The sequence below is a fragment of the Ligaoa zhengdingensis genome (assembly GCF_014384885.1).
GTDB lineage: Bacteria > Bacillota > Clostridia > Oscillospirales > Ruminococcaceae > Ligaoa > Ligaoa zhengdingensis.
In genome coordinates this window covers 57,672-101,557 of record NZ_JACRST010000008.1, presented here as the reverse complement: position 1 = coordinate 101,557, position 43,886 = coordinate 57,672, and the positions used below count along the sequence as shown (strand labels likewise).

Annotated in this window: 40 protein-coding genes, 1 tRNA gene, 1 pseudogene and 1 riboswitch (1 of these 43 only partly in view); of the genes and pseudogenes, 27 read left to right on the top strand and 15 right to left on the bottom strand. The window is 54.8% G+C overall.

The annotated features are described in order from the left end of the window. The 3 genes from H8711_RS07235 to H8711_RS07225 form a co-directional block, all read left to right on the top strand. Nucleotides 1–1,071 (top strand): recombinase family protein (locus H8711_RS07235; RefSeq protein ID WP_249282802.1); only part of this gene is annotated, 1,071 nt, incomplete at its 5' end. Further along, the gene (locus tag H8711_RS07230) at nt 1,072–2,679 is read left to right on the top strand and encodes a recombinase family protein (RefSeq protein WP_249282801.1); all 1,608 of its coding nucleotides are present in this window, start codon (nt 1,072–1,074) and stop codon (nt 2,677–2,679) included. Beyond that, nucleotides 2,676–3,074, top strand: a complete 399-nt coding sequence (locus H8711_RS07225) for a recombinase family protein (RefSeq protein ID WP_249282800.1) — start codon at nt 2,676–2,678, stop codon at nt 3,072–3,074. Before H8711_RS07230 ends, H8711_RS07225 begins: the two co-directional genes overlap by 4 nt. A 67-nt stretch (nt 3,075–3,141) precedes the next feature. On the opposite strand, the gene H8711_RS07220 is transcribed toward H8711_RS07225, so the two are convergent. From H8711_RS07220 to H8711_RS07175, 10 genes are all read right to left on the bottom strand, one after another. Continuing rightward, nucleotides 3,142–3,813: a GTP pyrophosphokinase gene (locus H8711_RS07220; RefSeq protein WP_249282799.1), complete on the bottom strand. Its 672-nt coding sequence runs from the start codon at nt 3,811–3,813 to the stop codon at nt 3,142–3,144. Then, nucleotides 3,810–5,504 (bottom strand): FAD-dependent oxidoreductase, encoded by a 1,695-nt coding sequence (locus H8711_RS07215; protein WP_249282798.1) that lies wholly within the window; start codon nt 5,502–5,504, stop codon nt 3,810–3,812. Before H8711_RS07215 ends, H8711_RS07220 begins: the two co-directional genes overlap by 4 nt. Then, nucleotides 5,501–5,821: a thioredoxin gene (gene trxA, locus H8711_RS07210; protein ID WP_249282797.1), complete on the bottom strand. Its 321-nt coding sequence runs from the start codon at nt 5,819–5,821 to the stop codon at nt 5,501–5,503. The genes H8711_RS07215 and trxA overlap by 4 nt, the downstream gene beginning before the upstream one ends. A gap of 28 nt (nt 5,822–5,849) precedes the next feature. Beyond that, nucleotides 5,850–6,428, bottom strand: a complete 579-nt coding sequence (locus H8711_RS07205) for a 4Fe-4S binding protein (RefSeq protein ID WP_249282796.1) — start codon at nt 6,426–6,428, stop codon at nt 5,850–5,852. Then, nucleotides 6,425–6,628 (bottom strand): 4Fe-4S binding protein, encoded by a 204-nt coding sequence (locus H8711_RS07200; protein WP_249282795.1) that lies wholly within the window; start codon nt 6,626–6,628, stop codon nt 6,425–6,427. The genes H8711_RS07205 and H8711_RS07200 overlap by 4 nt, the downstream gene beginning before the upstream one ends. Before the next feature lie 12 nt (nt 6,629–6,640). Next, entirely contained in the window at nt 6,641–6,865 is a 225-nt protein-coding gene (locus tag H8711_RS07195; protein ID WP_302492119.1) for a ferredoxin-thioredoxin reductase catalytic domain-containing protein, read from the bottom strand. Nucleotides 6,866–6,968: 103 nt separating this feature from the next. Continuing rightward, nucleotides 6,969–7,343: a desulfoferrodoxin family protein gene (locus H8711_RS07190; RefSeq protein WP_249282794.1), complete on the bottom strand. Its 375-nt coding sequence runs from the start codon at nt 7,341–7,343 to the stop codon at nt 6,969–6,971. 21 nt (nt 7,344–7,364) lie between these two features. After that, the gene (rbr, locus tag H8711_RS07185; protein WP_249282793.1) at nt 7,365–7,907 is read right to left on the bottom strand and encodes a rubrerythrin; all 543 of its coding nucleotides are present in this window, start codon (nt 7,905–7,907) and stop codon (nt 7,365–7,367) included. 72 nt (nt 7,908–7,979) lie between these two features. Next, on the bottom strand, nt 7,980–8,636 hold the full coding sequence (locus H8711_RS07180; protein ID WP_249282792.1) for a Crp/Fnr family transcriptional regulator: 657 nt from the start codon (nt 8,634–8,636) through the stop codon (nt 7,980–7,982). A 1-nt stretch (nt 8,637) separates the two neighbouring features. Then, nucleotides 8,638–9,417 (bottom strand): DUF134 domain-containing protein, encoded by a 780-nt coding sequence (locus tag H8711_RS07175; protein WP_249282791.1) that lies wholly within the window; start codon nt 9,415–9,417, stop codon nt 8,638–8,640. A gap of 308 nt (nt 9,418–9,725) precedes the next feature. Here H8711_RS07175 and H8711_RS07170 point away from each other — a divergent pair. Then, nucleotides 9,726–9,884 (top strand): annotated as a pseudogene (locus H8711_RS07170) (recombinase family protein); the annotation flags it as partial. An 838-nt stretch (nt 9,885–10,722) separates the two neighbouring features. On the opposite strand, the gene H8711_RS07165 reads toward H8711_RS07170, so the two are convergent. Both H8711_RS07165 and H8711_RS07160 read right to left on the bottom strand, forming a co-directional pair. Next, a complete protein-coding gene (locus H8711_RS07165; RefSeq protein WP_249282789.1) occupies nt 10,723–11,850 on the bottom strand; it encodes an aldo/keto reductase in 1,128 nt (375 codons plus the stop codon). A gap of 16 nt (nt 11,851–11,866) precedes the next feature. Then, the gene (locus H8711_RS07160; protein ID WP_343274222.1) at nt 11,867–13,273 is read right to left on the bottom strand and encodes an MATE family efflux transporter; all 1,407 of its coding nucleotides are present in this window, start codon (nt 13,271–13,273) and stop codon (nt 11,867–11,869) included. Nucleotides 13,274–13,418: 145 nt separating this feature from the next. Here H8711_RS07160 and H8711_RS07155 point away from each other — a divergent pair, with 145 nt between their 5' ends. From H8711_RS07155 to H8711_RS07130, 6 genes are all read left to right on the top strand, one after another. After that, entirely contained in the window at nt 13,419–13,919 is a 501-nt protein-coding gene (locus tag H8711_RS07155; RefSeq protein ID WP_249282788.1) for a MarR family winged helix-turn-helix transcriptional regulator, read from the top strand. Between the two features lie 12 nt (nt 13,920–13,931). Further along, complete coding sequence (locus H8711_RS07150) at nt 13,932–14,423, top strand: flavin reductase family protein (RefSeq protein ID WP_249282787.1); 492 nt, start codon at nt 13,932–13,934, stop codon at nt 14,421–14,423. A 560-nt stretch (nt 14,424–14,983) separates the two neighbouring features. Then, nucleotides 14,984–15,184: a hypothetical protein gene (locus H8711_RS07145; protein ID WP_249282786.1), complete on the top strand. Its 201-nt coding sequence runs from the start codon at nt 14,984–14,986 to the stop codon at nt 15,182–15,184. A 105-nt stretch (nt 15,185–15,289) separates the two neighbouring features. Beyond that, nucleotides 15,290–16,903 carry a recombinase family protein gene (locus tag H8711_RS07140; protein ID WP_249282785.1) on the top strand — a complete coding sequence of 538 codons (1,614 nt, stop codon included), beginning with the start codon at nt 15,290–15,292 and terminating at the stop codon, nt 16,901–16,903. 70 nt (nt 16,904–16,973) lie between these two features. Next, nucleotides 16,974–18,200: a recombinase family protein gene (locus H8711_RS07135; protein ID WP_249282784.1), complete on the top strand. Its 1,227-nt coding sequence runs from the start codon at nt 16,974–16,976 to the stop codon at nt 18,198–18,200. Nucleotides 18,201–18,428: 228 nt separating this feature from the next. After that, nucleotides 18,429–18,505, top strand: a tRNA-Arg gene (locus H8711_RS07130). A 495-nt stretch (nt 18,506–19,000) separates the two neighbouring features. Here H8711_RS07130 and H8711_RS07125 read toward each other — a convergent pair. Together H8711_RS07125 and H8711_RS07120 are read right to left on the bottom strand one after the other, a co-directional pair. Next, the gene (locus H8711_RS07125) at nt 19,001–19,747 is read right to left on the bottom strand and encodes a LysM peptidoglycan-binding domain-containing protein (protein WP_249282783.1); all 747 of its coding nucleotides are present in this window, start codon (nt 19,745–19,747) and stop codon (nt 19,001–19,003) included. Between the two features lie 129 nt (nt 19,748–19,876). Beyond that, complete coding sequence (locus H8711_RS07120; protein WP_249282782.1) at nt 19,877–20,809, bottom strand: uridine kinase family protein; 933 nt, start codon at nt 20,807–20,809, stop codon at nt 19,877–19,879. 351 nt (nt 20,810–21,160) lie between these two features. Between H8711_RS07120 and pap the strand changes: the two genes are divergently transcribed. Further along, nucleotides 21,161–22,651, top strand: a complete 1,491-nt coding sequence (pap, locus tag H8711_RS07115) for a polyphosphate:AMP phosphotransferase (RefSeq protein WP_249282781.1) — start codon at nt 21,161–21,163, stop codon at nt 22,649–22,651. A gap of 54 nt (nt 22,652–22,705) precedes the next feature. Here pap and ppk1 read toward each other — a convergent pair whose 3' ends face one another. After that, nucleotides 22,706–24,862 (bottom strand): polyphosphate kinase 1, encoded by a 2,157-nt coding sequence (ppk1, locus tag H8711_RS07110; RefSeq protein WP_249282780.1) that lies wholly within the window; start codon nt 24,860–24,862, stop codon nt 22,706–22,708. 207 nt (nt 24,863–25,069) lie between these two features. Here ppk1 and H8711_RS07105 point away from each other — a divergent pair, with 207 nt between their 5' ends. From H8711_RS07105 to dinB, 16 genes are all read left to right on the top strand, one after another. Beyond that, complete coding sequence (locus H8711_RS07105; protein ID WP_249282779.1) at nt 25,070–26,146, top strand: 6-phosphofructokinase; 1,077 nt, start codon at nt 25,070–25,072, stop codon at nt 26,144–26,146. Nucleotides 26,147–26,159: 13 nt separating this feature from the next. Continuing rightward, nucleotides 26,160–26,417: a TfoX/Sxy family protein gene (locus tag H8711_RS07100; RefSeq protein WP_249282778.1), complete on the top strand. Its 258-nt coding sequence runs from the start codon at nt 26,160–26,162 to the stop codon at nt 26,415–26,417. Nucleotides 26,418–26,480: 63 nt separating this feature from the next. Then, nucleotides 26,481–26,563, top strand: a riboswitch (ZMP/ZTP riboswitch). A gap of 77 nt (nt 26,564–26,640) precedes the next feature. Beyond that, nucleotides 26,641–28,875: a formate C-acetyltransferase gene (gene pflB / locus H8711_RS07095; protein ID WP_249282777.1), complete on the top strand. Its 2,235-nt coding sequence runs from the start codon at nt 26,641–26,643 to the stop codon at nt 28,873–28,875. Nucleotide 28,876: 1 nt separating this feature from the next. Then, nucleotides 28,877–29,584: a pyruvate formate-lyase-activating protein gene (gene pflA / locus H8711_RS07090; RefSeq protein WP_249282776.1), complete on the top strand. Its 708-nt coding sequence runs from the start codon at nt 28,877–28,879 to the stop codon at nt 29,582–29,584. 77 nt (nt 29,585–29,661) lie between these two features. Further along, nucleotides 29,662–30,495 (top strand): pyrroline-5-carboxylate reductase, encoded by an 834-nt coding sequence (gene proC, locus H8711_RS07085; protein ID WP_249282775.1) that lies wholly within the window; start codon nt 29,662–29,664, stop codon nt 30,493–30,495. 137 nt (nt 30,496–30,632) lie between these two features. Next, the gene (locus H8711_RS07080; RefSeq protein WP_249282774.1) at nt 30,633–31,328 is read left to right on the top strand and encodes a cyclic nucleotide-binding domain-containing protein; all 696 of its coding nucleotides are present in this window, start codon (nt 30,633–30,635) and stop codon (nt 31,326–31,328) included. 373 nt (nt 31,329–31,701) lie between these two features. Further along, nucleotides 31,702–33,117: a YfcC family protein gene (locus tag H8711_RS07075; RefSeq protein ID WP_249282773.1), complete on the top strand. Its 1,416-nt coding sequence runs from the start codon at nt 31,702–31,704 to the stop codon at nt 33,115–33,117. A gap of 77 nt (nt 33,118–33,194) precedes the next feature. Next, nucleotides 33,195–34,388, top strand: a complete 1,194-nt coding sequence (locus H8711_RS07070; RefSeq protein ID WP_249282772.1) for a M20 metallopeptidase family protein — start codon at nt 33,195–33,197, stop codon at nt 34,386–34,388. A gap of 123 nt (nt 34,389–34,511) precedes the next feature. Beyond that, complete coding sequence (locus H8711_RS07065) at nt 34,512–35,429, top strand: dihydrodipicolinate synthase family protein (RefSeq protein ID WP_249282771.1); 918 nt, start codon at nt 34,512–34,514, stop codon at nt 35,427–35,429. A gap of 18 nt (nt 35,430–35,447) precedes the next feature. Beyond that, nucleotides 35,448–36,809 (top strand): FAD-dependent oxidoreductase, encoded by a 1,362-nt coding sequence (locus H8711_RS07060; RefSeq protein ID WP_249282770.1) that lies wholly within the window; start codon nt 35,448–35,450, stop codon nt 36,807–36,809. A 23-nt stretch (nt 36,810–36,832) separates the two neighbouring features. Continuing rightward, complete coding sequence (locus H8711_RS07055; RefSeq protein ID WP_249282769.1) at nt 36,833–37,243, top strand: PCC domain-containing protein; 411 nt, start codon at nt 36,833–36,835, stop codon at nt 37,241–37,243. A 264-nt stretch (nt 37,244–37,507) separates the two neighbouring features. After that, complete coding sequence (locus H8711_RS07050) at nt 37,508–39,385, top strand: glycine betaine ABC transporter substrate-binding protein (protein WP_249282768.1); 1,878 nt, start codon at nt 37,508–37,510, stop codon at nt 39,383–39,385. Next, nucleotides 39,372–40,586: a quaternary amine ABC transporter ATP-binding protein gene (locus H8711_RS07045; RefSeq protein WP_249282767.1), complete on the top strand. Its 1,215-nt coding sequence runs from the start codon at nt 39,372–39,374 to the stop codon at nt 40,584–40,586. The genes H8711_RS07050 and H8711_RS07045 overlap by 14 nt, the downstream gene beginning before the upstream one ends. Before the next feature lie 355 nt (nt 40,587–40,941). Beyond that, nucleotides 40,942–41,514 carry a nucleotidyltransferase family protein gene (locus H8711_RS07040; RefSeq protein ID WP_249282766.1) on the top strand — a complete coding sequence of 191 codons (573 nt, stop codon included), beginning with the start codon at nt 40,942–40,944 and terminating at the stop codon, nt 41,512–41,514. 315 nt (nt 41,515–41,829) lie between these two features. Then, nucleotides 41,830–43,461, top strand: a complete 1,632-nt coding sequence (gene abc-f, locus H8711_RS07035; RefSeq protein WP_343252681.1) for a ribosomal protection-like ABC-F family protein — start codon at nt 41,830–41,832, stop codon at nt 43,459–43,461. A gap of 141 nt (nt 43,462–43,602) precedes the next feature. Further along, nucleotides 43,603–43,886 carry the 5' end (the start) of a DNA polymerase IV gene (gene dinB / locus H8711_RS07030; protein ID WP_249282764.1) on the top strand. It continues 985 nt past the right edge of the window, so only the first 284 of its 1,269 coding nucleotides appear in the window; its start codon is at nt 43,603–43,605; its stop codon lies beyond the right edge, outside the window.

Here is a 43,886-nt window from a genome sequence, read left to right as displayed (position 1 = left end):
TTCCAATGGAAGATTGAAGGGCTGTCCCTTCCTGCGATTGCAGACCGGCTTGATGCAATGAACGCGCCCAATCCGGAGTTTCAGAAGTATCAGGTCGGCGTCCGCACAGGCAATGCTACTGCAAAGAAGATTTGGAACAAGTCTTCACTGACTACCATTCTGGATAATCCCCATTACGTCGGAGATACCGTTCTCGGACGGACGCTGAACGCCATTTACAAGGGCGTCAAGAATCAGCACATCGACCGCGAGGAATGGATCGTCTTTCCCAATACGCACGAGGCGATTATTTCCCGTGAGGATTTCCAGAAGGTGCGAGAAATGCGGAACGCCGCTGCAAGGACAAGGGTTGAGAAGATGGAGCGCACGGAAGAAATCCGCGCTACGCTGATCAATCTCTTTGAAGACAAAATCGTCTGTGCAGACTGCGGCAGAAAGCTCTACTTCCATCGCAAGCGCGTTGATAAACGCAAGGACGGCGCGTGGTATGCCTTCTATGAATGCAGCTCATCCGTCAAACGCGGCAACCTCTGTACGCCGCACTATACGCGGCAGGATAAGCTCGAAGCCGATGTGCTTGCGGCGATCCAGCTTCAAGTCAAGGCAGCTCTCAATTACGACAAGCTGCTTGCCAAACTGAGAAACAGCGAAGGCGAACGCAGCATCCGAGATCAGCAGAATGCGCTCATTACAAGCCTGAATCTGAAACTCAGCGGCATCTCCAAGAAGCGTACTCGGCTCTACGAGGACTTCACGGAAGGCATTCTCGATGAAGAGGAATACGCCTTTGCGAAGAAAGCCTACGATGAGCAGTATGCCGACCTTTCCCGGCGGCTGGATGAAGCAGTTCAGCGGAAGGTAAAGTTTGCCGAAGCGATGTCCGAGGACAATAAGTGGCTCACACTGATGAAATCTGTCAGCGGTGCAGAAAAGCTCTCTCAGGAGTTAGTTGACGAGTCCGTAGAGCTTGTGAAAGTCCATGAGGACGGCTCAATCGAGCTGGTCATGAAATACGGCGATATTTACGCTCTGACCGTTCAGAGCATCAAAGAAGTGCAGGAGGCGATGTAAATGAGCAAGGAATACAACATCGGCATCTACATCCGCCTCTCAATGGCTGATGAAGATACCGGCTATGGAAGCAAAGCGGAAAGTGACAGCATCGGCAACCAACGTATGCTCATCAATCGCTTTCTTGACAATCATCCGGAACTGTCAGGCTGTCAGCGGTCTGAGTTTGCGGATGACGGTTATACCGGCACGAACTTTCACCGTCCTCAGTTCACGCAGATGATGGAGAAGGTCAAGCACGGCGAAATCAATCTGATCTGCGTCAAGGACATTTCCCGCTTTTCTCGTGACTACATCGAAACGGGAAACTATCTGGAATGCACCTTTCCGTTCATGGGCGTCCGATTCATTTCTATCAACGACGGCTATGACAGCGACGATTACAAAGGCACAACGGGCGGTCTGGAAGTGGTTATGCGCAGCATCATCTACGCGGCATACAGCAAAGACCTCTCCGTAAAGACCACATCGGCAAAAATCCAGATGATGAAGCAAGGCAAGTATGTCGGTGGCTACGCTCCATACGGCTACGTCCTGCATCCCACCATTCGGAACAAACTTGCCGTAGACCCGGAGGCGGCTGATGTGATCCGTCGTATCTTCCGCGAGGCTCTGGAAGGCAACAACACCTCTCAGATTGCCCGCAGCCTGAATGATGACGGCATCCCGACGCCGGGGCAATACTTCAAGAACAAGCATCCCGACAAGAAGAAGTTCAGTAACATGAGCGAGAAAATCAGTTGGGAAACCGTGATGGTCTACAACATCCTCAAAAACCTTGTTTACACCGGAACGCTGGTCAGCCTCAAAATGAAGTCCTGCGGTGTTGGCTCAAAAAAGCGTGTTGTCAATGAGCCGATTATCGTAGAAGGTACGCATGAAGCTATTATCAGCAAGGAAGACTTTGAGCTTGCTCAGATGGTCATTCGAGGTGGAGGACGGAATCCCACGCGCAAGCAGCATGACTATCCGCTCAAGGGACTCGTCCGCTGCGGTAACTGTAAACGTGCTATGACACGCCGAAAGAATAAGGCTGGCATTCGATACTTCCAGTGCATTCACTCGGTCAACAACGGAAACACAGACTGTCCGGTTGGCAGGAGCTTTCCGGAAATGGATATTGAGAAGGTTGTCTTCCATGCCCTTACTCAGTTTCTCGCTTTGGCACAGAAGGAATCAGTCCAAAATCGAGAGGTCGGTGATCTACGGAAATCAGCCATCAAGGAATGTGCTGAGAAAATCCGGATTCTTCAAAAGCAGAACGAGCAGCACAAGGCGTCGAAGCTGAGACTCTACGAGAAGTATGCAGCCGGAAGCATCACGAAGGAAGCATATATTCAGCAGAAGGCGGTAACGGATGCGAAGATCGCTGAAAACGATGAAACAATTCAGCGCAGTCACGAGCGGATGAAGGAGCTTGACTCCGAGACCTCCTGTTCAGATGAAAAGCTGGATGCGGTCTGCGAACAATACGCCGACTGCAAAGCTCTGACCTATGAGCTGACCCACGCATTCATTTCTGCGGTCTACATTTACGATCTTGACAACATAGAAATCGTCTGGAAGTTCAAGGACTTCCTCACTACATCAGAAGGAGAAGCCAAATGAAAGTATTTCTTTATATCCGCGTTGCCTGTGCGGATCAGCTTGCGGCAGCAAGCCAGCGTGAAGAGCTGGAGCACTATGCGAAGGATAAGGACTATGAGGTAGCTGCTGCGGTGGCAGCAGACGGCATCTCCGGCGTCCATACGGAAGGCATCATGAACTTCCTGCTGAATGAAGCCAAGCGTCAGGGCATCGGCACGATTCTCACCCGTGACACCTCACGGATCAGCCGCGACACTTCCTCTTTCATGAGATTTGAGCGAAAGTTCAGAGAGAATGGCATACGGTTCGAGTATCTGTCCAAGCCTGACAACGAGCTTCCGGTCACTCCAATGATGGAGGCGTTTGAGACGGCGTATAAGAAACGGCGCACAAAGGCGCCGAAACACTTCGGATGATGTAACTGAACACAAAAGGACAAGCACCTAAAATGATGCTTGTCCTTTTATACTTACACTTACTGCATTATGTTAAGAGATGCAAAAGACGCTCCATTTTACCATCCCACTCTCTGCTGGAATCGGCGCACTCTTTCAGTTCGGTTTCGATTTCAGTATTTATCGGCAGATTTTTCTTATAGCGGATGGTATGCTCAAGGCTTGCCCAGAAGTCCATAGCGATTGTACGAAGTTGTATCTCCACCGGCACATGGATCTCTTTTTCCGCAAAGAATACCGGCAGCCGGATCGTCAGGTGCAGACTGCGATAGCCATTTGGCTTAGGGTGTAAAATATAATCTTTCTCTGTGATGATTTCAATGTCAGACTGGTCTTTTAAGCACTTTGCCAAAAAGAACACATCCTCCTCGAAAGAGCAGATCACACGCACACCGGCAACATCCATGATATTTGCCTGCATGGTCGGAAAATCCAGAGGAAGTCCGCGCTTCTGCATCTTGTTCATAATGCTGGACGGCGACTTCAAGCGGCTTTTCATACTTTCTATCGGATTGCGGTCATGCTGCAATGAAAACTCTTCGTTCAGAATTTCCAACCTGCTTTCAAGTGCTTTCAGTGCGCAGCGGTATTGCAGCATGACTTCCTGATACCTGCGATTTTCGCTTAAAAGGCGCTGGCATTGCAGATCATCCAAGCCTTTATCTGCCGCAACCGTCAAACCAAATAGATTTTCACTCATAGCTTCTCCATTCCGCAGGGATAGGCGCTCCGCGCTGTCTGCTGCTCTTTTGTTACGACCTGATAAAAACTGTATCCGCCGGAGAGATGGGAACAGGTGAAGCCGTACTGCGTCAAAAGGCGGCAGGCCAGATAACTGCGAAGCCCTGTCTGGCAATTCACATAGACAGGCTTGTCCCGGTCTAACTCGTCCAAATGCTCCCGCAGATCGTCCAAGGGAATGTTCCGAAAGCCGTCCAGATGCCCCCGCTGATACTCCCACGCCGTGCGGACGTCCAGCAGCGTCGCACTGCCATCGTAAGGCAAGTCCTCAACCTCATTCCAATGGAACTGCCGCACTTTCCCGCTCTCCAAATCCTCGATCATAAAACCGGCCATATTGACCGGATCCTTGGCAGAGGAATAGGGCGGCGCATAGGAAAGGTCAAGCTCCGTCAGTTCCAAAGCTGTCATTTTTGCGCGAATGGCCGTTGCCAGTACATCAATGCGCTTGTCCACGCCCTCGCCGCCAACGATCTGCGCACCGAGCAGCCGCAGGCTTTCCTTTTCATACAGTACCTTCATTGCCATAGACTGTGCGCCGGGATAATAGGTAGCGTGGGATGCCGGGAATAATACGACTTTGTCGTAAGCGATTTCTGCTGCCTGCGCCGCCTTTTCGTTGATCCCCGTGGAGACCGCTGTCAAGCCAAACAGCTTCAGAACAGACGAGCCCTGAGAGCCGTGAAAGCGGCTGTTTCCGCCGCAGATGTTGTCGGCGGCAATGCGTCCCTGCTTGTTGGCAGGCCCCGCCAGAGAGATCAATGCTTTCTGCCCGGTCACGAAATGGGTGACCTCTACGGCATCGCCCACAGCATAGATGTCCGGCACGGAGGTTTCCATCCGCTCGTTGACAGCGATGCTGCCACGAATACCAAGTTTGAGTCCGGCTTCTTTTGCCAAATGCGTATCCGGGGTAACACCGATGGCCAGCAGCACCATATCCGAATGCAGTGGCTCACTTTCTTCCAACAGTGTCAGCACGGAATCTCCGTCCTGTCGGAATCCGGTGACGGTTTCACCCAACCGCAGAGCCACGCCGTGTCTGCGCATTTCCGCATGGACAAAGCTCGCCATATCCGCATCCAGTGGCGCTAATAGCTGCTTGGGACGCTGAACGATGGTGACCGAAACGCCCATCTCCACAAGGTTTTCCGCCATTTCCAGACCGATAAAGCCGCCGCCAGCCAAAACAGCGGTTTTCGGCTTCTGATCCTCTACAAAGCGCCGAATGCGGAGGGTGTCTTCCACGGTGCGCAGCGTGAAAACACGCTTGTTGCTGACGCCGGAAAGCGCAGGAACCGTCGGCTTTGCGCCGGGGGCAAGGAGCAGTTTGTCATAGGTTTCCGTATAGATTTTTCCGCTGTCCAGTGCATGGACGGTAATGGTTTTCTCTGCGGGATTGATCGCAGTTACTTCCTGCCGGACCCGCACATCAATGCGAAAACGATCCCAGAAGCTCTCCGGAGTTTGGAGTGTCAGTTCTTCCTGATCTTTGATCACACCGCCCACATAATACGGCAGACCGCAGTTGGCATAGGATACATAGCCGCTGCGCTCGATCATGATGATCTGCGCGTGTTCATCCAAACGGCGGATGCGTGCGGCGGAAGAAGCACCGCCCGCCACACCGCCTACGATTACAACTTTCATCTTGCGCCCTCCACCATTGCGGCAATCTCCGACTTAGGCCGGTAGCCCACGGATTTGGCCACGGCTTTCCCGTCCTTGAATACGACCAGCATCGGGATGCTGGATACCTGAAAACGCATTGCCAGCTCCATCTGCTCGTCCACATTGACCTTGCCCACCTTGAGCGCACCGCTTTTTTCTTCGGCAAGCTCATGCAGTATGGGAGAGAGCATTTTGCACGGTCCGCACCAGTCGGCGTAGAAATCCAGCAAAACGGGCTTGTCGGAATGCAGTACCTCATTTTCAAAATTCGCAGCAGTAATTTTCAGTTCAGCCATGAGTAAGGCTCCTTTCTGTTATCTTTGTTTATTCTTTGTTTTTCAGCTTGCAAATACCCTGCGTCATGGTTCCCATTGGACAAAACGCACACCATGTGCGGGGCTTGTAGAGCACCATAACGATCAGACCCAGCAGCAGAGAGGTCAGCATGAGGCTATAAAAGCCAAAGCTGAACTGCGCCACCCAATCAGCGACCGTACCGGCTGTGTAAGTCCAGCCCCACGGCACACGGAATGTCCAGAACAGCTTAATGGCCTCCCGCAGGGAAGCAGCACCGGCAGCGACCAGATAGGTCTGGAACACCATGTTGCCGAACATCGTCAGGAAAAAGAGCAAAAAGCCGTAACGGAACCACTTGGAGGACATCCAACGGGGCGTTGGCTTACAGCGGGAGCATTTAAGGTCAGTTCCCAGCTTGCTGAACAGTTGACCCCGTCCGCAGAGGTGGTTGCAAAAGAATTTGTTCCCGCCAAAGATGGCTAAGAACAGCGGCAGAAGAAAATCAATCATGCCCAGCCATGCAAACAGGATATTGAAAAAGCCCAGCGCAAAATAAATGATGGCGTAGACCCAGAAATAGTCGTACAAATGTTTTGCTTTCTTCATGCCTCGTCCCTCGCTTTCACCTCGATGCAGCCCACGGGACAGAGCCTCGCGCACTTGCCGCAGCCTACGCAGCGTTCCGCCTCCACGGCGGCATAGCAGCCACGGCGCACCTTGACGGCCCCTATGGGGCAGGTATTTTCACACACGCCGCAGGCGACGCACCGTGTCTTATCTATGGCGGCCAGTTTCTTTGACAGCATAGCGTTCCTCCCTTAATCCTGCAAGGATTTGTAATAGAGCATACAGTGGCAGAATCCCTCGAAGCCCGGATCTGCAATTTGATCCTTAAACTCCTGGCACATACATTTGGTCGCCTCTGTGCGCTCCCTGCGGCAGGGACAGTATCCACCGGTGCGCTTGAGTCCTTCCCGGATGGTATTGACAATCTCCTGATCGGGATTGAGCTTGATTTTCATGTTTGCCACCTCTTTCTTGATTGTGGCTTTATCATACCGCAGGACAAATCTTTTTTATGTGACGAGGTTACATTGATAAAAAAATCCGGTGCTTTTTTCAGCACCGGATTTTTAAGAGGATGAATTATGCTTTCCACAGGCTGTGGAGGTTGCAGTAGGCGTAGACCGCTTCGACCTCGTCGCCCTCGCAGAGAGCGAAGCAGACCTCGGGCTTTTCGCCGGGATGCAGTTCCTTACGCTGATTGCCTTGTTTGGTGTGGAGGGACACCCACTCGATGTAGTGCTCCGGCAGCATGGGATGCTCCACGGAGCCGACCTTGACATGGACGATGCCGTTTTCAACTGTCCAGACAGGGACATGCTTCTCCATGGCAGCGTCGGTGGTGCCGGGGATGATCTCGCTCATCGGCTCACCGCAGCAGATGACGGGAACGCCCGTATCCTTGACCTTGGCAATGATGTTGCCGCAATGCTTGCAAATGTAAAACTTCTGCTCCATGATGATTCTCCTTTTCTTTCTTTAATAGTTTTCTGCGTGAATTTCAAAATAGCTCTGGGGATGGTTGCAGGCGGGGCAAACCTCCGGGGCCTTCTCGCCCACGACGATGTGACCGCAGTTGCGGCACTCCCACACCTTGACCTCGCTTTTGGCGAAGACCTGCGCCGTCTCTACATTGCGCAGTAGGGCGCGGTAACGCTCCTCATGGTGCTTTTCGATGGCAGCGACCAGACGGAAACGCTGTGCCAGCTCGTGGAAGCCCTCCTCATCGGCGGTTTTGGCAAAGCCGTCGTACATATCCGTCCACTCGTAGTTCTCGCCCTCAGCGGCGGAGAGAAGATTTTCGGCGGTGTCGCCGATGCCGTTCAGCTCCTTGAACCACAGCTTGGCATGTTCCTTCTCGTTGTCAGCAGTTTTGAGGAACAACGCCGCAATCTGCTCGTAGCCTTCCTTCTTGGCCTTGGATGCAAAATAGGTGTACTTGTTGCGTGCCTCGGACTCACCGGCAAAGGCCGTCATCAGGTTCTTTTCGGTTTGGGTACCTGCGTATTTCGATTCTTTCATGGTCGATGCTCCTTTCAGTTTTTCTGCTTTCATTATATCGGAATTATGATTCCATTCTGTAACAAAGTCACATTATTTCAAGCGGTTTAGGCTGTTCTTATCCCGCAGCGTGATTGCGCCTCGTCTTAGCTCCACAAGCCCGTCCTCCGAGAAGCCTTTGAGCATCCGTGCCACCGCCTCCCGCGCCGAGCTGATGTGCTGGGCGATCTGCTCATGGGTCATGCGTATCGTGTCGGAGTCGGTACGCTCCGCTTCGGCAAGGAGGAATTCTGCCAGCCGACGGTCCAATCCCTTGAACATGATCTGCTGCATCGCCCACATCACATCAGAAAACCGTTTCGTTGCCAACTCATAAAGGAAGCAGCGGACATGAAGATTTTTCTCCTTGAGTGCAGCGATGACATTTGCAGGGATAATCAGAACCTCCGTATCCATTCCCGCGGTCATTTGCGTATCAAAGGTGATCTGACTGATCACACAGGAGGCAGAAAGCACGCATAATTCGCCCGGATATAGCCGGAACAATGTGACTTCTCGCCCTTCCTCGGAGAGAAGATAGGTGCGAATTTCACCGGAAAGGACGAACAGCATTCCAAGACATTCGTTGTCGCTGCTGTGTATGAACGCGCCCTTTTCATAATGACGGACGAAGGCACTTCGGCGCAGCGTTTCTTGCTCCTGTTCGGTCAAGGATGACCAGAACGGAAGTTGTGTCAGTGTGCGTTCCATATCAATGGCAGCTATGATTGCCGCAGCCGTGTTCACCGCAGGTGTGCCCATCCTCGCCGTGCTCATGGTCATGGTGGTCACAGTGAACATTGGGATCGTAGCCCAGATTTCCGCTGAGCAATGCGCTCACCGCTGCGTCAGCGTCCCCGCTGACACCGCCGTAGAGCTTGATGCCCGCTTCGGCGAGTGCTGCCTGCGCACCGCCGCCGATGCCTCCGCAGATCAAAGTGTCCACGCCGTGCTGCATCAGGAAGCCTGCCAGTGCGCCGTGACCGCTGCCGTTGGTATCAACAACTTCCGCATGAGTGATTTTGCCGTCCGCAGCTTCATAAAGCTTGAACTGTTCGGTGTGACCGAAATGCTGAAAAATTTGACCGTTTTCATAGGTAACTGCAATTTTCATAATGGAATCTCCTTTGCATTTTTTGTTGGATTTTTCTGTGTTGGCTCTCTGCATCCGGCAGCAACGGCCGCAGTGGGCTGCCTCCTGTCCTCCGCAGATGCGGTAGTTTCCCCCGATGATGTGCAGCGGTTTCCCGTGGACAAGACACGCTGCGATCTTGCGCCGTGCGACTTCGTAAATCTCCTGCACGGTAGAGCGGGAAATGTCCATTTGTGCGGCACACTGCTCGTGGGTTTGCTGCTCCAAGTCAACCAGCCGGATGACCTCGTATTCGTCCAGCGTCAGCAGGATCGGCTCGGTATTCTCGCACCCGTTAGGGCAGAAGGTATCAACTTGTGGTACGCCACAAATCCGACGGCACCGTGGCGGTCTTGGCATAGATACGCCCCCTTTGTTTCCGGTATATACCGATTATAACACACCGGGCAGAAAAAAGCAATATCCTTTTCAAAAGCCGCTGCAATTTCCGTCCACATGTGGAGCTGGTTGATATTCGGAGTCGAATGCTACATGTAAGCCATGATCGTATTGTCAGATTATCTACATTTGACAGAACTTCGCAGGGCATGATGAATTTGCTTGGATTCATTATGAGTTTAGTTTACATGCAAGTCGTTCACGGATGGTTGTCCGCCTATGAACGGCTTGTAAATTCTCAAAATTTTTTTAGTCCCTACTTGACACAAGAAGACATGTCCCGTCTGGGCCGTGAGTATCTTCAGGTGGGTCAGTACACCGAGCTCATCTTTCCCAGCTACGGTGTGCGCTTCATCGCCGTCAACGACGGAGTAGACAGCCTATACGAGTCCACCAACGATTTCACACCCTTCCGGAATATCATGAATTACAACCTTGCATAAAGCATGACAAGAAAAAACAGCGGTGCAGGCAATCAAAAATCATAAAGGCCACATTCCGATGACTGGGTGATCCATCTCATCGGAATGTAGCCTTTCTCATAGGTGGTCGGAATTGATTCCAGCAGCATTTTCTTTGCAAAAGCCGGGAATGGTCAGATAGGTTGATTGAGTGTCGTGATAAGGGTTGAAATACAGAGATTTTTTCGCCTGTAAGCGGCGTTTAAAGTGCTGGCTGTATGTTTTCCCATTCAGCCAGCAAAACGGAGCAGAGCGCAAATAAAGGCCGATTTTCCACCCTTTTTATGCTGCCGCTTAGCAGCCGTTCAGCAAGGCACCGTTTGCCGTTGTTGGCCTATCCGTTGTCGGGAAACCCGATAACGGGGAATCTGTCAACGGGAAAACCGTTATCGGAAAAGCCCACGCAAATAAATACTAATCAAGTAATTACTAAAGAAGCAATTACTGACTCTATAAATTATCCATCTATCAATCAAGAGGGCGCGGAGAAAAGCCATTCTGCTGGCTGCTTTTCAGTGTTACGGAGTGATGGATAGATAGGATGGATTAACTGTCAAAATAAAAGTCGAAGATCAAAGATTTTTGCCCTGTAAACTTCATCTGCATATCAGCCGGTATGATTTTCATGCATCATCCGTATCGCCGCTGTGAGACGGAATAAAGGGCAATTTTCGAACCTTTTTACAGACCGGCTCATGCTGACCATGCTGGGGAAAAATTATCTCCATCTCAGAACACCATACAACAACACTTGCTCCAAACGATATATCGCCACGCTTGCCTCAGCACAATCTTACCCCGACTTCTATTCAAGCATCTCCGCCGTTTCCTTCAAATACTGAATAATTGGCAAGTGCTGCGGGCAGTGGGACTCGCATTGTCCACACTGGATACAAGCGGATGCTTTGCCCATGCCAAGAGTGACGGTGTAATGATTATAATAGTTTTGGGATACCTGAACCTGTCTGTCGCCAAATTTACTGATGTCATTCATCAGCTTGAAATAATCGGGGATACCGATTTTCTGCGGACAGCCATCGGTGCAGTACCGACAGCCGGTGCAGGCGATGCGCTCCTTGGAAATGATAATCTGGGCAACCTGCTCCACAAGCTGCTTCTCTTTCTCTGTCAGAGGTTTGAAGTCGGACATATAGGAAAGGTTGTCCTCCATCTGCTCCACATTACTCATGCCGGACAGCACCATTGCCACATTGGGCAGCGACGCCACATACCGGATCGCCCATGAGGCAACGGACATATCTGGCTCCGCAACCTTCAACAATTTTTCCGCTTCGGGTGGGACACTCGCCAAAATTCCGCCTTTGACTGGCTCCATTACCAGTATCTGCTTGCCGTATTTGACAGCAGTTTCATAATTCTTCCGGGACTGCACCTCCACATTTTCCCAGTCGGCGTAGTTGAGTTGGAGCTGAACATACTCCATTTCCGGGTGCCGGGTCAGGAAATCTTCCAGAACATCAGCGGTGTCGTGGAAGGAAAAGCCGATATGCTTGATTTTTCCTTCCGCTTTTTTCTTCTGCACAAAGTCAAACGCGCCGATTTTCTCCGCCAGTTCCAGATAGTCCTTGTTCATAGAGTGGAGCAGATAATAGTCGAAATAATCCACGCCGCACCGCTCCAACTGCCCGGCGAAGAAGTCCTCTAACTGTTCTGCCTTCTGGACAATGAAAAAGCTCAATTTGTTGGTAATCGTGTAGCTGTTCCGGGGATACCGCTTTGCGATGCATTCCCGGAACGCAATCTCGCTGTTGCCGCCGCCGTGATAGGGATTTGCCGTATCGAAGTAGTTGAAGCCCTCTTCCATATAGCGGTCAACCATTTGACAGAGCGTGGCATAGTTCACTTTCGTCATATCAGCCGGATTCACCAGCGGCAGACGCATCAAACCGAAGCCAAGTTTTTTAGGGTTCATAGAAATACCTCCATTCTTATATTTGAATTTGATTTGCTGAACCGTTTTTCTGAATCATTTTCTTCAGCCGCCGCATTTCCGGTATCATAAAGCATGCCACCACGATTGTAGAGCAGGCGTCAGCAACCGGCGTTGCGTAGAGCACACCATCCAATCCCAAAAAGAGGGGCAGGATCAACAGCATGGGAACCAGGATCAAGAGCTGACGAAGCAGAGAGAGGGTCGTGGCCTTCATCACCTGTCCTGTGGACTGGAAGTAATTCACGGAGACATTTTGGAATCCGCCGAGGAAAGTAAAGAGCAGGATCGTCCGCAGAGCATGAACCGCAAATGTTGTAAACGCTGCATCCTCATCGCCGAACAGAGAAAGAATTGCCTCCGGGAAACTCTGGCACACCACCCACATAACAAAAATAGCCAGCACCGCAGAGCATGCCGCTTTCTTGTACGCCTCGTACACCCGGTCATATTTCCCCGCACCCCAGTTGAAGCCAAAAATTGGCTGGACACCGCTGGCAATACCGATGCCGAAGGTAGACATGACCATTGCCACCTTTGTGACCACACCCACCGCGCTGATCGCGACTTCGCTGCCCACGGGGCTGAGCGCGCCATAGTAGCGCAGGGAGTTGTTCATGATCGTCTGCATGACGGCTCCCACACCTTGTGTTACACAGGTGGAAATACCAAGCTTTGCATAGCTTCCGGTCAGTCTGAAATCCAGCTTCAAATACTCCCGTTTCAGTCGCATATGCAGCGGATTTTTGCTCTTTCGGATGAAATAAATCAACAGTACAACCGCCGATATGTACTGAGAAGTAATCGTGGCAATGGCTGCTCCCCGAACCCCCCAATGGAACACAAACATATAAATCGGGTCTAAAATCGTATTGAGCGCCGCACCTAAAATCGTTCCGAACATGGAAATCTTCGGGGCCCCGTCCGTCCGGGCCATATATGCCAATGAGTTTGCCACCATCATAGCCGGTGTGCCAATGAGGATGATGGGCGCATAGTCCATTGCGTAGGGCATGATTTCGTCCGTAGCGCCGAAAAGCCGCAACAGCGGTTTGATAAAGAGCAGACACACTGCCATGAAAGCAAGTCCAATCCCCAGTGCTGTCAGTAACATATTGCTCAGAGTGCGTTCCGCTTCCTCCTCACGCTTCTCCCCTAACCGAATGGCCGCGTAGGCGCTGCCACCCGCTGATACCAGCATGGCAATCGAAGATGTTAATGTGTTAATGGGGAATGTCACCGTTGTGGCGGCGTTTCCGAGATAGCCCACGCCCTGACCAATATAGATCTGATCCACAATGTTGTAGACAGAGTATACCAGCGTGGAAATAATAGCCGGGCCAGAAAAAGAAGCCAGTAGCCGCCAGATGGATTGATACCCCATTGGATTTTCTGTTTTTTGCAATTTATGTTCCTCCTGACTTGACTTTTCGCTGCATCTGGTACATAATAGCATCAATGATACAGTTGCTTTTTAAAATAGTAGCATAAATGCAACAAAAAATCAAGAGGGTAACACTATCAGGACTATCTTATAAGGCGGTGTCGATATGGAATATTTAGAAATACAGGAAAAGCTGTTGTCCCTGCTACCGGCGTGGAACTATCAGATATCAAAGCCGTTCAAGCAGCTATTAGACGAGGGCGTCAGCCTTGAAATGTACTATTGTTTGAAAACGCTTGAATGGGCGGGTGGTTCCGCTACTATGTCACAAATCGCTGTATGGACAAAAGTTCCCAAGCATCAGATGACGAAAATGGTGAACAAACTGGTGGAGCAAGAGTTAGTAGAACGCTTCGATGATCCGGCTGACCGGCGCATTGTTAAAATAAAGCTGACAGAAAAAGCGAACAAATACACGGAACACTTCCTATCCCACAACGCAGCTTGTTTCCTGCCTCTGCTGGAGCAAATGAGCGAACAGGATTTAGAGGACTTCGGCCACAGTCTGGACGAGCTTATCCGCATTTTCAGAAGCCTGCCAAGTTCCAAAGCCTGCGTTGAAGCGGGAAAGGCTGCGGAGCTTGATGATATGGAAGAAAACAAATAAGGAGGTCACAAAATGAAAAAGAATATCAATTCGGGAATGGCTATTTTCCCCACTCCCAATCTGCTTGTGTCCTGCCGGGGAAAGAACGGCAAAAACAATGCGTTGGCTGTAGGCTTTGCCTGCAATGTTTCCGCCAATCCGCCGATGGTGATGATCGGCATTGTCCCGGATCATTATTCCTATGAGCTGATCAAGGAATCCGGCGAATTTGCCATCAACATTCCCACCAAAGGATTTGAGCAGGCATTTTACTATCTTGGCACCAAGTCCGGCCGGGACGAGGATAAGTTTGTCGCTTTGAATCTCAAGTGGACAGAGGGTTCCAAAGTAAAAGCCCCATTGCTGGATGACTGCCCCATTTCCGCCGAATGCAAGGTGATCAAGCTGATTGAAACCGGCGGCGACCATAACTTCTTCCTTGGCAGCGTGGAGGCGGTGCATTGCGATGAAGCATGGCTGGATGAAAACGGTAATCTGGATTTCAGCAAAATTGCAACGCTTTAATTTGATAAAAACGCTGGTACATCCTATGTTCGGATGTATCAGCGTTTTTTGTTAGCACTATTTTTATTGCCTTATGAAGCCAAAATCTTTGCTCCAGACGAACATGGAGGAACCCCAGGAAAGGCTGAATGAGATATGCTCTACGCTCGGCTTTAATGCCTCATGAAAGAGGACTGAGAAAAATAATCAGTAAAGCGAATATAGGCAAGTGCTTTTTAAGAAAGTTCAGGAAATACTTTCAATTCGGACATGAAAGGGGCGTGGGGCTTCCCCAATAACAAAATGAGCGAACAGGCCGCAGGGGTGAACTGCTCATTTTCCGGTGTGGGTACCCACCGGATTAGCTTGCTATTCTCTCGTATCGTACTCCCGGCCTTGCCGCGCCTCCCCCTGAATACCGTTCCCCCATTTCAACCGCTGATGGGAAGTGATTCCGCAGGAATTGCTTCCCATCGGTGGTTTCCGCAACTCCGCAGAGTTGCGCAGCCCCCAAAAGTTTTTGTTCTCATCCCTGTTTTTCTTCGAGAAAATGTCCGTTGTAAAGTGAAGGGGGTGTTCCGATGGCACAAGAAAAGAATAGGCTGGACGGTGGTCATCCAGCAGCCTGTCCAAGCAGGAAGAAGCTGTGTCTGCCTGACCAACTGGACTTATATATGGAGGACGGGACGGTCTACCATGTCCGCAGCTTTTTTGCGGAGGAAATGCAGATGGGCGAGGTGCTGGACGCACTCTCTATGGAAAAAATCAACCGGGAGGCATGAATCCCGGCAGATTGCCCAGTGGAATCTTCGGCGGTGCGATGGTATAATAAAATCATGATTTCTGATTGCCATACGCACTGCATTTCGGGAGGTTAAAGAAAGAATATGCAGGAAAATTATATGGTCGGCATCTACGCAAGGTTGAGCCGCGACGATGAGCGGGCCGGGGAATCCGTGTCCATTGAAAACCAAAAAGAAATGCTTTCCCGGTATGTGCGGGAGCAGGGCTGGACGCTGTACGACTATTACTGTGACGATGGCGTGAGCGGGACAACCTTCGACCGTCCGGGGCTGAACCGGCTGGTGCAGGACGCAACGGACAGAAAAATCAATCTGGTACTCTGCAAGGATCTCAGCAGGCTGGGCCGTGATTACATTGAGGCTGGCAAATATACGGATTTTGTGTTCCCGTCCCTCGGCTGCCGTTTCATCGCACTCAACGATGGCGTTGACACCATCCGCAAAAACAATGAAATGCTGGTGATTCTGAAAAATGTCATGAATGACCTCTATGCCCGGGACACCAGCAGCAAAATCAAGGCGGTGAAGCAATCCACCTTCAAATCTGGGAAGTATGTGGGCTGCTATGCGCCCCTCGGTTACCGCAAGAGCGCGGAGGATAAGCATATCCTTGAGATCGATCCGGTGACTGCTCCGGTGGTACGGCGTATCTTTGACCTACGCTTGCAGGGCTACGGCTTTCGCAAGATTGCCTTGCAGCTCAACGCAGAAAAAGTCCCGTCTCCCAGAAGCTTTTACTATATGGCTGAGGGACGGGAGAACCTGCGGGGTGAAACACCCTGCTGGAACGATGTGACGGTGAAAACCATCCTCCGCAACGAGGTCTATCTTGGTCATATGGTGCAGAACAAGACGGGTACAGTGTCCTACAAAAACCACAAGCAAATCAGTAAACCGGAGAGCGAGTGGATCAGGGTAGAGCATACTCACGAACCGCTGATTTCGCAGGAAACATGGGATGCGGTGCAGCGGATGGACAACCACCCGGCCAGAGGGCGCAGCGGAAAAAGTGGGACAATCGCTCTGTTTGGCGGTCTGCTGCGGTGTATGGACTGCGGTTCCTCTATGCGGTATCTTCGGGATTACCGAAAGAGAAAATCGGGGGAATCTGAATATAGGGCATATGCCTGTAACCGTTATATGTCTGGCGGCAAGAATGCCTGCTCGTCCCACTACATCAACCAAAAGGTATTGGTGCAGGTGGTGCTGACGGATATTCGCTGCAAGGCGTTATGGGCGCAGAACAGCCGGGAGGGTCTGCGGGAACAGCTTCTCGCAAGAGAACACGCCGCCAGCATGGAGAGAACCCGGACGCTGCAAGCGGAGTTGAACGCCATTGGCAAGCGGTTGCCGGAACTGGATAGACTGATTCAGGCCGCCTATGAGGATAAGGTCATGGGCCGCATCCCGGAGAGCGTTTGCATCAATTTGCTCAATCAGTACGAGGCCGAGCGCAAAGAAAAGCAGGAGCGAAGCCGGGAACTGACCGAGCAGCTTGCCGCCAGCCGGGAGAGTGAGAAGTCCGTGGACGCATGGCTCGATATGATGCAGGACTACGCCCAGCTTGAAACACTGGACCGTCCCACGCTGGTGCGGCTGATCCAGAAAATTGAGATCAGCGAACGCCATACGGTGGACGGTCACGAGGAACGAGATATTCACATCTACTACAACTTTGTAGGCTATATTGAGGAATGAAACTGTCATTCTTTATTCGAGGTTGTCTAACGAGTTCTATGCCAAGGACTGCAGCAAGAAAGGCCGCTCTGTGGTTCGTCTCAAGGCCGAAACCGGTGCCAGAGTCGCCTCCAGACCACGCTACGGATATATGAAAGACCCGTCAGATCCCAAGCGGCACATGGTGCCTGACCCCGAGACTGCTCCGGTGGTGCGGTATATCTTCGACCTCTGCGTTTCCGGAAAGGGTCCTGCCCAGATCGCAAAGCAGCTCAAGAAAGACAAGATCCCTACGCCTGGTTATCACTACTACCAGAAGAACGGCGTGGAACTGACCGGAGTGGATATCACCCAGCCGTACAACTGGTCGACGAAAACCGTCGCCGGCATTCTGGAGGATGAGACTTATTTGGGCCACACCATCAATTTGAAATCCACCACAGTGTCTTTCAAGAACAAGAAGCGTATCGACCGTCCGGAGTCTGAGCAGCTTCGCTTCGAGAACACCCACGAAGCACTCGTCACGCAGCAGACCTGGGAGATCGTGCAGGATATCCGCAAGCACAAGCGGCGCAGAGCGAACATGGCCGAACAGAATATTTTCTCTGGACTGGTCTACTGCATGGACTGCGGCGGCACGATGGTACTGCATCGGGCGCACACGATGGATGCGGCGAAGAACAACTTCATGTGCTCCACCTACAAGAAGAAAGGCAAAGACGCATGTTCGGGTCACTACATTCGGGAGCAGGAACTCAGCGCCATCATTCTGGATGACATCCGCCGCGTCACACACTTTGCCCGTCAGAATGAGATGCGCTTTGCGGAACACATCCGAAAGAAGCAGGGCAAAGAAGCACAGCAGGAGATTGTGATGCTCCAGAAGAAGATCGACACCATGCAGAAGCGGCAGACTGAACTGACAAAGCTGTTCAAGCGGCTCTATGAAGACAGTGTTCTTGGCCGCATCCCGGACGAGCAGTACCGCATCCTGTCTCAGGAGTACACTGCCGAACAGAAAGAAATTCAGGAGCAACTACCTGCCATGGAAGCGCGGCTTCGGGAACTGAAGGACTCCAGCTCCAACATTGCCCGGTTTATCGAGAATGCCAAGCGGTATACTGAGATCCCGGAGCTGACCTCTGAGATCCTGCACATCTTTATCAAGCGGGTGGAGGTTGGAGAGCGGGCGGAGAAATACTCCCGCACAGCGCCGCAGGAGGTACGCATCTACTACCGTGACATCGGTCTGGTGGACGAACTGCCTCATAGCATGGCTGATGCTATGGCGGAAAAAATCCCTGACGAGGTCGCATAAACAGAAAAGGGAGGCTGTGTCGAAACACAGCCTCCCTCCACAGGAACAAATATTAACTTATTGGGGTAGGTTCACAAATTGTCCCTATGAAACGCTGGAAAATGGGATGGCTCTTTTCTTGCTGCTAGACGGATAGAATAGAAAAGTTTGCTATTTCTTGAGGAATATCTATTGACTTTTTAAATCAACTGTGATATTATAATTAAGCTGTCAATTGAGACAGAGAATGTGCCTGTAGCTCAGCTGGATAGAGTGACTGGCTACGAACCAGTAGGTCGGGGGTTCGAGTCCCTCCAGGCACGCCAAAAAAGCGAAAGCATATGCTTTCGCTTTTTTTCATAGGGGGATTATCCTCCTATTGATGTCAGATTTCCTCGCTGACCGCTCAAAAATCTTCCTGTCACCCCCTTATCGGCCTGCCGCTGAATCAATCCTCTGCTGCTGCCACCAGCTTTTTGGAAGGGTCGCCCTAGACGCGGCATTTTTCCGCTATCAAGAAAATATTGGTTTTAACCGGCCTTTGCAAGTCGAAGCAAGCGATACAAAGTTTGCTTCGGCTTTTTTATTAAAAATCAGGGGCGCGCTCACGATGGTTTGTTGTTGCTATCAGTCGTTCCATAAAAGGAGACCTCTCTTGTCTATTGGGATAAGAGAGGTCTCCTTTTATGTTTTCGGGAGCAGATAACTGAAACGGTTGATCAGGTTGTGCTCCATCCGTTTCAGGAAATCATCGCGTCCAGAAAAATGTACGAATATTGTGATAGATAATGTACGGGTTAGGTGCAAACAGATCCTTGATATCAGTTGAATTTTTGGGGAAACTGCCGCATCAGGCCGGAGGTGAAGTAATCTGCCATCGACAAAACCTCTTGTTCCACTTTATGGAATGCTTCAATATCCGCTGTGTAGTTCCCCGCAAGACGCATCGCAACCTCTTGTGTGGTTAATTTGAGATGATCGTAGAGCATTTTGCGCACATCCTCCCGGAGGTAATAGGGATTGATGCTGGCAAATGCGTCCGCCATTTTATCAGCATTGAGATACCATTGGCGATTGAGGTTATTTGCTTCCGTCGTTTTTCCGTCGCGCAAGGCCGTAATTAAAGCTGCACCAATTTGCAGGTGTTCTGTTAAGAGCTGTGCGATCAATTTGGCAACATCCGCCGAATAATAGTTGGAAAAAATATCGGCAATATCATTTGGATTTTGCAAGAGGCGGTTGGTGACAGCGCTTTGATCCCGCAACCGGTCTGCAATACTGATCAGCAGCATACGTGTCCAATACACGTGCTGAAGCCAGACAAGCCGCATATGGTTGATGAGGGCGATCTGTTGGGTGGGATTTGGGCAAGTCGGTGGATTGGTTGGATGCATAGCAAAGTTTTCACCTGGGCAAATGACGATTGAAGCTCCAATTTGGAGGTTATACGGATCAAGATTGGGATTTTGGGAGAGAATAGAAGGAACTGTTGTCTGGTAGTATCTGGCAAGCTGATATAGATTATCCCCTTCGCGAATGACATATGATAACTGATTTGCGCAGTACATGGAATTCACTCCTCTAGCTTTTTTACAATCATCATATGCTATGGGAATGTTTTTGGCGCAGGCCAGATACTCAGGGACGGTTGCTCAGAATTTTGACAGAGCTGATGAATTACAAACAGCAGGTAGCTGTCACAACCCGGCTTCGCCAATGAATTCCCGCAGGATCGAGTGGGGCGGTACCGCCTCTTTGGGGAATGCGGATGACTGCCGCAAAAAGTCCAGCACGTCGGTCACCCCATATTGTGCTAAGCGGGAACGGCCGAGCTCCTCCAATCCGATTAGGAGTTCATCACGGTAGACCGCCAGCTCATAGGGCAGAAATGTGTCAATAGAGAGCTGCGCACGATGCTTGTGCGGCATGATATATAGATTTTCGCCGCGAGAGACGCTTTTGAGGCGTGTTATGGTATTCAAGAAACTTTGCCCGCGGTAGAGGCTGTCACGCAGCAGCCTCCGCAGCAACCGGATCTTTTCCGGATGCAACAGAGCGCCGCTGGAGTCCATCACCCTGGTGCGGACGCTCACATAGATTCCAGTTGAAAAATCTGCCGATTTGCCGGTTACATCCGGGTTGAGCGCGTGAATCCCCTCCAAGATCACCAATTCGCCCGGCCGGCGGTGCAAGGGTGTCGCGCTTTCGATACGCCGTTGTGCTGAGAAATCGAACGAGGGGATTTCAACCGGCTCGCAACGGGCGATCTGATACAGATGTTGGTTGAGCAGTGTGATATCCAGCCGTTGTGGTGATTCCAAATCGAGGTTGCCGTCTTCATCCACCGGCGTTCCCTCTTCGGCGTTTCCCTTAAAGTAGTTGTCCATCGAAATGGTGTGTGTTTCAAGCCCCCAGTTGTCCAGCAATTGCTCCAGCCGAAGCGCAGTCGAGGTTTTAGCCGAACCGGAGGGGCCGGAGATCAGGATAACCGGGCGCTCCTTCGCCGTGCGGGTGATCTGTTTCGCCGTCTGCTCAATCTGCTTGTCGTAGACCGATTCCGCCCAGGCGGCAAATTGCTCGGCATCCTGGTTTAAACGCAGGTTTGCTTCTTCCATGCGATACAATTTCATAAGGGGCCTCCTTATCCAAACCGTCGTCTGACGAGGGGTAGGTTTCTAGTGTAACCATTATGCGCTGTCTCAGCCGTAAATGCCACATCAAGCGGTTGCGCGATTATGGAGGATCAGACGAAAAGCGCGCTGGCCGAATGGTACAGATATTTGGGATACGGTTATTATAGCATTGTTTCGCGCCACGGTAAATGTGAAGCGGTCAAGAATGGTAACACCTTTATGAAAAATTAGTAGATTATCAACAATATTAATAGTTTTTTTGGATATTCATTGAAATTATTCTCGCTGTCATTTGAATTTTGTGATAAAATAGAAAAAACAGAACTCGACGACAGGGAGGAATTGACCATGCTGGAAAAGATCAATCTGAAAAAAACCATGATCGATGCGGAATATAAACAGATGACCAGGGCACTTAAAGCCGATCTATCGGTGCTTCAGCACAGCCTAAAGGAGCGGAAAATTCCCGTGATCGTCCTGTTTGACGGTTGGGGCGCGGCCGGTAAGGGGAGCATCATCGCGGATGTTATCCTCAATCTGGATCCGCGCAACTTCAAGGTGATGTCCACTCTCGATCCGACTGATGAGGAGCGGCGCCATCCATTTTTGTGGAGGCATTGGTGCCGTATTCCGGCGCGCGGCCGCATTGCAATTTTCGACCGCAGTTGGTATCCCGAGGTTTCAGTCGAGCGGGTGGAGAAGGGTCTCAGCGATATGGAGACCTATCGCCGCATGGACAATATCAACGCGTTTGAGCGCCAGTTGACCGACGACGGCTATTTGATCGTAAAATTTTTCCTCCACATCTCCCAAAAGGATCAGAAAAAAAGGCTGGAACGCCTGGCGGAAGACAAGGATACCGCCTGGCGGGTCACCGACAAGGATTGGAAGCGCAATAAACATTACGACAAGCACTGCCGCGCGTTTGACGAAATGCTGGAGCGTACCAACACCCCCAACGCACCGTGGCACATCGTGCCGAGCCACGACAAGAACTGCGCCATGGCGGAGATCTACCGTGTCCTGGTGGAATCGATCCGGGAAGCGATCGCGGCCGCGGATGAGGCAAAGGTGAACCCGCCTGCCCCGCCCGTTCAGACGCGGCCGTCCGGCTATCCGCTGGTGAAGGTGCCCCGGCTGGAGGATGTCCGGTTGGATATGGCAATCGACCCGGTAGAATACAAGGATCTGCTCAAAAAGGACCAGAAGCGCCTAGCCGACCTGCATAACAAGCTGTACCGGCAGCGCATCCCCGTTGTAGCAGTGTACGAGGGATGGGATGCAGCTGGAAAGGGGGGCAACATTCGCCGCCTGGTGACTGGCTTGGACCCACGCGGATATGAGGTGGTGCCGATCGCGTCGCCCACGCCGGATGAGTTGGCGCATCACTACCTTTGGCGGTTCTGGAAGGCGCTGCCCAAGGACGGGCATGTCGCGATCTTTGACCGAAGCTGGTATGGCCGGGTGATGGTGGAGCGCATCGAGGGGTTCTGTACCGAAGCGGAGTGGAAGCGCGCATTTGCAGAGATCAATGAGTTTGAACGGGAGTTGTGCGATTGGGGAGCGATCGTGCTTAAATTCTGGCTGCACATCGACCGGGACGAACAACTGCGGCGGTTCAACGACAGGGAAAATACCCCGGAGAAGCGCTGGAAGATCACCGATGAGGACTGGCGCAACCGCGAGAAGTGGGATCAGTACGAGGTGGCGGTGAACGACATGCTGCGCGAGACCTCCACCGACTTCGCCCCTTGGACGATCGTGGAGTCGCAGGACAAAAAGTTTGCCCGCATCAAAGCGATGGAGGCGTTTATCGACGCCGTCAAAGCGCGCGTTTGACAGATCAAAAGCCCCCGGCAGGCTGCGGCCTGCTGGGGGCTTTATATGTGCTGATCAATGGAAGGTGCGGAGCCACCAGCCGCGCAATCCTCGGAATGCCCCGGGTTTGAGCGGTGGCATCAACGGCTTGGAGAAATATTCGTGCAGCTCCATCTGCGAATCCAGAACCTCGTCGTCCGGGCTGCGCACTGGCTTGTGGTAGCTTCCATCGGGGAGCATGGTCCAGCTCTTCACATTGTCGCGCCGGAAGGAATCCAGGATGTGCAGGACATCTTGGCGCACCTGCGGGGAGGTGACGCGCGCGAATACCTCCACACGGCGCCGGGTGTTGCGGTTGAGCAGGTCGCCTGAACCGATGTAGATAATCTCGCGGTCGCCCGAGCCGAACACAAAGATACGCGAATGCTCCAAGTGGCGGCCGACGATGCTTTTGATCGTGATGTTTTCGGTATAACCTTCGACGCCGGGGCGCAGGCAGCAGATGCCGCGGATAAACAGCTCGATTTGTACCCCTGCCTGGGAGGCCTCGATCAGGCGCTGCATTACCTCCATGTCGTTGAGGGAGTTGATCTTCATGCAGATATACCCTGCGCCACCCGCGCGCTGCACCTCAGTTTCTCGCTGAATCAGCTCCAGCAGGTTGCTGAGAAAACAGTTGGGTGCGACCCAAAGGGAGCGGGTGGTCTCCACCACGTCGCCCATACACAGGGCGTTGAATACCTCGTTCGCATCCAGCCCCACACGCTCGTCGGCGGTGAACAGTGCGAGATCGGTGTAGAGCTCGGAGGTTTTTTCGTTATAGTTGCCGGTTCCCACCTGGGTGATGTAGCTGATCTTGTTGTGCTGCTTGCGGGTAATCAGGCACAGTTTGGCGTGCACCTTGTAGTCGGGCAGACCGTACAGCACAGTGCAGCCCGCATCCTCCAGCACCTTGGCATAGTCGATGTTGTTCTGCTCGTCGAACCGAGCGCGCAGCTCGAGCACGCAGATGACCTCTTTGCCCTTTTCGGCCGCCTGCGCCAGCGCAGAGACGATCCGGCTGTGGTTCGCCAGGCGGTAAAGCGACATCTTGATCGAGATGACGGTGGGGTCGTTTGCAGCTTCGTACAGCAGGTCGATCATCGGCTTCATGCTGTGAAAGGGATAGGCGAGCAGAAGGTTGCGTTCACTGATGGTGTGAATCGCATTTTTGTGGGTGAAATCCACCGGCACAAACGGCTTGAGTTCGGAATACACCAGCCGCTTGTCGGGCAGGTTCAGATCTTTTCCGAGGGTGAAGCCGAAAGAAAAATCCTGCGGGATGTCGTGGACCAGAATCCATTCCGGCTTGATGTACATCTTTTGGCAGAGATAATTGCGCAGCTTTTCCCCCGGCTCATGCGAAAGCTCCAGCCGCACAATCGAGAGGCGCTTGCGCTTCTTCAGCAGCTCCTGCATCATGTCGCGGAAGTCCACATCGAAGTCGAACAGGCCCTCGTCCACCGTGATGTCCGCGTTGCGGGTCACCCGCATCACCAGCCGTTCCTCGATGGTGTACTTGGAGTAGAGGCGCTGGACGTTGTGACGCACAATGTCTGCGGTGAAGGCCACCTTGCGGCGGTTGTCGATGCTGAAAATGTAGTAGAGCGGCAGGTGGGAGATCGGCACAATGCCGAGCTTGACGTCCTCATTTTTGGTGGTGAAAGAGGTCGCCACATATTGCTCCTTGTTCTTGAGGAAGGGGAACGGGTGGTGGCGATCCACGATCTGCGGAGAGAGCAGCGGCTTGATCTCCTCATCGAAGATCTTTTGCACAATCAGCTCCTCCACCTTGGACACCTTTTTAAAATGCAGGATATCCACATCAGCCAGCCGGAGCTGCCTGCGCAGGGTGTCGTAGGATTGTTTGCACAGCGGCAGATAGGAGCGCACCCGCTCAAAGATCGCGGCGATCTGTTCATCGGCAGTCATGCCGGTCTTGTCGTCCAGCTTTTTAGGTTCCACCAGGCTCTGGTCGCTGAGGGTGCCCACCCGCACCATGAAAAACTCATCCAGGTTGGAGGCGTAGATCGCGGCGAATTTGAGGCGCTCCAACAGTGGAACCGATTCATCGAGCGATTCAAGCAGCACCCGTTTGTTGAACTCCAGCCAGCTCAATTCTCGGTTGACAAAAAGCTTCTGGGGCTCGCTTTCCTCCCAAAGCGGCTGCGGGCAATTGGGATTGCTGTCCATACGATGATCCTCCCTTGGAAATGATAATAATTGTTTTCCCGCGCAGCGCGGGCAAAATCTAAAATCATTATACCATAAGTCTACGGGAAAAGAATCTGTAAAGTATTGCGTTTCTTCGTAAAATCAGGGTAAAGTTTCGCCGCGGTTTGATAAAGATGGAGTATTTTGTTATAATAAGGAAAAAAGACGATGAAAGGGGTGCTTGCCATGAAACGGATCGGGATGCTGACGAGCGGAGGCGACTGCCAGGGGCTGAACGCGGCCCTGCGCGGCGTGGCGAAGGCGTTGTACAACAGGCTGGGCGATAAGGTGGAGGTTTACGGGATCGAGGATGGATACCGCGGCCTCATCGAGGGGGATTACCGACGGATGAAACCGGAGGATTTTTCCGGCATCCTGACGTTGGGAGGCACCATCCTGGGGACTTCCCGCCGCCCCTTCAAGCAGATGCGCGTGATCGGTGAGGACGGTGTGGACAAGGTAGAGCGCATGAAGGATAACTACCGCAAGATGAAGCTGGATTGCCTGGTGGTGCTGGGCGGCAACGGCACCCACAAAACAGCCAACCTGCTCAGTCAGGAGGGGCTCAACGTGGTGAGCCTACCCAAGACGATCGACAACGACCTGTGGGGCACCGACGTCACCTTCGGGTTCCAAAGCGCTGTCGAGATCGCTGCAAATGTGCTCGACAACATCCACACCACCGCGACTTCCCACGGCAGGGTGTTCATTGTGGAAATTATGGGGCACAAGGTGGGCTGGCTCACGCTGCACGCGGGCATCGCGGGCGGGGCGGATGTGATCCTGCTGCCGGAAATTCCCTACGATGCGGACCGGGTGGCCGAGGCTTTGCAGCGCCGTTCCCGCGAGGGCAAGCGCTTCTCGATCCTTGCGGTGGCTGAGGGCGCGCTCTCTAAAGCGGAGGCACAGATGACCAAGAAGGAGCGCAAGCTCTCCCGCGCACAGATGGCATACCCCTCGATCGCTTACCGCCTGGCGCAGGAGATCGGGGAAAAGACAGGGCAGGAGATCCGCGTCGCGGTGCCCGGCCATTTTCAGCGCGGCGGCAGCCCCTGCGCGTACGACCGTACCCTCTCCACCCGCTTTGGCACAGCGGCGGCCCGCCTGATTGCGGAGGAGAATTACGGGAATATGGTGGCGGTGCAGAACAACGAAGTGGTGGCGGTGCCGCTCTCCGAGGTGGCCGGCAAGCTCAAGTCGGTACCGGTGGACTGCGGCGCGGTGCTCTGCGCGCGCGACCTCGGCATCTGCATGGGCGATTAGGGGGGAAATGAAGATGGGCGAGCTGTCCAAGCTGCCGAATATCGGCGCGGCGCTGGAACAAAGGCTGACCGAAGCGGGCGTGGAGACCCCGGAACAGCTCCGGAAACTCGGCGCGCGCGAAGCATTTTTGCGCATCCGGAGGATCGACAGCGGGGCTTACCTGCACATGCTCTCCGCATTGGAGGGCGCAGTGGAGGGCATCCCCAAAAAGGACCTGTCCCCCGAGGTGAAAGCTGGCCTCAAAGAATTTTTTTATTCGGAGGGTACCTGACCAGTCGCGATTTTTAGGCTTGACAACCGGCCACCCGAATGTTATATTGAAACCGTTGATCGATAGGGCTCCCTTTACTGACGGATGAGTGGGATAAACCACGGGGAAGGGGAAGCCGACAAATGCCGACCGTCTGGGCAACACCGCAAACCGGTGTTGCCCTTTTTTGTTTTTCAAAAAAGGGCAACGGATGCGGTGTGACGAGAAAGCAGGAGGAATTGCGATGACGAAACAGCAGTGGGAGGGGTTCCGCCCCGGAGCGTGGCAGGAAACCATCGATGTGCGCGGCTTTATCCAGGCCAATTACACCCCGTACGAGGGGGACGAGCGCTTTTTGGCGCCTGCGACTGAGCGCACCCAAAATCTGATGAAAAAGCTCGAAAACCTGTTTGCATTGGAGCGGGAGTTCGGCGGCGTGTTGGATATCGACACGCAGACGGTGACATCTCTGCTCAACTACAAACCGGGTTATCTCGACCGGGAAAACGAGATCATCGTCGGCTTACAGACCGACAAACCGCTCAAGCGCGGAGTCAACCCGTTCGGCGGCCTGCGCATGACGCGGGACGCCTGCCGCGCTTACGGTTACGAGCTTTCGCGCAAGGTGGAGGATGAGTTTCTCTACCGCACCACCCACAACGATGGGGTGTTCCGCGTGTACAATGAGGAGACCCGCGCGGCGCGCCACTGCGGGCTGATCACCGGCCTGCCCGATGCCTACGGGCGCGGACGCATCATCGGGGATTACCGGCGGGTTGCCCTGTACGGTGTGGATCGTCTCATTGAGGAAAAGCGGAAGGATAAGCGGGAGAAGGGCCGCGGGGTCATGGATGTCGATGCGATCCGCCTGCAGGAGGAGCTGTTCCAGCAGATCAATTTCCTCGGCAAGCTCAAGGAGATGGCTCAGATGTACGGCTTCGATATCTCTGAGCCGGCGCAGAACGCGCGCGAGGCGGTGCAGTGGCTCTACTTCGGTTACCTCGGTGCGATCAAGGAGCAAAACGGCGCGGCGATGAGCCTGGGCCGCGTCTCCACCTTCCTGGATATCTACTTCGAGCGCGACCTGCGCGCGGGCATCCTCGATGAAACAGGGGTACAGGAGATTCTGGACGACTTTGTGATGAAGCTGCGGATGGCGCGCCACCTGCGCACCCCGGACTACAACGAGCTGTTCGGCGGCGACCCGATGTGGATCACCGAATCGGTGGGCGGCATGGGGGAGGACGGCCGCACCCTGGTCACCAAAAGCTCCTACCGCATCCTGCACACCCTCTACAACCTGGGCAGCTCCCCCGAGCCCAACCTCACGGTGCTCTGGTCCTCCGCGCTGCCTGAGCCGTTCAAGCGCTACTGTGCGCGGGTTTCCTGCGAGACCGACGCGATCCAGTACGAAAACGACGACCTGATGCGTCCGCGGTTTGGGGATGACTACGGCATCGCCTGCTGTGTGTCGGCCATGCGGCTGGGCAAGGAGATGCAGTTCTTCGGCGCGCGCGCGAACCTCGCCAAGATGCTGTTGATGGCGCTCAACGGGGGGCGCGACGAGGTCAAGAACATGCAGGTCGGCCCCGAGCATGAGCCCTATCAGGGGGAGTATCTGGATTATGACAAGGTCATGGAGCTGTTGGACATCTACCGCCCGTGGTTGGCGGGGATGTACGCCAATACCATGAATGTGATCCACTATATGCACGATAAATACGCCTATGAAAAAACCCAGATGGCGCTGCACGACACCGACGTACACCGCTATATGTCGTTTGGCGCGGCGGGCCTGAGCGTCCTGGCGGATTCCCTTTCCGCCATCAAATACGCGCGGGTGCGGTGCATCCGCGACGAACAGACCGGCCTCATCACCGACTTCGAGGTGGAAGGGGAGTATCCGGCCTTCGGCAACGACGACGACCGGGTGGACAGCATCGCCCGCGAACAGGTCGAGCTGTTCCTGGCGGAGCTCAAAAAGCATCCGCTCTACCGTGACGCCGAGCACACCCTCTCGATCCTCACCATCACTTCCAACGTGGTCTACGGCAAAAAGACCGGATCCACGCCGGATGGGCGCAAAGCCGGCGAGCCGTTCGCGCCCGGCGCCAATCCGATGCACGGCCGGGAGAAAAACGGCGCGCTCGCAGCGCTCAATTCGGTGGCCAAGCTGCCCTACGACGCCTGCCGCGACGGCATCTCGAACACCTTTTCGATCGTGCCGCAGGCCCTGGGCGGGACAGAGGAGGAGCGAGTGGACAACCTGGTATCCCTGCTGGACGGCTACTTCGCCCAGATGGCACACCACCTCAATGTCAACGTGCTCAACCGCGAGACCCTGATGGACGCCTATGAGCACCCGGACAAATACCCCAATCTGACCATCCGCGTCTCGGGCTACGCGGTCAATTTCCACAAGCTCACCCGGGAGCAGCAGCGCGAGGTGATCTCCCGCACCTTCCACGAGGCGATGTGACATGGCGGCGGTGGGACGAATTCATTCGATTCAGTCGCTTGGCGCGGTGGATGGTCCTGGCCTGCGCTGCACCCTGTTTTTGCAGGGCTGCCCGCTGCGTTGCGCCTACTGCCACAACCCCGACACCTGGAATTTTACTGGTGGCGCCGAATACACTCCCGAGCAGGCGGCGGCCAAGGCGCTGCGGTTCCGGCCTTATTTTGGAAAAAAGGGCGGTGTTACAACCACCGGCGGCGAGCCGCTCGCGCAGCCGGAGTTTGTGGCTGAGCTGTTCTCGCTGCTGCACCGGGAGGGAGTACATACCGCATTAGACACCTCCGGCATATGCGACCTGAGCCGGGCGGAGGAGGTGCTGCGCTGCACCGATCTGGTGCTGGCGGATCTCAAGTTTTTGACTGCGGAGAATTACCACACTTATTGCGGCGCCGACTTTGAGCGCGTGCTCGATTTTTTGGCGCTCACCGAGCGGATGTCGGTCCCCCTGTGGATCAGGCATGTGGTGGTGCCCGGCCTCACCGACGGCGAGCAGCACATCCGGCAGGTGGCGCAGGCCGCGCGGCGGTACAGCAACCTGCAAAAGATCGAGCTGCTGCCCTTCCGGAAGCTCTGTCTGGAGAAATACCGCGCGCTGGGCATCCCGTTTCCGTTGGAGGATACGCCCGAGATGGGCGGGGAGGCTCTTGAAAGATTGCGGCAATTGATCAAATAAATCCCGCAAATGGCCTGTACAAAACGACGTTTGTGGGGTATCATCAAAGAAGTATGATGAAACGAGGAGGAACCGGTATGCTGGAACAGAAAACAATTGCATTCGTCGGCGGCGGCCAGATGTGCGAGGCCATCTTCAGCGGAGTGGTCGCAAGCGGCGCCGTCGCACCTGGACGGATTTGGATTACCGATATCAACGCGGAGCGCCTGGCGCAGTTGGAGAGGGACTACGGTGTCAATACGGTCGTCAATCCAGCGGACAACAGCGGCGCCAACCGGGTGGCGGAACAAGCCGATATCGTGCTCTTTGCGTTAAAACCGCAGTTTGCCCGTCCGGTACTGGAGGCGTTGAGATGCGCGCTGCGGCCGGAGCAGTTGATTATCTCCATTATGGGTGGTGTGACACTCGCCTATCTGGAGGAATTTTTTCCCGACAATGCGGTGCTGCGCGTGATGCCCAATACCCCCATGCTGGTGCGCAAGGGGATCGCCGGCGTCGCAGCGGGCCGGAAGGCTGGCGAAGCGGAGCGGGCGCTCGGCGTCGAGCTGTTTAATCTGGTCGGCAGGTCCTACCTGTTGCCGGAAAACCTGATCGATCCTCTCACCAGTGTGAGCGGATGCAGTCCGGCGTTTGTGTACATGTTCATCGAGGCGATGGCCGATGGTGGTGTGGAAAAGGGTTTACCGCGCGATATGGCCATCCAGTTGGCCGCGCAGGCGGTGGCCGGGTCGGCCGAGATGGTTCTTCAGACCGGCCGTCATCCCGCGCAGCTCAAGGACAGCGTCTGTTCCCCCGCGGGCAGCACCATCACCGGCGTGCACGCGCTGGAACGCGGCGGCTTCCGGGCCACAGTGATGAACGCTGTCACTGAGAGCTGCGACAAGATGATCGAAGTGGGCAAAAAGGCATAAAGATAGCCGCTATTTAAAATCCCGCGCCGAAAAAAGCGCGGGATTTTTTGGTGCGGAGACCGCCTGCAAAAGAGTTGCGCATCGGGCGATAAAATGGTACTATAGAAGAAAGCACAGAAAGGGGAAGTGATGGCGCGGTGTCTTTTGAGAGTTCCAATTTGACCTTTCCTGAGCAGTACAACGCCGAGCTGGACCGCTTGCTGCTGTCCTATTCCGTCAAGATGAGCTATTCTGCTAAGCACACCTTTTCGGTGCCCGGCGATGAGCTCAACTGCATCTATTACATCAAGGAAGGCCGTACCAAGCACTACATGATGAACGACGACGGCACGGAAAAGATCCTGTATACCCTGACGCCGGGCTGGTTTTTTGGGGAGATCGGGTGGTTTCTGGGATACTCCACAGGTCTGTACTCGCAGACCGAGCTGCCCTCGGTGCTCTACCGGGTGGACGGAGATGCTTGCCGGCGGTTGCTCAACCAGGATGAGATGTTCCGCGACACCCTGATCCGTGGCTACTGCCACAAGCTGCTGGTGATGCGGTATGAGATTGAAAACCTCACCTTCAACTCCTGCAAGAACCGCATCAAACGCCTGTTGGCCTCCTCGGTCGACCTCAAAAATGTCACCGATCCGGGCTGGTACGACCTCAAGGTGAAGTATACCCACTACGAGCTCGGCGTGATTGTGGGCAGCGCCCGCGTCACCGTGAGCAAACTGATGAACGAGCTCTGCAATGAGGGGTTTATCCGTGTCATCAACCGCAGGGTGCAGGTGAATGCAGAAAAATATCGCGCCTATATCGGCAGCACGCGGGAGGAACGGGACGTATAACTGAAGTATGTGACAGCGCGTTGGGGCACCGGCGCGCTTTTTCTTTTGGGTTAAAATTTTATTCGGCAAAGGGCAGAGAGAAAAAACCGCCATGGAATTGAGCAATATAACTAGATTTTTCTCATAAAGTGAAAGTAAACAATCAGAAAATGTGCTATTTCTGGGGGTTATCACTGGATATCAAGTGAATTTCTAGGGCAAAATGCTGAGTTTGTAACCTTTGCTACAATGTTTCAAATCACCTAGAGACAACCGGGCCCAGATATTATAATGGACACAAGTTATTCACATATTGTTCATTCCGTGTTTAATGCCGGAAGGGGCAAGCACGCGGCTACCCGCCGCAAAACCAAATCAAAAGGAGTGTAGCTCAATGCCAGAACTAGCAAAAAAGAAAAAACTCCAGTTCCCCAATGTCTACGTCATCCTTTTTGCATGCGCGATTGTGGCGGCGATTCTGACCTGGATCATCCCGGCCGGAGAGTTTGAACGCGTCACCGAGGGAACCATCACCAAAGTTGTGCCCGGTTCGTTCCATCTGGTGGAACAGGCGGGGCAGACCCCGTGGGATGTCTTCATGGCGGTGGTCACCGGCTTTAAAAAGCAGGCCAGTCTGATCACCATGGTGCTGTTTGTCGGCGCGGCGGTCAGCCTGCTCGAGGCCAGCAAGGCCATCGACGTCGGCTTCCGCAAGCTGGCGGGTGCGGTGAAGGGAAAAGAAGGTGTCGCGATCTTCCTGATTATGGCGATCATGTCGCTCGGCGGCGCGACCGGCGTGTTCGGTAACGCCACGCTGGTCTTGGTGCCCATCGGCATCCTTCTGTCGCTGGCCATGGGCTTCGACCGAACCCTCGGCTTTGCGATGATCTTCTTCGGCTCCTTCTCCGGTTTCAACGTTGGTTGGGCTAACTTCGGCACCATCGGATTGGCGCAGACCATCGCGGAGATCCCCATCTTCTCGGGTATCGGCGCGCGCATCATCTTCCACATTGTCAACTTCCTGCTGTGCTATGGGTTTGTGATGCTCTACTTCAACAAGATCAAAAAAGACCCGACCAAGAGCCTCAACTATGAGAGCGGCATGGAGCTCAAGGATTATATGGGCGACCTGAATGCCGCGGTGGACGGCGAAACCAAGCTCACCACCCGTCAGCTTCTCAGCCTGCTCGCAGGAGCGGCCGGTATCATCGCGGTTGTCATCGGCGCGCTCAAATTCAAATGGGGCGCGGATCAGATTTCCGCCACCTTCCTACTCGTCTCTTTGGTGATCGGTCTGCTGTGCGGCTTCGGCGTCAACGGTTCATTCAGCCACTTCATCAAGGGCTGCTCGGGCGTCGTCATGGCTGCGTTTATCATTGGCTTTGCGAATTCCATCACCGTGCTGATGAGCAACGGCAAAATCTTGGATACCATCGTTTATTATCTGTCCATCCCGATCAACCAGTTCGGTGCGGTTGCGGGCGCCAACTTCATGCTGTTGGCCAATATCATCATCAACTTCTTTATCTCTTCCGGTTCCGGCCAGGCGACGGCGGTTATGCCCATCATGGTTCCCATCGCGGATCTCACCGGCATCACCCGCCAGGTTGTGGTTCAGGCGTTCCAGTTTGGCGACGGCTTCACCAACTGCATTATCCCCACGGTCGGTTCCCTCATGGGTGGCTTGGGCTTCGCCAAGGTACAGTATGGCAAATATCTTAAGTGGTCTATGCCCCTCATTTTGGTACAGATTGTGCTCTCTTTTGTCGCCATCACGGTGTTGCAGAGCATCGGTTGGACCGGCTTCTGATTGTAGTTATAAACAGATTCAGAGAGGATATCGTCCTGTTGGGCGGTATCCTCTCTTAGAAAAAGGAGGTACATTTTATGATCGATCTGCACAAACTGGTGGATGAGATCACACCGGAAATTACGGAACTTTGCAATCATATCCACGAAAATCCGGAGCTGAGCCTGAAGGAATACAACACCTGCGCGCTGCTCGAAAACTATGTCAAGGAACATGTGACTTATGAAAGGCTCAAACGGGTGGGGGAGACCGGCCTGTTTTTTGAGGTGAAAGGGATCAAGCCCGGCCCTGCCAAGACGATCATCCTGCGCGGGGATATCGATGCGTTGCCTATTCAGGAGGCGGAGGGGATGCCGCACCGCTCCAAGGTACCCGGCGTGATGCACGCCTGCGGCCACGATGTACACGGCACCATCAATGTCGGCGCGGCAAATGTACTGAGCAAGGTCCGAGACCAGTTTTCCGGCAGCGTATTTTTCTTCATCCAGCCGGCGGAGGAGATTTTGAAGGGCGCGCGTCTGTTTTTGAACGATCCGGATATCGACTTCGACCGGGTAGACGCGGCGGTGGCCGCACACAGCTCGCCCGAGATCGACGCGGGCACCATCGGCGTGCGCTATGGCGGTATTCTGGCCAGCGCGGATGAGATCAAGATCACAGTGCGCGGCAAAAGCGGCCACGGCGCGCATCCGCACACGGTCATCGATCCGATCGTGGCGGCCTCCAGCATTGTGATGAACCTGCAGACGTTGGTGTCGCGCGAGACCAGCGCGGCTGACTCGGCGGTGGTTTCCATCTGCTCGATCCACGGCGGTGTTGCACACAATATTGTCCCCGATTCGGTTGAGCTGTGGGGTACCGTGCGCACGGTGGATCACGCGACGCGCGACCGCATGGAGGAGAGCGTCAAGCGCGTCTGCCACGGGGTTGCCGAAGCGCTGCGCGCCGAAGTCGAGGTCGAGTATATTCGCGGGGTTCCGCCAATGGTGAGTGAACGCGAATGGGTGGACCGCGCGGTGCGCGTAGGTGGCAAGCTGTTGGGCGAAAACGGCGTCGTGATGATGCCGCATCCCTCGATGGGCGCAGAAGATTTCGCCTTTGTCAAGGAGAAGTTCCCGGGCGTGTTCATCCGTTTGGGCGGGCGCACCCCCGGCGGACCCTACGGCTCGATGCACTCACCGACCTTCTACAGCGACCCCAAGGCGATCCCCGCCGGGATGCTTACCTTGGCCGGCATGGCGCTCGATTTCTTCGGTGCTGAGTACGCATAAGTGCTGGCGCAACAATGTAGCAACAGCTACATTGCCGCGTGCGATACTGCGCGGCAAAATGCGCCGCTCTATAATAAAAATAAGGATAAAATCTTCCTGAATGATTTTACGAGGTGATTCGTTATGGTCAGACCGACCGGCTCGTGGGTTGCAATGCCCACCCCCTTTACTGAGGACAACAAAATCGATTACGCGGGGTTTGAAACCCTCATCAACCGGCAGATCAAGTTCGGCACCAACGAACTGTTTGTGCTGGGCTCGGCGGGTGAAGTGACGCTGCTCACCCTTGAGGAGAAGAAACAGATCGTCAAAGAGGTCATCAAGATGACCAAGGGGAGGATTCCCGTGTTTTTCAGCGCGGCCGCCCTCACCACCGAAGACAGCATCGCCTTTGCGCAGTACTGCGAGCAGCAGGGGGCGGACGGCGTTATCTTCACCGTGCCCACCTATGTGCTCATCCCGCAGGCCGCTGTGCTGGAGCACCTCGACCTCTGCATGGGTTCGGTCAGCATCCCCTGCGGCATCTACAACAACCCCTCCCGCTTGGGCGTCAACGTGGAGCCCGAGACGATCGCCAAGCTGGTGGAGAAGCACCCCAACTTCATCGTCGATAAAGAGGCGATGCCCAACGTCAAACAGTTGGTACAGGTCAAGCGCCTGTGCGGCGACGCGGTGAATATCCTCTGCTGCGATTTCCCCAAATATTCCATTGTCATTCCGACACTGGCAGTGGGTGGATGTGGCACCGCAAATATCGGCGGCAACATCATCCCCGAGGAGGCGGCCAAATACTCCCGCCCCTGGACCGATATGACGATTATTGAGGAATGCCGCGAGGAATACTTTAAATGGTTCCCGCTGCTGGAGATGCTCTACACCCTCTCCAATCCCATCGTCATCAAGGCGGCGCTCAACATTTTGGGCCTGCCCGGCGGGCATCTGCGCCGTCCGTACCTCGACTTTGCCGGCCCCAAATATGAGGCGCTGGAGCGCATGATGGACGAGATGGGCGTCATCAAGAAATACGGCGTGAAAAAATAAGCGAAAGGAGGCTGCGGCATGGCAAAACGTCTGGTTGTCATCGGCGGCACCGCCGCGGGACTCAGTGCAGCGTCCAAGGCCAAGCGGAATATGCCCGAGCTGGAGATTGAGGTCTACGAGAAATCAGGCTATGTCAGCTACGGCGCTTGTGGCCTGCCCTATTTTGTGGGTAATCTCATCCACGAGCCGGAGGATCTGGTCTCCCTGACGGCGGATCAGCTGCGGACAAAGCGTGGAATCCCCACTTATATCCATCATGAGGTTACCGCCATCGACCGGGTCGCCAAGATCGTCACGGTCTCCAATCTGGACACCGGCGACCGCTTTGAGCGCCCCTACGATGCGCTTGTGATCGCCACCGGCGCGGTTCCCGTGCTGCCGCCGATCCCCGGCATCCATGCTGAAGGCGTTCATTGCCTGCGCACCGTCGAAAGCGGTATTGCGCTCAAAGCGCGCGTGCAGTGCGGTGCGAAAAAGGCGGTCGTCATCGGCGGCGGGTTTATCGGCCTGGAGGTGGCGGAGGAGTTGGCGCTTTCGGGCGTGCAGGTCACCCTGCTGGAGGGCGAAAAACGTCTGCTGACCTTTCTCAACGAAGAATATGCCGCTGAGGTGGAGCGCACGCTCAGCGCGGGCGGCGTGTCTGTGCACACCGGCTGCCCGGCCAAGGAGATCATCCTGCAAAGCGGACGTGCGGCCGGGGTGCTCGGTGCGGATGGCTGCGTCTACGACGCCGATTTGGTATTGGTTGCAGTGGGCGTCCGCCCCTGCGCCGACCTTGCACGGGCCGCTGGGCTGGCGCTTGGCTACAAGGGCGGCATTGTCGTGGATGAACACCTACAGACCAGCGACCCCAGTATTTGGGCTTGCGGCGACTGCGTACAGATGCGCAACTTGATTACCGGCGAACCCTGTTATGTTCCGCTGGGCACCACCGCCAACAAACAGGGGCGGATTGCCGGCGGCAACCTCACCGGGGAGGATGGCTGCTTCCGCGGGGTGCTCGCTTCGCAGGTGACCAAGGTGTTTGACCTGTACATCGCTTCCACTGGCCTCTCGATGGAACAGGCGCGCTCAGCGGGCTTCGACCCCGCCTGCACCGCCATCACCAAAGGCGACCGAGCATCCTATTATCCGGGCGGCGGTGATAACCACCTGTACCTGGTGTTCGACCGCCACACCGGTCGTCTGCTGGGCGCGCAGGGCATCGGCACCGCGAGCGTGGCCGGACGGATTAATGTGCTGGTCGCGGCGATCACCAGCGGAATGACAGTGTCGCAGCTCAACGAGCTCGATTTGGTCTATGCGCCGCCGGTCGCCCCGGTTTACGACCCTATTTTGATTGCGGCGAGTCAGGCGCTGAAAAAGGTTGACAAGAAATAAGGCGGCATAAAGGAGTTTCTCAGATGGGCCGATTGTATGAAGTTACCGTCGAAAAGGACGAAAACGTCAAGGAAAAGATCACGCAATACATCCTGGAGCAGGGCTGGGAGGATGTGTACATCAGCGGTGCGGTCGGTTCGGTGCGCAATGTCAAGCTGACCAACCCGGTCAGTGCCGAATTTCCGCCCCGCGTAGGCACCACCGAGTGCGCCGGACCCTGCGAGGTGGTCGCCTTCACTGGCGAGGTGATGAAGCGCGAGCGGATGGACCCGGTGCTGGAAAAAATCTACCCCGATAAGACCTGTCCGCTCTTTATCCATGTTCACGCTTCGGTGGGGGTCGCCGGTTCGCATATGTACGGCGGCGGGTTCCACGACGGATACGCGTTCCGCAAGTTGCGGGTCTTTCTGCAACCACTGGATGAACAGGAATAAACAGCAAAGTTGATGGCGCGCCCCGGCAGGGGCGCGCTTTTCTTTTTGGGAACCGCAAACTTTCACGATCTGACAGGCTGCTGCGTTTGGTTGCAGTATAATAGAACGGTAAACCGGAGCGCGCCAGCTCGTTTTTTAGGAAGAATTACAAATTCTGATGGGATGGTGGAGCTGATTTCGGCGGTTGTATGGTTGCGAAGTGACAACCTAAGTGATATAATAGGGTTGTCAAGAAGGGCGAGACAACTGGTTTGGAGGGATTCTATGAAACGAATATTATCCGCAGTTTTGGCATTGGTCATGGCGGTCTCATTTTGTGTCGGGCTTTCCGGCTGCGGCGAGGAAAAACGCGAGATTGTGTTTGCCGACGTAGGCTGGGACAGCGTGAGATTCCACAACGCGGTGGCTGGCTTTGTAGCGGAGGCGGCGTATGGCTACTCGTGGCGAGAGCTGCCCGGCTCCACGCCCATCATGCACGAGGCGCTCAAAAAGGGCGAGATCGACGTCAACATGGAGGAATGGACCGACAACATCAGTACCTACGATGACGACCTCGCAGCGGGCACCTTTCACGATTTGGGCACCAACTTCGGCGACAATATCCAGGGGTTTTATGTCCCGCGGTACGTCATCGAGGGCGACCCCGAACGCGGTATCGAGCCGCTCGCGCCCGATCTAAAGACGGTGCAGGACCTCAAGAAGTATCCGCAGATCTTCCCGGACGACGAAAACCCGGGCAAGGGGCGGATTTACGGCGCGATTCCCGGATGGGAGATCAACGAAATCATGAAGCGTAAGGTGGAATACAACGGGTTGGATCAGTCGTACATCTATTTCCAGCCGGGTTCCGACTCCGCGCTGGCGGCGGCCTTCACCTCGGCCTACGAGAAGGGGCAGCCGATCGTCGGGTACTACTGGGAGCCCACCTGGATGCTCGGCAAATACGACATGGTGTTGCTCGACGATTCCCCCTACATCGACGATGAAAGCTATAAGGCGGGCCGTACCGCTTGCCCGTCGGTCGATGTGACCATCGGTGTGAGCAACCAGTTTTACGAGGAAGAACCGGAATTTTGCGCCTTTTTAACCAGCTATGAGACCTCGAGCGCGCTCACATCCAAGGCGCTCGCACATATGCAGGAAACGGGCGACAACTATGTGGAGACTGCAAAGTGGTTTTTAACCGAGCATTCGGAGATGATCGACGAGTGGCTGCCGGAGGACAAGGCGGCCTCGGTCAAAAAGGAGCTCGGACTGATTGAAGACAAGGGGTTCGACCTCTTCGCGTTTCCGTTTACCCTGCCGATCGACGTGAACGCGTTCGACGCATCGGTCAAGGGATTTGCAAACCAATTCAGCGGTTTCTTTGGCGCGATTAAGAACGGCCTCAATGGGTTGATCGGCGCTATCTACGCCATCCTCAACCTGATTCCCTGGTGGCTGATGCTCGCCGTTGTATTTTTTGCGGGTTGGAAGCTCACCGGGAAGGTCACCACCGGCATTCTCTATGCGGTGATGCTGTTCTTTATCGGCCTGATCGGCCTGTGGAGCCTGATGTACGAGACCCTGTCGATTGTATTGGCGGCTGTAGTCATCTCGCTGGTGATCGGTTTCCCAGTGGGTATTCTGATCTCGAGCAGCGACCGGGCGAACAATATCGTCCGCCCGATTTTGGACACCATGCAGACGATGCCCGTCTTTGTCTACCTCATTCCGGCGGTGCTGTTTTTCGGCCTCGGTAAGGCTCCGGCCGTGATCGCCACCACCATCTATGCGATTGTGCCGGTCATCCGGCTCACCAGCCACGGTATCCGCCAGGTCGACCCTGAAGTGGTCGAGGCGGCCAAGGCGTTCGGCTCCACCCGCTTCCAGACTTTGGTGAAGGTGCAGATTCCGCAGGCCATGCCGACCATTCTCACCGGCGTCAACCAGACGCTGATGATGGCGATGGCGATGGTGGTCACCTGCTCGATGATCGGCGCATCCGGCCTGGGCATGGAGGTGCTCATCAGCGTCAACCGCATCGAGATCGGCCGCGGTCTGCTCGCCGGCGTGGCGGTGGTCATTGTGGCGATTTTGATGGACCGCTTGACGCAAGGTTGGTTCAAGAAAGGGGAGGAACAGGATCATGTCGGACAGTAACAACACCCCGGTCACCTTGGAACGGGATAACGAATCTATTTTGCGTGTAAATCACCTCACCAAATTGTACGGCGTCAATAAGGCGGAGGCGGCCAAGATGATGCGCGCCGGCTCCAACAAGGACGAGGTCTACAAACAAACCGGCGTGACGGTGGCGCTGTGGGATGTCAGCTTCAATGTGCGGCGCGGCGAGATTTTTGTCATCATCGGCCTCTCCGGTTCGGGCAAATCCACTGTGGTGCGCACTTTGAATATGCTGCACAAGCCGACCAGCGGCCAGGTGTTTTTCGAGAACAGCGAGATCAATCAGTTTACAGGGAAGGACCTGCTGGAATACCGCCGCGACAAAATATCGATGGTGTTTCAGAGCTTTGGTTTGATGAACCATCGCGATGTGCTCGGGAATGTCGCCTACGGTCTGGAGATCAAGGGGATGCCGCGGGTCGAGCGGGAGCGCAAGGCGAGCGCCATGATCGATATGGTCGGCCTCAGCGGACATGAGCACAGCACGATCGGCAGCCTGTCGGGCGGCATGCGGCAGCGGGTGGGCATCGCCCGCGCCCTGGCTAACGACCCCGAAGTGCTGCTGATGGACGAACCCTTCTCCGCACTCGACCCGCTGGTGCGCAAGGATATGCAGTTTGAACTGCTGTCGATCCAGCGCAAGCTGGAAAAGACGGTGGTGTTTATCACCCACGATATCAACGAGGCGTTCAAATTGGGGGACACCGTGGCGATCATGCGCGACGGCCGCCTGATCCAGGTGGGCACCCCAGAGGAGATGAGCGCCAATCCCGCGGACGACTATGTGCGCCAGTTCATCGACAGTGCGGATAAGACCAAGGTATTGTCGGTCAAGCATATCATGGTGATCCCCACCTGTGTGGTGCGCCTCAAGGATTCGCCCCAGCACGCCATCCGCGAGATGCGGGCGAACGGGACTTCGACCGCCTATGTGGTGGGCGAGCGGATGAAGCTGCGCGGCATCGTCACCATCGACGGTGCGATCCGGGCCAACAGGGAGGGCCTTCCCCTTGCCGATGTGTATGTCCAGGACGTGCTGACCACCCAGCGCGACACCCTCATCAGCGACATTCTGCCGGTTGCCGCCGAGGCGAAATATCCCATTGCGGTGCTGGAGGACGACGGGAGTCTTCAGGGCATCGTCACCAAGGCGTCGGTGCTCTCCTCGCTGATTTAAAGATGCAGTCAAAAATCCCCCTCCGGCACCTCAACGCTGGAGGGGGATTTTATTGGGAAGGCCCGTCAGAAATGGTGAATGGGCCGGTGTGGCCGGCGGGCGGTGCCCGCACAGGAGGATGAAAGAAATTGCGGCCGAGTGCCGCACATGAAAAAGAAGGGGTCTTGCAAAATTGGCAACCTTGCCTATTTCTTAGTATATCCCAATTCCCCTGAAAACCCATCAATTGTCTGTAAAAGGCGTGTGAAAATTTGGTAAGCTGCCGCGAAGGGATAAGGCTTTTGGTGAAATCAGCTTGCGGCTGCCCCATTTTTATACTATAATGGTCAAAAAAGCGAAAGGTTGAAGCGGACGCATGAAACTTTGCGCAATCGTGTTGGCGGCGGGTTTTTCCTCCCGCATGGGCTGCAACAAGCTGTTGATGGATTACCACGGGTACCCGATGGCGGAGTATATTTTATACAATCTGCGGCGCAATCAAAAGTGGTTTGAGCAGATTGTGGTGGTGAGCAGGCTCCCCTTTTTGGAGCAGCTCACTCACCGGTACGGCTTCACTTACCTGCACAATCCAGAACCGGAACGCGGCATGGGTCATTCGCTGGCCCTGGGGGTGCAGCAGGCCGGGGAGTGCGACGGCTTCCTGATGGCATTGGCCGATATGCCTGATCTGCGCGAGGGGACGATCCACACCCTATGCGAGCGCTTTTTGGCCGACCCAGACCGCATCACGGTGCCAGTATTCGGAGGCAAGCGCGGAAACCCGGTTATTTTTCCCAGCCGTCTGCGCGCCGAGTTGGAAGCGCTCGACCGGGACTGGGGCGGGCGCGAGCTCATTCGGCGGGAAAGCGATCAGCTCGCCCGGGTGCAGGTTTACGACCCGGGGGTGCTGCGCGACATCGATACCCGTGAGGATCTCAGATGGAAATGATGCGGCTTGACAGCTGCTGCCGGCCGTGGTATGATACGTTCAAATAAAAAAGGGTAAGGGGTTGTAACATGCGCAAATAATCTGCGAGAAAACAAGCGAACAAAATCGGGAATGCCTTGCGAACGGAACGTCCGCGGGGCTGCGGTTGTTGTCGCATTTCTGCAGGAAATTTGCGTGGATAGACCGTCGGTCGTGTGGCCGCGCGCGTCTTTCCGTCATGTTGCGGCCCCTTTTGTTGCGCCGGCGTTTTGCCCGGACGGATGGCCGCAGGGGATCGATTTCCTGCGGCTATTTTATCGTTTTGGGGGAATGCCTGTGTCACAAATCAATGTCAGCCATCTTTCATTTCGTTATGATACCAGCTTTGACCCGATCTTCGAGGATGTTTCCTTCACGTTGGACACCGACTGGCGGCTCGGGCTGATCGGCCGCAACGGCAGGGGAAAGACCACCTTGCTTCAATTGCTGCTGGGACGCTACCCCTATCAGGGAGCCATCACCGCCTCGGTGGACTTCGAGTATTTTCCGTTTGATGTGGAGGAGCCATCGCATGAGACACTCGCGGTGATGAAGAGTTGCATCGCGCCGTATCGCGAGTGGGAACTGCAAATGGAGCGCCTGCTGGACGACGGGAGCGAAGCGGCTCTGTCCGAATACGGGACGGTTTTGGAGCAGTACCTCTCCGCGGATGGCTACACCATCGACAGCCGCATCGAGGAGGAGCTCGGCCGTCTGGGGATGCCCGGCGAGCTGCTGCACCGCCCGTTCGACACCCTCAGCCACGGGGAGCGGACCCGCGTTTTGCTGGCCGCCTTGTTTTTGAGGCCGGGCTGCTTTCTGCTGATCGACGAGCCCACCAATCACCTGGATGGGCCTGGGCGGGACGCGGTGGCGGATTATCTCGCCGGAAAGAAGGGGTTCATCCTGGTCTCACACGACCGCGAGCTACTCGACCGCGCAACCGACCATATTATGGCGATCAACCGCAGCGATATCGAGGTGCAGCAGGGCAATTACAGCGTTTGGCAGGAGAACAAGGACCGCCGCGACGCGTTTGAGCTGGCGGAAAATGAGCGGCTCAAAAAGGACATCGCGCGGCTGGGCGCGGCGGCAAAGCAGCGAGCCGGCTGGTCGGATGCGCTGGAGAGCACCAAAATTGGCCACCGGCCGCCCGACCAAGTGCCGCCCGACCGGGGGTTCATCGGTCACAAATCGGCGAAGCTGATGAAGCGCGCCAAGGTGATCGAGCGGAGGGCGCAGCAGGCCGTGGAGGAAAAATCCGCGCTGCTCAAAAACCTGGAAACGGCCGACGAGTTGAAGATTTCCCCCTTAGATTGGCGGAACCGGCGCCTGCTCGAGGTGTCCGGCCTGTCGATCGATTATGGAAGCGGGCCGCTGTTCGAGCCGCTCTCCTTCGCGGTGGAGCCGGGGGAGCGGGTCGCGCTGTGCGGGTCCAACGGCTGCGGGAAATCCAGTATTTTGCACCTGCTGTTGGGGGAGGACATTCCGCATGAGGGCGGCGTGCTGCTGAGCTCAGGGCTCGAAATTTCCTTTCTGCCGCAGGACACGTCGTCTTTGCGCGGCGGGTTGCGGGAGTTCGCGCAGCGGCGGGAGATCGACGAGAGCCTGTTCAAGGCAATTTTGCGCAAGCTCGATTTTTCGCGCGTGCAGTTTGAAAAGGATATCGCCGAATTCAGCGGCGGGCAAAAAAAGAAGGTGCTGCTCGCGGCCAGCCTGTGCGAGCGTGCGCACCTCTATGTATGGGATGAGCCGCTCAACTTTGTGGACATCCTCTCGCGCGTGCAGATTGAGGAGCTGATTCTGCGCAGCGGTCCGGCGATGCTGTTTGTCGAGCACGACCGCCGCTTTACTGATCGCATCGCAACCAAGATCGTACAACTGAAACGGCTGCCTGTGGATACCATTTCGCCTCGCTTCGTGGTATAATAGCTGCAAAGCCGCTGTTATATTTATGCGCAGACCATTCGCGCCTTCCCGGCGCTCCGGCCGATATGCGCAATGATACCATGCGCGCTTTGCGCTTGTGGTATCATAAATGATGAAATGTTGGACAAAGGGGGATGTGCGATGGAACCGGGCCGGGATCGCATGATCTTTCACTGCGACCTCAACGGGTTTTACGCCTCGGTGGAATGCCTGCTGCGCCCCGAGTTGCGGGCTGGACCGATGGCGGTGTGCGGCGACCCGGAGAGCCGTCACGGCATCATCCTGGCAAAAAATGAGCAGGCCAAGCGCTATGGCGTGGCTACCGCTGAGACCATCTGGCAGGCGCGCCGCAAGTGCCCCGACCTCACGCTGGTGCCGCCCCACCACGAGGAGTACTACCGCTACTCCAAGTGGGTCAACCGGAT

What these genes read in the sequence shown, in the direction of transcription:
- H8711_RS07230 (WP_249282801.1), top strand. Translation starts at nt 1,072, where the DNA reads ATGAGCAAGGAATACAACATCGGCATCTACATCCGCCTCTCAATGGCT.
- H8711_RS07225 (WP_249282800.1), top strand. Translation starts at nt 2,676, where the DNA reads ATGAAAGTATTTCTTTATATCCGCGTTGCCTGTGCGGATCAGCTTGCG.
- H8711_RS07220 (WP_249282799.1), bottom strand. Translation starts at nt 3,813, where the DNA reads ATGAGTGAAAATCTATTTGGTTTGACGGTTGCGGCAGATAAAGGCTTG.
- H8711_RS07215 (WP_249282798.1), bottom strand. Translation starts at nt 5,504, where the DNA reads ATGAAAGTTGTAATCGTAGGCGGTGTGGCGGGCGGTGCTTCTTCCGCC.
- trxA (WP_249282797.1), bottom strand. Translation starts at nt 5,821, where the DNA reads ATGGCTGAACTGAAAATTACTGCTGCGAATTTTGAAAATGAGGTACTG.
- H8711_RS07205 (WP_249282796.1), bottom strand. Translation starts at nt 6,428, where the DNA reads ATGAAGAAAGCAAAACATTTGTACGACTATTTCTGGGTCTACGCCATC.
- H8711_RS07200 (WP_249282795.1), bottom strand. Translation starts at nt 6,628, where the DNA reads ATGCTGTCAAAGAAACTGGCCGCCATAGATAAGACACGGTGCGTCGCC.
- H8711_RS07190 (WP_249282794.1), bottom strand. Translation starts at nt 7,343, where the DNA reads ATGGAGCAGAAGTTTTACATTTGCAAGCATTGCGGCAACATCATTGCC.
- rbr (WP_249282793.1), bottom strand. Translation starts at nt 7,907, where the DNA reads ATGAAAGAATCGAAATACGCAGGTACCCAAACCGAAAAGAACCTGATG.
- H8711_RS07180 (WP_249282792.1), bottom strand. Translation starts at nt 8,636, where the DNA reads ATGGAACGCACACTGACACAACTTCCGTTCTGGTCATCCTTGACCGAA.
- H8711_RS07175 (WP_249282791.1), bottom strand. Translation starts at nt 9,417, where the DNA reads ATGCCAAGACCGCCACGGTGCCGTCGGATTTGTGGCGTACCACAAGTT.
- H8711_RS07165 (WP_249282789.1), bottom strand. Translation starts at nt 11,850, where the DNA reads ATGAACCCTAAAAAACTTGGCTTCGGTTTGATGCGTCTGCCGCTGGTG.
- H8711_RS07155 (WP_249282788.1), top strand. Translation starts at nt 13,419, where the DNA reads ATGGAATATTTAGAAATACAGGAAAAGCTGTTGTCCCTGCTACCGGCG.
- H8711_RS07150 (WP_249282787.1), top strand. Translation starts at nt 13,932, where the DNA reads ATGAAAAAGAATATCAATTCGGGAATGGCTATTTTCCCCACTCCCAAT.
- H8711_RS07145 (WP_249282786.1), top strand. Translation starts at nt 14,984, where the DNA reads ATGGCACAAGAAAAGAATAGGCTGGACGGTGGTCATCCAGCAGCCTGT.
- H8711_RS07140 (WP_249282785.1), top strand. Translation starts at nt 15,290, where the DNA reads ATGCAGGAAAATTATATGGTCGGCATCTACGCAAGGTTGAGCCGCGAC.
- H8711_RS07125 (WP_249282783.1), bottom strand. Translation starts at nt 19,747, where the DNA reads ATGTACTGCGCAAATCAGTTATCATATGTCATTCGCGAAGGGGATAAT.
- H8711_RS07120 (WP_249282782.1), bottom strand. Translation starts at nt 20,809, where the DNA reads ATGAAATTGTATCGCATGGAAGAAGCAAACCTGCGTTTAAACCAGGAT.
- pap (WP_249282781.1), top strand. Translation starts at nt 21,161, where the DNA reads ATGCTGGAAAAGATCAATCTGAAAAAAACCATGATCGATGCGGAATAT.
- ppk1 (WP_249282780.1), bottom strand. Translation starts at nt 24,862, where the DNA reads ATGGACAGCAATCCCAATTGCCCGCAGCCGCTTTGGGAGGAAAGCGAG.
- H8711_RS07105 (WP_249282779.1), top strand. Translation starts at nt 25,070, where the DNA reads ATGAAACGGATCGGGATGCTGACGAGCGGAGGCGACTGCCAGGGGCTG.
- H8711_RS07100 (WP_249282778.1), top strand. Translation starts at nt 26,160, where the DNA reads ATGGGCGAGCTGTCCAAGCTGCCGAATATCGGCGCGGCGCTGGAACAA.
- pflB (WP_249282777.1), top strand. Translation starts at nt 26,641, where the DNA reads ATGACGAAACAGCAGTGGGAGGGGTTCCGCCCCGGAGCGTGGCAGGAA.
- pflA (WP_249282776.1), top strand. Translation starts at nt 28,877, where the DNA reads ATGGCGGCGGTGGGACGAATTCATTCGATTCAGTCGCTTGGCGCGGTG.
- proC (WP_249282775.1), top strand. Translation starts at nt 29,662, where the DNA reads ATGCTGGAACAGAAAACAATTGCATTCGTCGGCGGCGGCCAGATGTGC.
- H8711_RS07075 (WP_249282773.1), top strand. Translation starts at nt 31,702, where the DNA reads ATGCCAGAACTAGCAAAAAAGAAAAAACTCCAGTTCCCCAATGTCTAC.
- H8711_RS07070 (WP_249282772.1), top strand. Translation starts at nt 33,195, where the DNA reads ATGATCGATCTGCACAAACTGGTGGATGAGATCACACCGGAAATTACG.
- H8711_RS07065 (WP_249282771.1), top strand. Translation starts at nt 34,512, where the DNA reads ATGGTCAGACCGACCGGCTCGTGGGTTGCAATGCCCACCCCCTTTACT.
- H8711_RS07060 (WP_249282770.1), top strand. Translation starts at nt 35,448, where the DNA reads ATGGCAAAACGTCTGGTTGTCATCGGCGGCACCGCCGCGGGACTCAGT.
- H8711_RS07055 (WP_249282769.1), top strand. Translation starts at nt 36,833, where the DNA reads ATGGGCCGATTGTATGAAGTTACCGTCGAAAAGGACGAAAACGTCAAG.
- H8711_RS07050 (WP_249282768.1), top strand. Translation starts at nt 37,508, where the DNA reads ATGAAACGAATATTATCCGCAGTTTTGGCATTGGTCATGGCGGTCTCA.
- H8711_RS07045 (WP_249282767.1), top strand. Translation starts at nt 39,372, where the DNA reads ATGTCGGACAGTAACAACACCCCGGTCACCTTGGAACGGGATAACGAA.
- H8711_RS07040 (WP_249282766.1), top strand. Translation starts at nt 40,942, where the DNA reads ATGAAACTTTGCGCAATCGTGTTGGCGGCGGGTTTTTCCTCCCGCATG.